The sequence below is a fragment of the Serratia sp. CY47280 genome (genome assembly GCF_052168655.1).
GTDB lineage: Bacteria > Pseudomonadota > Gammaproteobacteria > Enterobacterales > Enterobacteriaceae > Serratia > Serratia bockelmannii.
Map to the genome: position 1 here is coordinate 1 of NZ_JBJNMG010000005.1, position 55971 is coordinate 55971.

The following is a 55971-nucleotide window of genomic DNA, read 5'->3' on the forward strand; positions in this document are numbered from 1 at the left end:
CCGCTGGGCCAGGGTATCGCCAACGCCGTCGGCTTCGCCATCGCCGAACGCACCCTGGCGGCGCAGTTCAACCGCCCTGGCCACGACATCGTCGACCACCACACCTACGCCTTCATGGGCGACGGCTGCATGATGGAAGGTATCTCGCACGAAGTCTGCTCCCTGGCCGGCACCCTCAAGCTCGGCAAGCTGACCGCCTTCTACGATGACAACGGCATCTCCATCGACGGCCACGTCGACGGCTGGTTCACCGACGACACCGCCCTGCGTTTCGAAGCCTACGGCTGGCACGTGGTGCGCAACGTTGACGGCCACAACCCGGACGCCATCAAGGCCGCGATTGAAGCAGCCCGCAAGGTGACCGACAAGCCGTCGCTGCTGATGTGCAAGACCGTTATCGGCTTCGGTTCGCCGAACAAGGCCGGCACCCATGACGTGCACGGTGCCGCGCTGGGCGCCGCCGAAGTGGCCGCCACCCGCGAAGCGCTGGGCTGGAAATACGCCGCCTTTGAAATCCCGCAGGACATCTACGCCCAGTGGGACGCCAAAGAAGCCGGTCAGGCCAAAGAAGCGGCCTGGAACGACAAGTTCGCCGCCTACGCCAAGGCCTTCCCGGAACTGGCTGCCGAGTTCAAGCGCCGCATGAACGGCGAGCTGCCGGCCGACTGGAAAGCCGACGCCAAAGCGTTCGTGGAAAAACTGCAGGCCAACCCGGCCAACATCGCCAGCCGCAAGGCGTCGCAGAACGCGCTGGAAGCGTTCGGCAAGGTGCTGCCGGAGTTCCTGGGCGGCTCTGCCGACCTGGCGCCGAGCAACCTGACCATGTGGTCCGGCTCGAAAGCGCTGAACGTTGACCCGGCGGGCAACTACATTCATTACGGCGTGCGCGAGTTCGGCATGACCGCCATCACCAACGGCATCGCGCTGCACGGCGGCTTCCTGCCGTACTCGGCGACCTTCCTGATGTTCGTGGAATACGCCCGCAACGCGGTGCGCATGGCGGCACTGATGAAGCTGCGCAACGTGTTCGTCTACACCCACGACTCCATCGGTCTGGGCGAAGACGGCCCGACCCACCAGCCGGTGGAGCAGCTGGCGAGCCTGCGCGTGACCCCGAACATGAGCACCTGGCGCCCGTGTGACCAGGTGGAATCGGCGGTGGCGTGGCAGTACGGTATCGAGCGCAACGACGGCCCGACCACCCTGGTGTTCTCGCGCCAGAACCTGACCCAGCAGCCGCGCAGCGCAGAGCAGCTGGCGAACGTGTACCGCGGCGGCTACGTGCTGAAAGACTGCGCGGGCACGCCGGACGTCATCCTGATTGCCACCGGCTCCGAAGTGGGTATCACGGTGGAAGCGGCGGACAAGCTGACCGCAGCGGGCCGCAAGGTGCGCGTGGTGTCGATGCCGTCGACCGACGCGTTCGACAAGCAGGATGCGGCGTACCGCGAGTCGGTGCTGCCGGCGGCGGTAACGGCGCGCGTGGCGGTGGAAGCGGGTATCGCGGACTACTGGTACAAGTACGTGGGCCTGAACGGCGCCATCGTGGGCATGACCACCTTCGGTGAGTCGGCGCCGGCGGAGCAGCTGTTCGCCGAGTTCGGCTTCACCGTGGACAACGTGGTGGCCAAGGCGCAGGCGCTGCTGAAGTAAGCGGTCTGGCGCAAGCCGATAAAAAAGCCGGTCATCATGACCGGCTTTTTTTATTCCATCACCCGATGAATCTGCAAATACTGCAGCAGCATGATGGTCTTGCCGTCTTTAATCCGGCCGTCGGCGATCATCGCCACCGCTTCACTGAACGGCAGTTCGATCACTTCGATATCTTCATCTTCAATGCCGCCGCCGGCCGCGCGCCGCTCATCATCATGGTATTCGGCGATAAAGAAGTGCACGATTTCAGTCACGCCGCCCGGCGACATGTACGCTTCGAAGATTTTCTTCACCTCGCTGACCTGAAAACCGGTCTCCTCCACCGCTTCGCGGCGCGCGCATTGCTCCGGAGAGTCGGCGTCCAGCAGGCCGGCACAGGCCTCGAGCAGCATGCCGCTCTCGTTGCCGTTGACGTAGGTCGGCATGCGGAACTGATTGGTCAGCACCACCGTGCCCTTGGCGCGGTTGTACAGCAAAATGGTAGCGCCGTTGCCACGATCGTAGACCTCGCGCACCTGTTGCACCGAACCGCCGTTTTTGCGTTTCAGATCGAACGTGTACTTGTGCAGCACATACCAGTTGTCCGACAGCAGCTCTTTCTTCACATTCTCAATTTTCGACGACATAACCCTTTTCCCTTGCGTGACAACGTGCAGATCATACCGCGATTAGGCCGCGCCGCGGCAGACGATTTGCAACAAAAATCACATCGCCTCTCCGGGTAAACCAGGATTTAAAATACATCGTGGGCAGACGCAGACTCTGACAGACGAGTCAGGACGAATCGCATCCACAAAGGCAAATCATCAGTGGAAACCGGGCTGCGGCTGAAAATCGGTGGGCATTTCGCTATTCATTTGATTACACAACGACAATTGTTCCCGTTTTGTTGACAACTTGATACAAATCGCGGTGCAATTTAGTTGCAAAAGTTATAGTTTTGCTTTCGAATGAAACTGGCGAAGCGCCTCACCTGAGAGAAAAGGATTCCGTGATTGCTTGTTAAACGTTCCGTGACCGGCAGCCTGGCCAGAGCGCTGTTCGGCATCGTGATCCTGTCGGTGCTCGCCACCGGGTTGGCGTTGACGACCGTCGCCGGCAGCCAGAGCGATGCCGAGGCGATCAACATCGCCGGTTCGCTGCGCATGCAAAGCTACCGCTTGGCCTTTGACCTCGACCGGCAGAACCCGGAGCTGGAGCTGCACCTGCAGCAATACCGGCAATCTTTGCAGGCACCCGCGCTGCAAAAGCTGGCGCGTTTTTACGTCCCGGCCGAGGTACGCAACCACTATCTGGCGTTGCAACGAACATGGCAAACGATGGAGCAGCAGATCCGCGACGGGCAGGCGGCCGCCTACCGGGCAGAGGTTGCCGGCTACGTCAACCGCGTCGATCATTTCGTTTCCGCTCTACAGCGTTATTCAGAGTTGAAACTCACCCTGGTGGCCGCCATCAGTGTACTGGGCTACGCCGCCATCATCGGTCTGGTGCTGTTCTGCATCCGTTTTATGCGCCGCCAGGTGGTCACGCCGCTGCAGCATCTGGTCGACGCCAGCCAGCGCGTGCAACAGCGCGACTTTCGCCACCCGCAGCTGGACGTGGCGCTGCCGAACGAACTCGGCGTGCTGTCGCAAACCTTCAGCGCCATGTCGGACGAGCTGGCCCGGCTCTATCAGTCGCTGGAGCTGAAAGTGCAGGAAAAGACCCAGCGCCTGCAGCAGGCCAACGAAACGCTGGAGGTGCTGTATCGCTGCTCGCAGGCGCTGAGCGTGCGCCAGATCGATCAGCAGGCGTTTGAAAATGTGCTGCGCATCGTGCGCCAAAGTGAACGACTGCGCTGCATCCGGTTGAACGTGGCGGACGACCATGGCCAGTGGCAACTGAACGAAGGAGAGCCGGCGCCGGCGCAAGCCTGGAGCGCGCTGTCGATCACTCAAGGCGATAAACTGCTGGGCGAATTGCGTTGGCAGCCCGAGGCGCAGCCGCCGCATCCTCACCTGATGCAGAGCCTGGCCAATATGTTGGGCCGCGGCGTCTACTTCAACCGCGCGCAAAAGCAGCACCAATATCTGTTGCTGATGGAAGAGCGTGGGACCATCGCCCGCGAGCTGCACGATTCGCTGGCGCAGACGCTGTCGTTCCTGCGCATCCAGCTGACGCTGCTCCGGCGCGCCGCCGACGATCCGGCGGCGCAGACGATTATCGATGATTTCGATCGCACGCTGGCCGATGCCTATCGCCAGCTGAGAGAATTACTGGCCACCTTCCGCCTCAACATTCAGGAGGCGGATCTGAATGCCGCGCTGGAGCAACTGTTGCAGCCATTAAAGGCGCTAACCCCCGCGCGGATTCAGTTACACTGTCGGCTGCCCTCGCAGGCGCTCAACGCCCAACAGCAGGTGCACGCGCTGCAGATCGTGCGCGAAGCGGTACTCAATGCCGTCAAGCACGCCGGAGCGAACGAGATCGCGGTGTGTTGCGAGGTCAATGCCGCAGGCGACAACGTATTCAGCATTACCGACGACGGTTGCGGCATCGCCAGTCTGGAAGAACCGGAAGGGCATTACGGCTTGACCATCATGAGCGAACGCGCGGCGCGACTGGGAGGAACGCTGCGCATCCGGCGCAGAAGCGGCGGCGGCACGGCGGTCTGCCTGACATTCTCGCCCTGACCTTGCGGCTGTTCACTCGGCGTTACGGTTGCCGCCGGGCAGAAGGCCGCCCAGAGAGGTTTGCGGTGCAGAATGCCGCTATTTTTGAAGAGACAGTCCCACTGTGAAGCACGCCTCCGGGCGCGTTTGAGTGGCTTTACTTGCTACAGGGAGCATATTTCATGGTGATGAAGCAATACCGAGTCATGATCGTTGACGATCATCCGTTGATGCGGCGCGGCATCAAACAGCTGCTGGGACTGGATGCGCGATTTGGCGTGGTAGCGGAAGCCGGCAACGGCAGCGAGGCGGTTGCGCTGGCACTGCAGCACGCGCCGGACGTGATCTTGTTGGATCTGAACATGAAGGGCATGTCCGGGCTGGATACGCTGCGGGCCCTGCGCGACGAAGGCGTGGACGCGCGCATCATCGTGCTGACGGTCTCCGACGCGCGCAGCGATCTGTATGCGCTGATCGACGCCGGCGCCGACGGCTATCTGCTGAAAGACAGTGAACCGGAACAGCTGCTGGAACACATCAGCGCCGCCGCCGAAGGGCAGAACGTGATCAGCGACGCCATGGCCGACTATTTGCTGGCGCGCGGCGAGCAACGCGATCCCTTCGCCGCCTTGACCGAACGCGAACTGGACGTCTTGCAAGAGGTGGCGCGCGGCCTGTCCAACAAACAGGTGGCGGCGCAGCTGCATATCTCTGAAGAAACCGTGAAGGTGCACATCCGCAATATACTGCGCAAGCTGGACGTGCGTTCTCGCGTGGCGGCGACGGTGATGTACCTGGAGTACAAAAGCCACTGATCGCCCCGCCCCGGCCAATACGCCGGGGCCGCTTACTCGATGGCGCTGAGCAGCGCCTGATGGTGCTGATGCACCCAGCTCTTGTTGAACGGCCCCCAGCTTTCCAACTGATAGAAACCGTCGTTGTTGCGCACGCCCTGCTGCACGAACTGCAGCTCGACGCCCATGCCGGGCAGCGCCTTCAGCACATCCTGCAACGTGCGGCGCGGCCAACCGGTCAGCGCCATCAACCGCGGCACATTGGGCCGCTCACTGTGGCTGATCAGCCAGCATAAATAAAGCCGACGGGCAAATACCGGGTTAATTCCCATGCCAAGCTCCTGCTGTAAGGTGAGTCCAGTTTTTACTTTCGGTTGCCTGCGGCGAAGACATGCGCAAGGCCTTTGATAGTAATAAAAATGTCTTAATAGCGTACAATTATCGGCGTCGGTGCATCCACGCCGTTTTCCGCTACCGTTATTTACACTATCTCCTTTTTTTCTCCACGCTTTCCTCGACTATCCCGAGTAAAGTGCAATAGCGCCGGAATCCTTCCCTGCCGCTGAAATGCATATTTCCGATGCGTTTTAAAGATAGAACAAGTCATAACGAGGTTCGCGCTGCATGGCCAATTTTTTTATTGATCGCCCGATTTTCGCCTGGGTGCTGGCAATTATTCTTTGCCTCACCGGGGCATTGGCGATTTTTTCTTTACCGGTAGAACAATACCCGAATCTGGCGCCGCCGAACGTGCGCATTAGCGCAACTTACCCAGGTGCTTCGGCGCAAACGCTGGAAAACACCGTCACGCAGATCATTGAACAGAATATGACCGGCCTCGACAACATGATGTATATGTCGTCGCAGAGCACCAATACCGGCCAGGCAACCGTCACGCTGACGTTCGAAGCCGGCACCGATCCCAACGAAGCGATGCAGCAGGTGCAAAACCAGCTGCAGGCGGCGATCAAACGTTTGCCGCAGGCGGTGCAGAATCAGGGGGTCACGGTGTCGAAATCCGGCGACACCACGCTGATGATGGTGGCGTTCGTCTCCACCGACAACAGCATGGACAAGCAGGACATCGCCGATTACATCGTCTCCAACCTGCAGGATCCGCTCAGCCGCATCAACGGCGTCGGCAGCATGGACGTGTACGGCTCGCAATACGCCATGCGTATCTGGCTCGATCCCAACAAGCTCAACAGTTACCAGCTCACGACCCAGGACGTGGTCAAGGCCATTCAATCGCAGAACGCCCAGGTGGCGGTCGGCCAGTTGGGCGGCACGCCATCGGTCGATAAACAGGCGTTGAACGCCACCATCAACGCCCAGTCGCAGCTCCAGACGCCAGAACAATTCCGCCAGATCACCCTGCGGGTCAATCAGGACGGATCGCTGGTGACGCTGGGCAACGTCGCCACCGTCGAACTGGGCGGCGAGAACTACAACTACCTCAGCCGCTACAACGGGATGCAGGCCGCGGGCATGAACATCAAGCTGGCCTCCGGCGCCAACGAACTGCAGACCGACCAGTTGGTGAAGGACAAGATCGCCGAACTGTCGCAGTACTTCCCGCGCGGGCTGGAGGCCAAAGTGGCCTATGAAACCACCCCGTTCGTCAAAGCCTCGATCAAGGACGTGGTGAAAACGCTGCTGGAAGCCATCCTGCTGGTGTTCCTGGTGATGTACCTGTTCCTGCAGAATTTCCGCGCCACGCTGATCCCCACCATCGCCGTGCCGGTGGTGCTAATGGGCACCTTCGCCATCCTGTCCGCCTGCGGCTTCAGCATCAACACCCTCACCATGTTCGCCATGGTGTTGGCGATCGGCCTGCTGGTGGACGACGCCATCGTGGTGGTGGAAAACGTCGAACGCGTGATGAGCGAAGAAGGCCTGCCGCCGCGTGAAGCCACGCGCAAATCCATGGGGCAAATCCAGAGCGCGCTGGTCGGCATCGCCCTGGTGCTGTCGGCGGTGTTCGTGCCGATGGCGTTCTTCGGCGGCACCACTGGCGCCATCTATCGACAGTTCTCCATCACCATCGTCTCCGCCATGGTGCTGTCGGTGCTGGTGGCGATGATCCTGACCCCTGCCCTGTGCGCCACGCTGCTCAAACCGATCGCCAAGGGCCACCACCACGGTAAGCGCGGCTTCTTCGGCTGGTTCAACCGCATGTTCAACCGCAACACCGAACGCTATGAGCGCGGCGTGGGGCGCATCCTGCACGCCAGCGGCCGCTACATGGTGATTTATCTGCTGTTGCTCGGCGGCATGGCGTTGCTGTTCATCAAGCTGCCGACCTCCTTCCTGCCGCAGGAAGACCGTGGCATCTTCACCGTACAGGTGCAGCTGCCGGCAGGCTCGACCCTGCAGCAAACGTCCAAAGTGGTGGAAAAGGTTGAGCGGTACTTCCTCACCGAAGAGAAACAGGATGTGTTGTCGGTGTTCGCCATCATCGGCTCCGGGCCGGGGGGGAACGGCCAAAACGTGGCGCGTCTGTTCATTCGGCTAAAAGACTGGGATCTGCGCACCTCGGGCGCCAACAGCTCGTTCGACATCATCGATCGCGCCACCCTGGCGTTCAACAAGATTAACGAAGCGCGGGTGATCGCCAGCAGCCCGCCGGCTATCACCGGCCTCGGCAACTCTTCCGGCTTCGATATGGAGTTGGAAGACCACGCCGGCCTCGGCCACGCCAAGCTGATGGCAGCGCGCGATCAGCTGCTACAGCTGGCCGGGCAAAACCCGCTGCTGTCGCGCGTGCGCCACAACGGCCTGGACGACAGCCCGCAGTTGCAAATCGATATCGATCAACGCAAGGCTCAGGCACTGGGCGTGTCTATCGACGACATCAACAATACCCTCTCCACCGCCTGGGGCTCGACCTACGTCAACGACTTCGTCGACCGCGGCCGGGTGAAAAAAGTCTACGTGCAGGCCGCAGCGCCGTTCCGCATGCTGCCGGATGACATTAACAAATGGTATGTACGCAACAGCGCGGGCGGCATGGTGCCGTTCTCGGCCTTCGCCAGCTCGCACTGGGAGTACGGTTCGCCGCGGCTGGAGCGCTATAACGGCAGCTCGGCGCTGGAGATCGTCGGCGAAGCGGCCAACGGCGTCAGCACCGGCACCGCGATGGCGGAAATGGAAAAACTGGTCAGCCAACTGCCGACCGGCTTCGGGCTGGAATGGACGGCGATGTCCTATCAGGAACGGCTGTCCGGCTCGCAGGCGCCGGCGCTGTACGCCATCTCGCTGCTGGTAGTGTTCCTGTGCCTGGCGGCGCTGTACGAGAGCTGGTCGATACCGTTCTCTGTGATGCTGGTGGTGCCACTGGGGGTGATCGGCGCGGTCGCCGCCACCTGGCTGCGCGGTCTGGAGAACGACGTCTATTTCCAGGTTGGCCTGTTGACCATCATTGGGCTGTCGGCGAAAAACGCCATTCTTATCGTCGAGTTCGCTAATGAGCTGAACCATAAAGGCCAGGATCTGATGTCGGCGACGCTCGACGCGTCCCGCATGCGTCTGCGGCCGATCCTGATGACCTCGCTGGCGTTCATCTTCGGCGTGCTGCCGATGGCCACCAGCAGCGGCGCCGGTTCCGGTAGCCAGCATGCGGTCGGCACCGGGGTGATGGGCGGCATGATCTCCGCCACCCTGCTGGCGATTTTCTTCGTGCCGCTGTTCTTCATGCTGGTGCGGCGCCGTTTCCCGGGTAAAGCGCATCCGGCAACCACGCCGACCACTGAGGAGTAACAGGCAGCGCATAAAAAAAGCAGCGTCGGGTAACCGATGCTGCTTTTTTTCGAACGATAATCTCGTTCCCAAGGTGTTTCAGTGACGTTCCAATGACTCAACCTTGCCATCTGCTTCAACGCTGTGTCAGTTGCCCAACATCTCATCAATGAAGTCTTTCCAGTTTCCTAATTCACGATCAACCATAATACTTTACAACCTCAATTATTTGACGAAGCGGATTCTACGCTTGTTTTTTGACCATGTGAAGGGAAACGGGAACGATGCCGGGCCCGGAAATCGGGCTTAGCGCACATTTTCGTATTTATCTGATCAATGTGCAGTACAGCTATTCCCTTGTGATATCAATTTCTCCACGGTAGCGTGTAAAAGGTATAAAAATACGCCAAGGGAGCGCCGATCATGTCCACTTCTTTGTCTCTCTCGCAGTTGAAAACGCAGGGCCGCTATCAGGAAGCGACTGCGCTGGCGTTACGGCAACTGGCGGCCGAGCCGGAAGCGGCGATGTTACACTTTCAGCTGGCCTGCCTGTATGACGTTCAGGGCCTGGAGCAACAGGCCATTCCCTGCTACCTCGCGGCATTGGCTCGCGATTTGCCGCCCGCCCAGCGCCGTGAAGCCTGGCTGGGCCTCGGCAGCACTTACCGCGCCCTGGGGAAATACCCGGCTTCGCTGCGCGCTTTCGACGATGGCCTGACCGAATTCCCGCAGGCCAACGAACTAATGCTGTTTCGCGCCATGACGCTGTACAACCTGGGTGAAAATAAACGCGCCGTGGCCGATCTGTTATTGTTGCTGGCGGACACCTCGTCAGACCCCGGTATCCGCGGCTATCAGCGCGCCATTCGGCACTATGCCGCCGATCTCAATCATATTGATTAGAGGAAAACCATGGAAATCATCACCGATATGAGCCGCCGCGCCATAGACTGGCAGCAGCTGTGTGAATTGCTGCAGGCCGCCGGGCTGGGCGAACGCGATCCGCATACGCTGCAACGCGTTTACCAACACAGCCAGTTTTGCTATTGGGGGTTTATCGGCGATGAGCTGATCGCCACCGCACATGCCATCAGCGATTTGACCTCGGTTGCCTACCTGGCCGACGTGGCGATCGATCCGCGCTTTCAGGGACAGGGGTTGGGGCGCAGGTTGATGGACCGGGTGATGCAAGATCTGGCGCCGCTCGGCAAGATTTTCATCTATTCGGTGCCGGAAAAACTGGCCTTCTATAAAAAGTACGGCTTTCACGATTTGACCACCGGCATGGTGTTCGCTGAGGGCGCCGCCCTGCGGCGTTTGCAACAGGGAGGCTACGTACGTTAATCGCGCATTACAAGGTTTTGCTCATAAAGATACGGCAGGTCCCCGGCGGCAGGCACGGCACCTCCCCCATACGCTGCCAGCCATGTCGTTGATAAAAGTCCGGCGCCTGAAAGCTGATGGTGTACAACACGGCGGAAAGGCAACCGCGCCGGCGGCCTTCCTGCTCGAAACGGCGCAACAATTCGCTGCCCAGCCCCGCCCCGCGCAACGCTTCCGGCAGATAAAAGAGATCGAGAAACAGCAGCCCTAATGATGAGCGCCCGGTAATCCCCCCGAGAACCTCCCCACTATCGGGATCTTTTACCACCACGGCCAACGGCAGACGATCGCCGTAGCCGATATGTTGATCATTAAAACGGTCCAACCCCTCCGCGATACAGGACGTTATTTCCTGCGTTACCCGATCGGAAATTTCGATATGACATTCTTTCACGCCAGCTCTCCGTATCAATCATCCACGTTCGCACTCTGCTCACAGCTTAAAACATCGCATTTTCTTTGTTTAGAATTACCTTTGTCTCAATTTCCACGTTAATTTTCGCATGACTTCAGCGCCGACTTTACTGTCGATCCAAGTAAAGCTTCTCATCGTGATAAAACCAAGAAAAATCTTATTTTTTAACTCGTTAAACGCAATCTTACGTCATTTAATGATCGTCAAAAACGATCGTTTTGATAATTTTGATAGCCAATATCTATGTTAATTCCTTTCAATTACCGAGGTATTAATAGAAGATGTCTATTCTATTAGCCTTACCTTGCTTAAAAATTCAGTTGAAAAAAAGATTTACTCTTTATAAATCATGCTAGTATATAACCTTCCCTTCAAAGCTCGCGCCCAGATAACGCTCATTCGTTTGCGGTGCAAGATAAGTTCAACATGAAATTATTTAGATTATTTCTTTTTTTATGTTTTAAGATATCAATCCTCACCGGGAAATAGAAAGTAAAGGACTATAATAAAATGGAAATTGATATTTTCAGCGAGTGTGCCTATACCACCGTCGGCATTCGACAACTCATTAACCAAACATGGGCGGAAAAACGCGCGCCGGCCGGCTTTAGCCGTAAAAGGGTCTGCTTTATCGATGTCACTATCGCCAATTTTGAAGCACGTTACCGCGATGAATATGCCAACCCCAATACCTACAAAATAATCATTATCACCGACTGCCTGCATGAGGTGGTGATTGTCGACAATAAGACCATTATATTATCAAACCTTATATCATTGAGCCGCTTCAGCCACCTGATCGGTGACTTATATAAGCGTTACAGTCACTATACCGAACCGCCGCAACTCTCCCAGCGCGAGTCCCTTTTCCTTTCGGAGTGGTCGACGGGAAAATCGCTGGCCGATATCAGCAATGCCATGAATATCAGAAATAAAACCGCCAATCATTACAAGTCGCGAATAATGAAAAAGCTCGGCGCCAGCAGGATAAAACCGCTGTTGCATATTACCCGCGTACGGTGTTTGACCGATCGTTTAAACATAAGAATCAATAAAGAGTAGTGACCGCCCCCCAGCTCCGCATTGGCGGCTGAATGCGTTCGCCGGCGTCTTTTAAAAGCACCGCTGGCGAAGGTCGCCGTTTCATCGCTTTGCCAACCTCTCTCTCCCTGGCGCCCAATCGTCTCTCGCGCGCATCGTTGTCTGGATCTCGCCGCCGCTTTACTGGCATTATCTCTGCTATCGCCGGGCGGCGAGAAGGCCTAAGACCGCGCCCGCCGCTCAGTATCGACTCGACGAGACAGGTAGCTTTACGCCATGGCAAATAAACCGCAACAGACAACGCTGACGATGTACGGCATCAAAAACTGCGACACCATCAAAAAAGCCCGCCGCTGGCTGGAAGATCAGGGCATAGCCTATCATTTTCACGACTACCGCGCCGACGGCCTGACCGAACAGCAACTGCGCGGTTTCGTCGCGCAGCTGGGTTGGGAGCCGCTGCTCAATACCCGCGGTACCACCTGGCGCAAGCTGGATGAAGCGCAGCGCAACGCCTGTGATAATGCCGACGCCGCCATCGCGCTGATGTTGGCGCAGCCGGCAATCATTAAACGTCCGCTGCTGGACGACGGCAACGGCCACGCCCTGCTCGGTTTTAACGCCGACACTTACCAACAATTTATCACCGAGGTTGCCGTATGACTTGCCCGGTTATCGAACTGGCCCAGCAGTTGATCAAACGCCCTTCCCTCAGCCCGAATGACGAAGGCTGCCAGCAGCTGATGATCGATCGCCTGCAGGCGATCGGCTTCACCGTCGAAGCAATGGACTTCGAAGATACCCAAAACTTCTGGGCCTGGCGCGGTGAAGGGCAAACCCTGGCGTTTGCCGGGCACACCGACGTGGTGCCGACCGGTGATGAAAAACGCTGGGACAACCCGCCGTTTGAACCGGCAATCCGTGACGGCATGCTCTATGGCCGCGGCGCGGCGGACATGAAAGGCTCATTGGCCGCGATGGTGGTGGCCGCGGAACGCTTTGTCGCCGCCAACCCGAATCACCGGGGTCGTCTGGCATTCCTGATCACTTCGGATGAAGAAGCCAGCGCCACTCACGGCACGGTTAAAGTGGTCGAAGCGCTGATGGCGCGCAACGAGCGGCTGGATTACTGCCTGGTCGGCGAGCCGTCCAGCACCGAGCGCGTCGGCGACGTGGTGAAAAACGGCCGTCGTGGCTCCATCACCGCCAACCTGCATATCCACGGCGTACAGGGGCACGTTGCCTATCCGCATCTGGCGGACAATCCGGTGCACCGCGCCATGCCGGCACTGAATGAACTGGTGGCGATCGAATGGGATCGCGGCAACGAGTTCTTCCCGCCGACCAGTATGCAGATCGCCAACGTGCAGGCCGGCACCGGCAGCAACAACGTGATCCCGGGCGATCTCTACGTGCAGTTCAACTTCCGTTTCAGCACCGAACTGACCGACGCGATGATCAAGCAGCGCGTGGAAGAGCTGCTGGAACGCCATCAGTTGAATTACAGCATCGAATGGCGGCTGTCCGGTCAACCGTTCCTCACCTCGCGCGGCGCGCTGGTGGATGCAGTGGTCAACGCGGTCGAGCACTATTCTGAATTGACGCCGCAGTTGCTGACCACCGGCGGCACCTCCGACGGCCGCTTCATCGCGCAGATGGGCGCGCAGGTGGTGGAACTGGGGCCGGTCAACGCCACCATCCACAAGGTCAACGAATGTGTCAACGCCGCGGATCTGCAGCTGCTGAGCCGCATGTATCAACGCATCATGGAGCAATTGGTCGCATGATCAACGCAGAGATGCTCACCGGCCGCTCAACCGAACACCTCGCGCCGCTGAGCGGGAACCACCGCCTGCAGCCGCAGGCGGTCAACGCCTTCCTGGCGATGCAGCAGGCGGCGCATGAGGCGGGATTCGATCTCCAGCCCGCCAGCACCTTCCGCGATTTCGACCGCCAGTTGGCGATTTGGAATGGCAAATTCTGCGGCCAGCGGCCAGTATTAGATAAGGACAGCCGCCCGATCGACGTCGCGACGTTATCGGCCGCCGAGCGCTGTGAGGCGATCCTGCGCTGGTCGGCCCTGCCGGGCGCCAGCCGCCATCACTGGGGCAGCGATCTGGACGTGTACGATCCGTCGCTGTTGCCGGAAGGGCAAAAGCTGCAGCTGGAGCCGTGGGAATATGAGGAAGGCGGTTACTTTGCGCCGCTCAACCAGTGGCTGACGGCGCATATGGCCGAATTCGGTTTCTACCGCCCCTTTACCGAAGACTGCGGCGGCGTGGCGGTGGAGCCGTGGCATCTGAGCTACCGGCCGCTGGCACAAGAGGCCGAACATTTGCTGACCCCGGCGCTGTTGCTGGCGGCCTGGCATGATAAGGAGGTCGCCGGTGCCGAATGGCTCGAACGCCATCTGCCCTCGATTTTTTCGCGTTTTATACGCAGTGAAGGAAAGGAGTAGCTATGCAATGGTTAGCTGATTACTGGTGGATTATCCTGCTGGTTCTGGTGGGGATGGTCGTCAGCGGCATCAAGGAACTGCGCCGCGTCGACGTTAAAAGCTATTTGGCCAACAAGCCGGAGATACCGCCGCACCGCGACAACAATGCCCAGTGGGATGACGAAGACGACTGGCCGAAAAAGAAATGACATCAGGGCGCTCATCGGCGCCCTGAATTTTTAGCGAAAGGCGATCAGCTCGCCGCGCTTGCCGGACAAGGCTTCGTCCCAGTAGCGCTGCGGCACATAATAATGCAGCCTTTCCAACGCGGCGTTCATCATGCCCTGGTTGATTGCGTGCCCGACGTTTTCCTCCACGTCCAGCGTGAAATCGGCGCCGTTGGTCCGCAACGCCTCCGCCGCCGCGTGAGCGTGTTGCACCGCGATCACCGCATCCTCTTCACCGTGGATCAAATGCACCACGCTGTCGCCGAAAGCCCGCTCAGGCAGTTGCGCGAAACGCCCGCTGAACGCGACCACGCGCCCGGCCAGCCGGGTTTCTGCTTTCAACGCTTCCAGCGCCATGATCGCCCCCTGCGAGAACCCCACCAGCGCCGTGCCGGCATAGCCTACGCCGCTCAACTGCTGCCAATGACGCACCACGGCCACAAACTGCGGCATCACGGCTGCGATGCGGGCCGCGCGGTTCTCTTCGGTCACGTCCTGCACCGAAAACCACTGACGCCCTGCACCGTTGCCGAACGCTTCGGGGCCACCGATGCTCACCACCTGTGCCTGAGGAAAGTCTTTGGCGAAGTAGCTGCCGATCTCCCCCATCGCCACCGGGTTGTCGCCGACACCGTGAAACAGCAAGATCAGCTGCGCCGCCGGGGTCGCCGGGGTTTGGACAACGAAATGCTCATGTTTCATCGATGACTCCTTAATAGTAACCAAACCTGGTGCGGCGACAGTCGCCGCCGCACCGCTGACAGTGACTATACGCCGTTGAGAAATCGGGAAAATCGGGTTTTATTGAGCGAGTTATTCAATTTATTGCAACGACTGCGCCCAGTCGCGCCAGTAACGGCAGTGCTGCGCATTCAACTGTTCCAGCGCCTGCGCCGTTTCGTGCCGCCAGTGCCGCAGCAAGGCTTTCTGGCCACTTACGCCCGCCTGCTCCGCGCACGCCGCCGGGGATTGTCGCCGTTGCAGATGGCCGCGCAGCGCGGGCAGCGGCAAATTGCTGGCCAACAGCAAACGCTGCAATGCCCCCAGGCTGGCCTCCAGCGGCCGATGGGCGAAAGCGAATCCGGCCAGCTCGCGCCAGTCCTCTTCGCCAAGTGGCGTGTCGCCGTCGTCGCCCGGGATCGCCAGCGCGAGTTCAATACGCTGCCGCAGCCAGGGCCAGTCGCGCGCCAGATGCTTGTGCGCCGCGTGCCGCAGCGCCTCTCCTTGCTCGCTCAGGGGCAAGATAGCCATCGCGGTATAGCAGCCGCTGCTGGCCTCCGGCTTGCTGCCGATGCGCACCAGCTCGAAACCGCAGGATTGCCAAAAGCGCCACAGCGGCTCGGTATAGCCGAAGCTGACCGACAGGAAGTCCAGACCCTGCGCCTGGCGGCGTTGCCGCTCGACCAGCTGACGCGCGATACCCTGCCGCCGCAACGCCGGCAGCGTCGCGATGCGGGTAATGCGCCGTGAATGCAGCGTCGGCGCCCACCACTGGCCGCCATGCGCCGCCAACGACTGCGCCACCAAGTTGCCGCGCGGTCGGCGGCGGCCGGCCCACACGTCGTGCGCCAACTCGGCGCTCAACCCGCCTTCGTCCACCAGCCACACGGCGCCCACCACCTCCTGTTCGGCCTGCGCCAGCCCGAAATGCATACCGGGCGCATCCATCAACCTGCGCAAATCCAGCGGCGAGGTGCGGTAATGCGCGCTGCTTAGCAGAGCATAGAAACGCGCCAGCCGCTGCGGATCGGCGCACAGTTCACGCTGCTCCGCCTGGCTGTAATCGATCGCCTGGCCGTCCGCCGGCCAGGCGGGCAGCTCGTTGAACAACAGCGCATTGTCCGTTATCCGTTCCAGCGCATCCCCCTGCGCCCAGCGCATCGGCTGTTGCAGGCTCAACGCCTGATAGGACGGCAGCCCGGCGCAAAACTTCAGCAGAAAACCGCGGCCGGTGCCTTCATAGCCCTGCACCGTGGTGGTCAACAGCACGCGAGGGAAATAACCGATCAACTGCTGCAACAGCGGCGCGGGGATCGCCGCCGCCTCATCCACCAGCAGCCAGCCCACCTCACTGACGTCGCCTTCCCGGCACTGCGCCAACAAGGCATCGGGCGCCCAAAACTGCGCGCGCCCCTGCGCCCATTCCCCGGCCACCTCAGTGGCGGCGCGGCTCGGCCCGGTGATCCAGCAGGTCAGCGGCGACTGCGCCACCAGCATACCTGCCAGCGTCGATTTGCCACGGCCGCGGGCGGCGGTCAGCACCCACACGCCGGACTCGGCCTGCAGCAGCGCCGTCAAGATCGCCTGTTGTTCCTCGGTCGGGCGGCCATCCGGCGGCTGCCACCCTTCACGCGCCGGCAGCGCGGCCAGCATCAGGGGCTCTCCCTGCCGCCAGATCGTCACTTCGCTGTCATCGGCCAGATGCTGCTGCAGATGATGAATGAAATGCGGAGTGGTGATCGGCTGCGGACAATCGCTCCAGCGCAGGCTGTCGCCGTCCGGCTGCTGAGGCCATTGTCGCCAGGGGGGCGTCAACAGCAGCAGCCAGCTGCCGGCGCGCAAGGCGCCACTCAACGCCGCCAGCGCCTCTACGTCCAGCGAGTGACAGGCGTCGAACACCGCGTGCAGCCGCTCCTGCCCCAGCAATTGGCGCATCGCGCCGCTTGCTAAAGCCACCTCGCCGGGCGGCGGATTTTCCCCGACCCACGGCCAGTCGCCTGGCAACGTAGCCGCCAGCCGCTGCGCCTGTTCGCGGCACCAGTCAGGTTCACCGCTGAGCACCAGCAGGCGTCGGATGCCCTGCCGCCGCATAAGTTGTTGCGCTGCCTGTAACATAACGCTGTGTCTCAATCCGAAAAAAATGCCGGAGTCAGGCTCCGGCACTTGAGGCGTTAACGGGATGCAAAGGTGTTGCAGGTATTGGGATCGCCGCTGTCGAAGCCCTGTTTAAACCAGGTATAGCGCTGCTGCGAGGTGCCGTGAGTGAAGCTGTCCGGCACAACGCGGCCCTGGCTCTGCTGCTGCAACCGATCGTCGCCAATCGCCTGTGCGGCGTTCAGCGCCGCCTGCAGGTCGCCCTCTTCCAGCATCTGCTGCTTCTCAGCGTATTTGCCCCACACGCCGGCAAAGCAGTCCGCCTGCAGCTCCATTTTCACCGACAGGCGGTTTACTTCCGCTTGGCTGGCGCCCTGCTGCATCTGGCGGACCTTCGGCTCGATGCCCAACAGGTTCTGCACGTGGTGGCCGACTTCGTGCGCCACCACATAGGCCTGAGCGAAATCACCGCCGGCGCCCAGCTTGGTTTTCATATCCTGGTAGAAAGACAAATCGATATACACCGTTCTGTCACCCGGGCAGTAGAACGGCCCCATAGCCGCCTGACCGGTGCCGCAGCTGGTGCGCGTCACGCCGCGATACATCACCAGCTTCGGCGGTTGATAGGTTTTGCCCATGCGCTGGAAAATCTCTTTCCAGTTATCCTCGGTTGAGGCCAGCACCACCGAGGTAAATTTGGCCAATTCATCGTCTTTCGGGCTGATGTTAGCGCTCTGCTGTTGACCCTGCGGTGCGACGTTACCGCCGTTCAATAGCGGCGACAGATCGATACCGTAATAGCCGGCCACCAGCACCACCACCAGAATGACAATGCCGCCCTTGCCGCGCGGCACACGGAAGCCGCCGCCACCACCGCCCAAACCTGAAGATTGCCCGCGACGATCCTCAACATTGTCACTTTCCCGACGCCCTTGCCAACGCATAAATACACTCCAGATATTTCCCCTGCTCGTTGAAGTTGCACCGCGATCGTAAGCGCAAAGGCAGCTTCAAGCCTGAGTGGGATAGGTTTTAGTCATCTCGCATCCATCATTATAAATGGTCTGCCGCGGAGGAAATGTAGAAATTTTCTGGAAAAACGCAGAATAGCGGGACGATCCGGCCGGATCGCCCCGAATGGCGGTGCCAACGCTTAGTCGAGCTTCACGCCGATGCGGCGCGCCACTTCTTCGTAGGCTTCGATCAGGCCGCCCAGGCTTTGACGGAAACGGTCTTTGTCCATCTTGTCCAGGGTGTTTTTGTCCCACAGGCGGCTGCCGTCCGGCGAAAACTCATCGCCCAGCACCACTTCGCCGTTGAACAGGCCGAACTCCAGCTTGAAGTCGACCAGGATCAGGCCGGCGTCGTCGAACAGCTGGGTCAAGACCTCGTTGGCGCGGTAGCTCAGGTCGCGCATGCGCGCCAGATGTTCCTTGCTCACCCAGCCGAAGGTTTCGCAGTAGGATTCATTCACCATCGGATCGTGCATGGCGTCGTTTTTCAGGAACAGATCGAACAGCGGCGGGTTCAGCACCAGACCTTCTTCGATGCCCAGACGCTTCACCAGCGAACCGGCGGCGCGGTTGCGGATCACGCATTCCACCGGCACCATGTCCAGCTTCTTCACCAGCACTTCGTTGTCGGACAGCAGACGCTCCATCTGGGTCGGGATGCCGGCTTCTTCCAGTTTGCTCATGATGAAATGGTTGAACTTGTTGTTCACCATGCCTTTGCGATCGAACTGCTCAATGCGCTGACCATCCAGTGCTGACGTATCGTTGCGGAACTCCAACACCAACAGATCGGGATTCTCGGTGGTGTAAACGGTTTTTGCCTTTCCGCGATACAGCTCAGCTAGCTTTTGCATCTTACTTACTCCAGTGATGTATCCCCGTTGTCTCCCGAGCGCGGCCCGAAATTAGGGGGTATAGAATTGACCTAATGAATTCTTTGGCGTGCCGGACACTATTGTGCCAAACCTGCGACGCAAACGATACCGTATAGACAAAACAAAAAGGGGCCGAGGCCCCTTTTTGATTAGTTAACGCTGGTTTTACTGAAGGCAGACTGGAATGCCGCCACCAGTGCATCGTTTTTCGACTGGGTGAGCGGTTTGCCTTTCGGATCGATGAATTGCAGGCTGGTGCGGTTGTTGAGATCGCCGACCTGCAGCTTGTAATCCCCTTCCGCCAGTTCAGGATCCTTAACGCCCAACGCATCCCAATCGCTGCTGCTCAGGGACTTGTAGGTCACGGCGACGGTGCCCTGCGGACGGCTGCGGTCACCCACTTTCATCCCCAGTTTTTCGAGCGCCGGCGGCAGGCGATCCCACACAACGGTGTACGGGCCACGCACGACCAGCATCGGCAGGCCGGTGTCATCGGCGCCGCTCTGCACGTCCAGTGCGCCGAAGCGGCTGGCGGTCTGGCTGCTCGCCAGGTTGTCCTGCTTGTCCAGGCCTTCGATCAGGGTGTTGATCATCATGCCGTTGTAGCGCTGAATCTCAGATTGGTCGGTCACCTGCTCGCTCTTGCCCTGCTGCTGCAGGCCAACGCTTTTCACCACCAGCGCCTGCTGGTAGCCCTGCTGCTGCACGCTGATCTGATAACGGCCTTCGTACTGGTTGTCTTCGTCCAGACGGTTCCACTTCACCCAGTCGGTGGTCAGGGTCTGACCGGCGTCCTGGCGGGAAGCGATCGCGATGTTCTTCGCCTGCAGCAGGCTGACGACGCGCGACCACAGGTTCTGGTTCTGCGGGCTGTTTTCCAGCAGCAGCGTGCCGCTGTCGCCGGCGTATTGCGCGCGTGAACCGCTCAGCAGCGCCAACGGCTGCACCGGCGGACGAATGTCCAGCTGCTTGCCGACGTTGCCTTGCAGCTTCGTGGCGGGAACGTCATAGTTGCCGCTCTGCACCGGCAGGATCATGCCGGACGGCGCGTTCAGCGCCTTGAGCGGAGCCGCGTCGAGGTAGGCCTCGTCGCCGCTGACCTGGCGCTTGTAGCGCTGATCGCTGCTGCAGGCTGCCAGCATCATCACCAAAGAGATGCCCACTACTTTTGCTACCGTCGACTTTTGCAATGAATAAGCCATCAAATTTCCCTTAGAGTTACAGCAAACCGACGCTTTTCAGCGCGCGCTCCACCACCGGGCGGGCGGTTTCACTCAACGGCGTCATCGGCAGACGCAGCGTATCGGTTGCCATCAATCCCAACGCCTTACAGGCCCACTTCACCGGAATTGGGTTTGCTTCTACAAATAGATCCTGATGCAACGGCATCAAGCGCTGATTTAAGCGGCGCGCTTCGGCAAACTTGCCCTGCGCCGCCAGCGCGCAAAGTTCCGCCATCTCGCGCGCGGCCACGTTGGCCGTCACGGAAATCACCCCTTTGCCGCCCAGTTGCATGAAGTCCAGTCCGCTGGCGTCGTCGCCGCTCAGCAAAATGAAATCTTCATCGTCAACCAGCACTTGGATCTGACTAACGCGACTTAAGTTCCCCGTCGCTTCTTTTACAGCAACAATATTCTTGATTTTCGCCAGCCGAGCGATGGTCGGCGGCAGCATGTCGCAACCGGTGCGCGAAGGCACGTTGTACAGGATCTGCGGCAGCTCGGTGCTCTCGGCGATCGCCTTGAAGTGCTGATACAGCCCTTCCTGCGTCGGCTTATTGTAGTACGGCGTCACCGTCAGACACCCCACCACGCCGGTATTGGCGAAGCGGGTGGTGAGCGCGATGGCTTCGGCGGTAGCGTTGGCGCCAGTGCCGGCGATCACCGGGATGCGGCCGTCGGCCAGCTCCAGCGTCTGCAGCACCACGTCAACGTGCTCGTCATGGGCAAGCGTTGCGGACTCGCCGGTGGTCCCTACGGAAACGATCGCCGCGGTGCCACTGGCTACATGATAATCGATCAATTTTTTCAGGCTCGCGCGATCGACAGCACCTTTGTCGTCCATCGGCGTAACCAGTGCAACAATACTTCCCGTAAACATTGGCCGTCCCCTCCACAAACAAGTCACTCATGGTACTTTTGCTGCCTATCCAAAAGCAAGCGCACAACCGCGTTGTAAGCGCTTGGCAGGCGGTTTTTTTTATGTTTACCATGGTAACCCCATTAAGCACGACAGGAAGCGCTATTTTGCCTCAGTCAGACGAACACTATCTCGTGATTACCGCGCTCGGCGCCGACCGCCCCGGAATCGTCAATACCATCACCCGCCACGTCAGCAGTTGCGGATGCAATATCGAAGATAGCCGTCTGGCCATGCTGGGGGAGGAGTTCACGTTCATCATGCTGCTGTCCGGCAGCTGGAACGCCATCACCCTGATCGAATCCACCCTGCCGCAAAAAGGCGCGGAGCTGGATCTGCTGATCGTGATGAAGCGCACAAACTCGCACGAAAGGCCGCCGATGCCGGCCACGGTATGGGTGCAGGTGGAAGTCAAGGACTCGCCGCATATCATCGAACGCTTTACCGATTTGTTCGACTCCAGCCAGATGAATATCGCCGAGCTGGTCTCGCGCACGCAGCCGGCGGACGGCGACCTGCCACCGCAGCTGTATATCCAAATCACCGCCCACAGCTCCGGCGATCGGGATGCCTCAAATATTGAGCAAGCCTTCCATCGCCTATGTACAGAATTGAACGCGCAAGGCAGTATTAGCGTGGTGAACTATCCACAGCATGATGAGAAAGATGGAGAGTAGTGATGAGCCCATTGAAAGCCGGTGACACAGCGCCGAAATTTAGTTTGCCTGACCAGGACGGTGAGGAAATTAATTTGGCCGACTTCCAGGGACAGCGAGTATTGGTCTATTTCTATCCGAAGGCGATGACGCCGGGCTGCACCGTGCAAGCCTGCGGCCTGCGGGACAACATGGACGAATTGAAAAAGGTCGGCGTCGAAGTGCTGGGCATCAGCACCGACAAACCGGAAAAACTGTCGCGCTTCGCCGAAAAGGAGCTGCTCAACTTCACGCTGTTGTCTGATGAAGATCATCAGGTATCGCAACAGTTTGGCGTGTGGGGCGAGAAAACCTTCATGGGCAAGACCTACGACGGTATTCACCGCATCAGCTTCCTGATCGACGCCAACGGCAAGATTGAAAAAGTGTTTGATGATTTCAAAACCACCAATCACCACGACATCGTTCTGAGCTACCTGCAGCAGTAATTCTCACGAAGCGCAGCGGCCTGCTGCGCTTCGTTTCTTCCCTGTCAGCCGGCCTTGTCTTCCACCTCGACCCGCAGTTCATCGGGCCAGGCGTGAATCACCGCCTTCACCAGCGTCGCCAGCGGTATGGCGAAAAACACGCCCCAAAAGCCCCACATCCCGCCGAACACGATCACCGCCAGGATAATCACTAGCGGATGCAGGTTGACCGCTTCGGAGAACAAAATGGGCACCAACAGGTTGCCGTCCAACCCCTGTACCACCAGATAGGCGACGATCAGCGTCCAGAAATCGGCGCCGACGCCCCACTGGAACAGCGCCACCACCACCACCGGTATGGTGACCAGCACCGCGCCGATGTAGGGGATCAGCACCGAAAAGCCCACCAGCACCGCCAGCAGCAGCGAGTAGCGCATGTCCAGCACGGCGAACACCAGGTAGGTCGCCACACCGACAATCACCATCTCCAGCACCTTGCCGCGGATATAGTTGGTGATCTGCTGATTCATTTCGTTCCAGACCTGCCCCGCCAGGCCGCGATTGCGCGGCAGCACGCGGCGCACCGCGTTCAACAGTTGATCTTTGTCCTTCAGCAGGAAGAACATCATCATCGGCACCAGGATCAGGTAGATAGCCAACGTCAGCAGGCCGACCAGCGACGCCAGCGAGAATTTCACCACCGATTCGCCCATGCCGGACAGCCGACTGCGCAGGTTTTCCGCCATCATGTCGATGATGCCGGCATCCACCAGCGCTGGATAACGCTTCGGCAGCGTCGCGGCGAAGTTATAGAACTGGTTGAGCATGCCCGGCAGATCGCTCATCAGATTGATGCCCTGCTGCCAAGCGGTCGGCGCGACGACAAACACCAGCAGCATGGCAACGCCCGCGAACACCAACAGCATGATGCTCGCCGCCCAGGTGCGCGAACAGCCGATGCGCTGCAGGCGCGCGGTCGGCCACTCCAGCAGGTACGCCAGCACGATGGCGACCAGCAACGGGGTCAGAATGCCGTGCAGAAAATAGAGAATGAGGAACCCGGCGACCAGGATCACCAGCAGCGCGATAGCCTGCGGATCGGTGAAGCGGCGGCGGTACCACTGTAATAACATCTCCAGCATCAGAGCGGGCTCCTCGAGATTTGGCGGGCGGGCATGGCGATTCCTGTGATGGGCCTGATTAAAGCATAGATAGAACGGGCGCACGCGAGGTGTGCAAAGCACTCAGAGTACTCAAAGTTCACCATACATCAACAGCGATTTGGCTGATTTTATCGCGCGGGCAGGCGATCGGCGCAAAAATCCGCAGACGCGGCGACAGGTTCGGTGAGCGGCCCCGAACGGGGCCGCGGAAGATTACAGCGAGGTACCGATAGAAAGGGGCGAACCGACTGCCAATGCGAACAACAACACACAGCCAATCGCGATCGCCGCCGCCAGATCATTTTTCATAGTCCCGTCCCCTGATACTTAAACTGGTTATCGTCACGAACTCTGTCGGTTCTTGCGTTGCGGCCTTTTCTGATGCACGTCATTAAAAACCCCCGCCGCAGCGGGGGAGAAAACGTTCTGGTGCATCAAGTGTTACAAGGAGGTCATGAGGGATTGCTAACCCTAAATGACTATTTCAAGCTAGGATTATTCTCAGAGCATGGCAAGCGATCGCGTCGAGGTTATCCGCACTTTGAGATAAACCTCATAAAAAAATCCCGCACGGCAGCGGGATGAAGGGATGATAACGTCATGAATTTTTATGCGGACAATGAGGCGGTATTGTCGTCATTTGGCGACAATACCGCGCCGGCACGGTGGTCACAAGGGAAATTTGACCACGGTGAGGAAATCAGAATTTCGCCAATGCCCGCGGTCGTGCGCCAGTCAGCATCAACGAAAAAATGGGATTTTCGTCAGACAGCCGTCGGGAAAAAACCGGTAGCATGGCCGATATCATCCCAAACGCCGTAGGGGGAAAGATGAACAGCAAACCGTGTGAATTTGATGAAGCCATCTGTCTGGCGATCGGGCGTGGCGTTTGCGAAGTCGTGAAGATAGGGGATGAAATCAGCGTCTTCTCCCTGTTGGAAGCGATCGAGAGCTTCATCGAACGGCAAGCGCTCAGCGAAAGCGAAATCGCGGCGGCGGACGACGCGCTGGATTTGATCACCGGTTTGGTCCGCCGCCAGTGCTGACACCCGTTACGAGGCGCAGCCGATGAGCCGTTGCTCTACCGTGACGCCGGGCATCATTTGCCGTAAACCGGCAATCAATTCGTCGCCCGCCTCGTGCAGCGCCGCCAACGGCATCGCCGGCAGGCTCTCCAGGATGAACCACATCCGCTCGGCCTCGGCGCTCAACCGGGTTCTGACCCCCTGGCGCCAGTTCCAGCGGCGGCAGGTCACGCCGCGATCGTCGCACCAAACAACTTCGCCCACCTCCGGCGATTCATGGATCACCGCCCCCTCCTTGACGGTATCGAACAGTTCGCTGCCATCCGCGACGATCAGCCGCGGCTCGCCGACATAGGCCGCGATATTCTCGCCCCCCACCGGCACCGCATAACGGATGCTGACGGCGTTATAGAGATCGACGACCGGATCGATGCTGGGCATAGTGCCGTCGCGCAGCGCGCGCTTGCGCAGGGCATCGGCGGAACAGGGCGTACGCTTGGGTTTGGCGCCAAACTGCATGAAAACCTCGCGCCAGGCCGTGAGATGCGCCTCTGCCCAGGGTGCGTCTTCCTCGCCGAGGGCGCGACAGGCTTGCGCCAACGCTAACGCCCCCACGTCCGGATGGGCTATGGGAGCCGCAACCGCGGTAATGCTCAACGCCCGGAAACCGGGTGCCAACGCAGCGACGGCCGGATCGATTGACGGATCGACTAAAATCATTAAATAATCCTATATTGACCATTTTATTGCATAATATTGACCGATGAACAAAAAAGTCAACAGACCGACCGAGTTTGGCGCCGACGTGCAAACCGTCAGCGAAGCGGTGTCACATCGCATCAAGCAACAGAGAAAAAGCCAAAAGCTATCGCTGGACGAACTGTCGCGCCGGGCGGGCGTCAGCAAAGGCATGCTGGTAGAGATCGAGAAAGGCGCCGCCAATCCCAGCATCGCCATCCTGTGCAAGCTCGCGGCGGCGCTGGGTCTCTCGGTGGCGGACATCGTCAACGTCACCCGCGCGCCCGCCGCCTACCTGATTGAAAGCCAAGATATTCCCACGCTGTGGCATGGCGATAGCGGCGGCTCGGCCCGTTTGCTGGCGGGCACCCAAGGCCCGAACATGATAGAACTGTGGCGGTGGGAAATGGCGCCCGGGGAATCCTATGCATCGGGCGGCCACCCGACGGGCACGTTTGAGCTGCTGCACGTTGAGCAAGGCGTCTTAAGCCTTGCCGTCGAACAAACCAAGCTCAGAATTGCGCCGGGCTGTTCGGCGGTCGCCAGAACGGACGGCCCGCACCGGTACGCCAACGAGGGCGAAGACACGCTGATTTTCACCATGACGGTCGCCGAACTGCACGCCTGAACGGCGGCCCTGACCTGAACGCTTTCACAGGAGAAGAATCATCATGACAACCCCTGCCGCACTTGTCTGGCAGCGTGCGGACTATCTCGTCAGCACCGATCCCGCCCTGCTTGATCTCGATGCCATCCACGCTTTTCTGACCCGTTCGTCATGGGCGGAGGGAATCGATAAAGAAACCGTCCGCCAGTCCCTCACCCACAGCCTGTGCTTCGGTTTGTATCACGAGGCCAGGCAGATCGGTTTCGCCCGGCTGGTCACCGATTACGCCACTTTCGGCTATCTGTGCGACGTATACGTGTTGGAGACGCATCAAAAAAGCGGGCTGGGCCTGTGGCTGGCGGAATGCTGCCAGGCCCATCCGCTGATGGCGAAGCTGAGGCGAATCATGCTGGTCACCAGCACCGCCCCCTGGCTCTATGAGAAAGTGGGCTATTCGGCCATCAACCACCCCGACTTTGTCTGGCAGATCGCCCGGCCGGACATCTATCGACGGTAATGCTATTTCAGCGCCTGCTCGGCCAGCAGCCCGAGCGCGATGACGATCATCGCCGCGCCGGAGATGCGCCCCACTATCTTCGCAGCCTGCGGGCGCGTGCGCAGTACCGACTGCGAACCGAATCCCACCAGCAGATACACCAGGCCGCAGCTGATCAAATGCACGACGCCCAACGCCAGCATCTGCATCGGCACCGACCAATCGGCTCGGGCGTCGGTAAACTGCGGCAGCAGTGCCAGAAACAGCAGAAACACCTTGGGGTTCAAGCCGCTGACGCACACGCCCTTGCCGGCCCAGCGCAGCCAGGAATCGGAACGCTGATCTTCACCGGCGCCGGGCACTGGCGGGTGCAGCAGCATGTTGAAACCGATCCACAACAGATAAGCCGCCCCCAACAGGGTGAGCGCCGTCAGCGCCAACGGGTTGCCGACCAGCAGCGCGCCGACGCCCGCCACCACAATCGCAATCATCAGCAGATGGCCGAACAGCAAGCCGGCGACGGCGGGCACCACCACCCGGCCGCGAATGCCCGCCGAGATCACATAGGCCCAATCCATACCCGGCGTGATCACCAATAAAATCGACACCGCCCAAAAAGCGGCGAACAGAGCGAGCGTCATGCCGGCGCCCTCTCAGACGCGCCACGCCACACCAAACAGAGAACCATTGCCTTTCCTCGTGGAAGAAGAACGGCCTCCGCCTGCCGCGGTGGCCGTCAAAACCGTTCAACAGATGGCAAGAATATCCTCAAGGCGTTAAAATGTGCTTTCAATTACTTGCCTGAAATCGGCATAAGCGGGGAAATTTTTCCAAATGGATAAGATTGATCGCAAGATTCTTGCTGAACTGCAGGTCGATGGCCGTTTGTCGGTAACCGAGCTGGCCGAGCGGATCGGTTTGAGCGTGTCTCCCTGCCACCGCCGGGTACGGGCATTAGAGGAGTCCGGGGTGATCAGGGGTTACCGCGCCCAGCTCGACCCCGGCAGCCTGGGCTATAACTTTTCCGCCCTGGTGTTCGTCACCATGCGCGAAGGCGATCGCCGCGCCGTTGAAACCTTCGAAAACGCCATGGTGGACATTCCGCAGGTGGTGCAGGCACAGCGGCTGTTTGGCGATCCCGACTATCTGCTGCACGTGATCGCCCGCGATCTGCCCGCCTTCCAGCAGCTTTACGACGAGAAACTCTCCGCTCTGCCGGGCGTGCAACGCCTGAGCTCCACGCTGGTGATGAAAACCGTGGTGCCGGAGCGCTCGTTCCTGCCGCTGGGCAAATGACGACGGGAGCGTTACCGCTCCCGTTTTCTCTTTTCTTTAAGGCACAATCACGAAATCCGGATTGGCGACGGCAAACAGCGCCTCGCGATCCGCCGCCGGTGGGTAAATCCACTGCGTGTTGATCTCCTGCTTAATCTTTTTGCCTTCCTCACGGGTAAAGCGCACCTGGCGCTCCCAGCCTTCGGTATACAGCGCGCCCCAGGGGCCCAGATCCAGACAGGTTACATACTTCGGCTGGCTGTAAGGGTGCGTCGGCAAGCCCGTCAGTTCCGCCGCCGCATTGTGGCCGGCCACGCGCCCAAGGCTCAGCGCATGCTGGCAGGTCATCAGGTTGTGGTTACCGAGATCGTCGGTCGCCGCCTTCACCGTATCGCCGGTCACGAAAATGCCCGCCGCCGCCGGCGCGCGCAGGAAGGCGTCGCCGATCACCCGGCCGCTGCCGTCGCGCTCGCCGGGGATCTGCTCGGTCAGCGGATGCGCTCGCACGCCCGCCGCCAGGATCACCGTGTTGGCGGCGATGCGCTCACCGTTCGACAGCATCACCCCCTCGGCGTCGATGGCCGAGACGCGCAGGCCGGCCCGCGCTTCCACGCCGCACTCCGCCAATGCCTGGCGTATCACCGCCCCCGGCTCCGCCCCCATCCCGGCACCCACTTCCGGCGCGGTATCGACGATCACCACGCGCACGTTCTCGTCTTTGCCCAGCGCATCGCGCAGCCGTTGCGGCATCTCCGCCGCGCTCTCCAGGCCGGTCAGCCCCGCCCCCACCACCAAGGCGGTGTTGCGCGCCGGCGTCGACGGTTTGGCCACCAGCGCTTTAATATGGGCATCCAGACGCTGCGCGCTTTCCAACGTATCGACGTTGAAGCCGTATTCGGCAAAGCCCGGCACCGCAGGCACGGACAGCCGGCTGCCGGTGGCCCACACCAAACGATCGTAGGCCAACTCAAGGGGTTCCCCCGTCGCCTGCGCCACCGTGAGCGTTTTAGCAGCGGCATCGATACGCTCTACCATCCCGGCCAGGTGGCGCACACCGACGACAGCGAGCTGCGCGGAAATGTCCGGGTTCATGTTTTCCAGCACGGCCTCATACAGGCGTGGCCGGATGGTGACGGTTGGCGTCGGTGAAACCATGAGCACCTCGATATCGTCATGCTTACCGGCAAGGGTAATGGCGCGCATGGCGGACACGGCGGCCCAAAAACCGGCAAAACCGGAACCGGCAATCACTATTTTCTGCGTCATGGGATGACTCCTTCATACAGGGTTAACCGGGCGACAAGGCTGCCCGCAGTTTTTTCGGATGAACGATGCCGTCCCGCTCCCGTAACAGGGTACAGAAGGCCCGCCCGCCCCTTCCGAAGAGGCGGGAAAAAGTGTGTTTCGTTTTAAGGAAAGGCGGTGGTTAGGTCTTGGCGCGCGCCGTTTTGCCGCTGCGCGCGGTGCGTTCCGTCATGCGCTCGTCGAGCCAGAGGTTGACCTCGCCGAAGAAGCCTTGCGGCGCTTTGCGGCCAAAACGGGCGGCGACGGCGCCGAGAGTCTGCGCCGCCAGCGCATCGCGCATCGCCTTCTCCGCCTGCAGCATCACCGCATGGATAGCGCATTTGCCGGAGACCGCCCAATCCGGCGGGGAGTCATCGAACACCGCGCAGCGCCCGCGCACCTCCTGGCAATCGAACAGCGGCTTGTGCCCCTCGATAGCGTCGATGATCGCCAGAAAGCTGATCTCGTCCGCCGGGCGGGCCAGCCGGTAGCCGCCGCGCACCCCTTCGCTGGCGGCGACGATCCCCGCCTTTTCCAGCTTGGGGAAAATCTTGGCCAGAAAGCTGGGTGAGATCCCTTGCAGCTCGGCGAGTTCGCGGCTGCTGAGCGCCCGCTGGTTATCGCCGACCAGCCACAGCAGGCAGTGGATGCCATATTCAACGCTGGTTGTGATGTACGCCATATGTCCGTTTTCAACCGTCAATGAATCTTCAATAACGCAGACTATATGAGTCTGCGTTTATCTGGTCAATAAAACGCGGATCAACTTTGTCCGTGTTTTATTGACAATGCAGGCCACCGGCGACGCAGAAAACGCCCTTCGAAATGAAAAATAAAACTTTTTTGCCCGATTCGCGCCCGGCTAACGTTTCCTTGTTGCCAACGGCTGACTATGATGTGATGGGCACCGCCGCCGCGGTTTGTGAGCCGCCGCACTTTCACGCGGATTGCGCCGTGGGAATAAAGAACTCTTGTCTGCTGCTGACGTCTTAGAAATGATTATTTAAGGGAAACGCCTGACTATGACCAACCGGTTGACCAAAACCGCGTTAGCGGTGCTGCTGCTCGGCACGCTGAACGCCACCGCCCTGGCGCCAGCACAGGCGGAAAGCCAGGACCAGTTGCCGGATATGGGCACCTCCGCCGGCGGCACCCTGAGCATCGGACAAGAACTGGCGATGGGCGATTTTTACGTGCGCCAACTGCGCGCCAGCGCCCCGCTGATCAACGATCCGCTGCTAATCCAATACATCAATCAGCTGGGCAACCGGCTGGTGGCCAGCGCCTATTCGGTGCGCACGCCGTTCCATTTCTATCTGGTGCGCAACGACGAAATCAACGCCTTCGCCTTCTTCGGCGGCAACGTGGTGCTGCATTCCGCCCTGTTCCGCGTCAGCGACAACGAAAGCCAGCTGGCTTCGGTGCTAGCGCACGAAATCTCGCACGTCACCCAGCGCCACCTGGCGCGCGCCATGGAAGATCAGCAGCGCAACGCCCCGTTGACCTGGGTGGGCGCGCTTGGTTCCATCCTGCTGGCGATGGCCAACCCGACCATGGGCATGGCGGCGCTGAGCGGCACCATGGCCGGCACCCAGCAAGGCATGATCAGCTTTACCCAATCGAACGAACAGGAAGCCGATCGCATCGGCATTCAGGTGCTGCAGCGCGCCGGTTTCGATCCGGAAGCGATGCCCGACTTCCTGCAGAAACTCTCGGATCAGTCGCGCTACGCCTCCAAACCGCCGGAAATGCTGCTAACGCACCCGTTGCCGGACAGCCGCCTCTCCGACGCACGCAACCGCGCCAACCAGATGCCGAAACACATCGTGCAGTCCTCGCAGGATTACCTGATGGCCAAAGTGCGCGCACTGGGCATGTACAGTTCGGAAGGCTATGGCCTGAACGAAGAACTGCTCGGCTCGCTCAGCAAGGGCAACGTGCGCGAACAGGCGGCCGCCAAATACGGCCGCGCCATCCTGTTCTATGAAGCGAAAAAATACGACGACGCGCGCAATATCATTCAACCGATGCTGGCGCAGGATGCGAAAAACGTCTGGCTGCTCGACCTGATGACCGACATCGATCTCGGCCAGAAACGCGCGCCGCAGGCCATCGCCCGCCTGCAGGCGGCCAACGCCGCCCAAAGCAACAATCCGGTGCTGCAGCTCAACCTGGCCAACGCCTATGTCGAAGGCAACCAGCCGGCGCAGGCGTCGAAGATCCTGAACCGCTACACCTTTGCCCATCCGGACGATCCGAACGGCTGGGATCTGCTGGCGCAGGCCAGCGCCGCACAAGGGCTGCGCGATGAAGAGCTGTCGGCCCGTGCCGAAAGCCTGGCGCTGAACGGCCGGCTCGATCAGGCCATCGGCCTGCTCAGCAATGCCAGCTCGCTGCAAAAACTCGGCAGCCTAAAACAGGCGCGCTACGATGCGCGCATCGACCAGCTGCGCCAACTGCAACAGCGCTTCCGCCAATACCAACGCAGCTGATTCAACAAGGAATGAACGCCATGAAAAACATCACGATTTACCACAACCCGCGCTGCTCCAAGAGCCGTGAAACCCTGGCGCTGCTGGAACAGCACGGCGTCGATCCCAAGGTGGTGCTGTACCTCGAAACGCCCCCTACGGTCGATGAGCTGAAAAAGCTGTTGAAGGAACTGGGCTTCACATCCGCGCGCGAGCTGATGCGCAAAAAAGAAGATCTGTACAAGGAATTGAAGCTGGCGGACGACAGCCTGAGCGAAGAGCAGCTGCTGGCGGCAATGACGACGAACCCGAAACTGATCGAACGCCCGATCGTGGTAAAAGGCAGCAAGGCGCGCATCGGCCGACCGCCGGAGCAGGTGCTGGAGATTTTGTAATCGTCCGGAAAGTCTGTTATTGAACCGCAAAATACCAATAGCCCTGAACAGGGCTATTTTTAATTGTTTGTTATATAGATACTTTTAATCATCCCAGTCTTCTTCTACTGCTATGCTGCGCAAACGCCAAATCTCTCGGTGAAACAGCCGTTGACAATCGTCAACACCCCACCTACCCTGAGCGCATCACTGGACGAGCGATGAAAAAACACCCAGACAAGCACATTCAGGCGGCATTAGCTTACGCCCTTTCTCAGGGTTGGTATTTTCGGCCCAGTAAGGGGCACGCATTTGGTCGGCTACATTGCGCCTTTGTCGGGCACCAAGAACATATGATGAGCATCTGGAGCACGCCAAAAAACCCAGAGGTACATGCCAAACAGATTCGGCGCAAGGTCGATCACTGCCTGGCGCTGTCGCAGAAAAAATAACCGGAGAATCACCATGACGCTTTATCATTTCGCATTGACGCTGGGCGGGGTCACTGCCGATACCGCCGGGCTAGAGGATGCGCTGTATGCGGCGGGATGCGATGACGCGCTGATCTGTTTCTACGGTAAAGCCGTTTACCTGGAATTCGATCGAGAAAGCGATAACTTTGCGCACGCGATTTGCAGCGCCATCAGCGATATCGAGTCTGCAACTATTAGCGCCAAGGTGATATCGGTGGACTCCAGCCTGGTAGGGTTAAGCGATATTGCCGAGCTCACTGAACTGTCACGTCAGGCGATCGCCATGCTAAAAGACGGGACTCGCGGCCCCGGCGGCTTCCCTTCCCCCATTCAACGGCTCGGCGGAGCCTCACCGCTATGGCGTTGGGCTGACGTGGCGGCCTGGTTGGCACAGCAGGGGAAAATCGACCCACGGCTTGCAGACAATGCGCAGTGTCTGGAATACATCAATCTCGCTTTGCAACTGCGAAGCGATCGGCAACGCCAGCAGGTTGAGCATTATTGCACCCTGCTGGAATATGCAGAAAAACAGGCTTGATGGCTCGTTACAGCCCCAGGATCTCTTTAACGAACGGGATGGTCAGCTTGCGCTGGGCGGTGATCGAGGCGCGATCGAGCTGATCGAGAGTCATAAACAGCGTGCGCATCTCGCGATCCAGCCGTTTCAACAGGAAGCGGCCCACGTCTTCCGGCAGCTCGAAGCCGCGCAGTTTGCCGCGCAGCTGCAGCGCCAGCAGTTTCTCTTCGTCCGACAGCGGCTGCAGCTTGTAGATCTGCCCCCAGTCCAGGCGCGAAGCCAGATCCGGCAAACGCAGGTTCAGCTGACGCGGCGGGCGATCCCCGGTGATGAACAACCGGGTGCGGCCGGTTTCCAGGATGCGGTTGTAGAGGTTGAAGATCGCCATCTCCCACTCTTCGTCGCCGGCGATGCATTCGATATTGTCGATGCAGACCAGCGCCAGCTGCTCCATGCCGTCCAACACTTCAGGCACGAAGTAAGCGCGCTTGTCGAGCGGCACATAGCCCACCGCTTCGCCTTTCTGCGAAAGCTCGGCGCAGGCCGCATGCAGCAGATGGCTGCGCCCGCCGCCTTCACGCGACCAGAAATAGATATAGCTGCCATGTTCCTGACGGACGGCGGATTGGATCGCGGCTAATAGGGATGGGTTCTCGCCCGGATAAAAACTGGCGAAAGTTTCATCATCGGGAAGATAAAGTGGCAGTGAAAGCTGTGCCGGCGTATTCAGAGAAGCACCTCAACCAAAACTGGCAGAAAAACGTGGGCAGTTTAACACAGAAAACGGGCGCTGTTGAACCGGCAGGATCTTATGCCGCAATAGTGAACAATGCCTAAGCGCCGCTTGATCGGCTGCGGCACCCGTCGAGGCAAGAATTATCCGATATCATTCCCTAACTCCATGCCTGCGCAGGTTAAATTTGTAATTTAAGTAAAATCTGACCTAGTATAGGTAGGCTAAATGCAATCACCATCAACAAGGTTTCTGCAAGGATATAGACGATGAAAGTATGGAATAAAGTGCTGTTGGCCTCCTTTATCGGGTTGTTGGTTGCCGGCTGTGATGACTCGTCCAAGGTTGACGCCAACCTGGATAAAGCCAAAGACAGCGCCGAGCAGATGAAAGACGCCGCCCAGAAAAAAGCGGACGATCTGACGGACAAAGCGAAAGCGACGGCGGATGAAATCAAAAAAGAGGCCGCCACTCAGGCGGATCAGCTGAAAGACAAAGCTTCGGCGATTAAAGAAGACGCCGCCAAGCAGGCGGACGCCATCACCAACGACGCCAAGGCCAAAGCCGCCGCGATCAAAGACGACGCAGGTAAACAGAGCCAGCAGTTGGTGGATCAGGCCAAGGCCATCAAAAACGACGCCATCAACGGCGCCAACGATCTGACCGAGCAGGCCAAGGCGAAGACCGAAGCCATCAAGAACAGCGCCGAAAACAAAGCGCAAGAGTTGAAACAAGAGACCGATGCGGCGGTGAACGGCAATACTCAGCCGGCCACCCAGCAGTAAGCTATTCTCAGCCACCAAAGAAAGGAGCAGTAAATGGGGATTATTTCCTGGATTATCTTCGGCCTGATCGCCGGTATTTTGGCTAAGTGGATCATGCCCGGCAAAGACGGCGGCGGCTTTATTCTGACCGTCGTGCTGGGGATCATCGGCGCCGTGGTCGGCGGCTATATCAGCACCTTCTTCGGCTACGGCAAGGTTGACGGCTTCAACTTCGGCAGCTTCGTGGTGGCGGTTATCGGCGCCATCGTGGTGCTGTTCGTGTACCGCAAAATTCGCAGCTAAGGCGAATGCCATAAGTCAAAAGGGCAGCCCCAGGGCTGCCCTTTTCGTTACTTCTGCTCCGCCGATTCGTCCGGCGCGTCAAGCACCTCTTCTTCCTTGCGGAACAGGCTGATGACCTTGAACAGCAGGCTCAGGCCGATCCCCACGATGGTCGCCAGCGCCATGCCTTTCAGCTCCGCCGCGCCGATGTGCACCTTGGCGCCGCTCACGCCGATGATCAGGATCACCGAGGTTAAAATCAGGTTTTGCGCTTTGTTGTAATCCACTTTGGACTCGATCAGCACGCGAATGCCCGAAGCGCCGATCACACCGTACAGCAGCAGGGAAACGCCGCCCATCACCGGCACCGGCACCGCCTGGATCGCCGCCGCCAGCTTACCGATGCAGGACAACAGGATCGCCAGCACCGCCGCGCCGCCGATCACCCAGGTGCTGTAGACCTTGGTGATGGCCATCACGCCGATGTTCTCGCCATAGGTGGTGTTCGGCGTGGAGCCGAAGAAGCCGGAGAACACCGTCGAGATGCCGTTTGCGAACATCGAGCGGTGCAGGCCCGGATCGCGGATCAGGTCTTTTTTCACGATGTTGGCGGTCACCACCAGGTGGCCGACGTGCTCGGCGATCACCACCAGCGCCGCCGGCAGAATGGTGAAGATGGCGAACCACTCAAAGCGCGGGGTGTAGAAGGTCGGCAGCGCGAACCAGTGCGCCTCGCGGATCGGGGTCAAATCCACCACGCCCATGAAGAACGACAGCGCATAGCCCACCAGCACGCCGATCAGGATCGGGATAATCGCCAGGAAGCCGCGGAACAGCACCGAACCGAGCACCGTGACCGCCAGCGTCACCAGCGAAATGGTGATGGTGGTCGAATCGGCGCTGGTGCCTTCCGCCGGCAGCAGCCCCGCCATGTTGGCCGCTACGCCCGCCAGCTCCAGCCCGATGACGGCGACGATCGCCCCCATCGCCGCCGGCGGGAACATCACGTCCAGCCAGCCGGTGCCGGCCTTTTTCACGATCAGCGCCACCAGGCAGAACAGCACGCCGCACATGATGAAACCGCCCAACGCCACTTCGTAACCGAGCGGCAACAGCAGCAGCACCGGCGAGATAAACGCGAAGCTGGAGCCGAGGTAGGCCGGGATCTTGCCTTTACAGATGAACAGATACAGCAGCGTGCCGATGCCATTGAACAGCAGCACGGTCGCCGGGTTGATCTTGAACAGGATAGGCACCAGCACGGTGGCGCCGAACATGGCGAACAGGTGCTGGAAGCTGAGCGGAATGGTCTGGAGCAGCGGCGGGCGCTCGCTGACGCCGATGGCGCGACGGGTCATGTGTGCTTTTCCTCGGTTTATTGGTTTTATAGGTTTTAGTCAAAAAAAAGCCGACTCGTTAAGTCGGCTCAAATGTTTACTTAGTACCAAATATCTTGTCGCCCGCATCGCCCAGGCCAGGCACGATGTAGCCCTTGTCGTTCAGACACTGATCGATGGAGGCGGTGTACAGCTCAACGTCCGGATGCGCTTTCTCCAGCGCGGCGATACCTTCCGGCGCTGCGACCAGGACCAGCACCTTGATGCTGTGGCAGCCGGCTTTCTTCAGCAGATCGATAGTGGCGATCATCGAACCGCCGGTGGCCAGCATCGGGTCGACGACCAACGCCATGCGCTCTTCGATGTTGGAAACCAGCTTCTGGAAGTACGGCACCGGCTCCAGGGTTTCTTCGTCGCGGTATACGCCCACCACGCTGATGCGCGCGCTCGGCACGTGCTCCAGCACCCCTTCCATCATGCCCAGACCTGCGCGCAGGATTGGCACTACGGTAATCTTTTTCCCTTTGATCTGATCCACTTCAACTGGCCCGCACCAGCCTTCGATGGTGACTTTTTCCGTCTCCAGATCGGCGGTCGCTTCATAGGTCAGTAAACTACCCACTTCTGAGGCCAGCTCACGGAAGCGTTTGGTGCTGATGTCATTTTCACGCATCAGGCCAAGCTTGTGTTTTACCAGCGGGTGTTTCACCTCAACGATCTTCATCATTTTTCTCCTATTAAGGTGGTTGCGGCCAAAAAAATCGCGGGATTATACCTCCTTTTTTTCGCCGCGCCACCCACAATAGCCCGATCGGGATCAACAAAAGTTTGAATATCAGTATAGATGACGAAAAAGCGGAGCCGGTTCACAAGCCGCTCGCAAACGTTTGCCTGCGCTGTTAGAATTGCCGCGCCTTATTCCGGAATCAACATCGGAAGCACAGTTTTCAAACCGCAAATCGTCGTGGGGAATCGCGCAGTGACCGACAAAACCTCTCTCAGCTATAAAGACGCAGGTGTCGATATCGATGCAGGCAACGCATTGGTAGATCGCATCAAAGGTGTAGTTAAACAGACCCGTCGCCCGGAAGTGATGGGCGGTCTGGGCGGGTTTGGCGCCCTGTGTGCGTTGCCGCAGAAATACCGCGAGCCGGTGCTGGTTTCCGGTACCGACGGCGTGGGCACCAAGCTGCGTCTGGCGATGGATCTGAAACGCCACGACACCATCGGCATCGATCTGGTGGCGATGTGCGTCAACGATCTGGTGGTTCAGGGCGCCGAGCCACTGTTCTTCCTCGACTACTACGCGACCGGCAAGCTGGACGTGGACACCGCGGCCAGCGTGATCACCGGCATCGCCGAGGGCTGCAAACAGTCTGGCTGTGCGCTGGTGGGCGGCGAAACCGCTGAAATGCCGGGCATGTACCACGGCGAAGACTACGACGTGGCCGGTTTCTGCGTCGGCGTGGTCGAAAAATCCGAGATCATCGACGGCAGCAAAGTGCAGTCCGGCGACGCGCTGATCGCCCTGGGCGCTTCCGGCCCACACTCCAACGGCTACTCGCTGGTGCGCAAAATCCTGGAAGTGAGCAACACCGATCCGACCGCCACTCAGTTGGAAGGCAAGCCGCTGGCCGACCACCTGCTGGCGCCGACCAAAATTTACGTGAAGTCCGTGCTGGAGCTGATCGAGAAGGCGGACGTACACGCCATCGCTCACCTCACCGGCGGCGGCTTCTGGGAAAATATTCCACGCGTGCTGCCGGAAGGCATGCAGGCGGTGATCGACGAAGCCAGCTGGCAGTGGCCGGCGGTGTTCACCTGGCTACAGCAGGCCGGTAACGTCAGCCGTCATGAAATGTACCGCACCTTCAACTGCGGCGTAGGCATGGTCATCGCCCTACCGGAAGCCGAAGTGGAAGCGGCCATCGCGCTGCTGACCGCAGCAGGTGAAAAAGCGTGGAAAATCGGTAAACTGACCGCCTCTTCCGACGAACAACAAGTGGTCATCAACTGATGAAAAAGATCGTGGTGTTGGTCTCCGGCCAGGGGAGCAATCTCCAGGCGCTGATTGACGCCTGCCAGCAGGGCCGCATCGCCGCTGAAATCGTGGCGGTGTTCAGCAACAAGGCGCAGGCTTATGGCCTGCAACGCGCCGAAGCGGCGGGCATCGCCGCCCAAGCGCTGGATGCCAAGGCCTACGCCGATCGCACGGCGTTCGACGCCGCGTTGGCGGACGCCATCGACCAGCACCAGCCCGATCTGGTGGTGCTGGCCGGCTACATGCGCATCCTCAGCCCGCAGTTCGTGCAGCGTTATGCCGGCCGCATGCTGAACATCCACCCTTCCCTGCTGCCGAAATACCCGGGTCTGCATACCCACCGTCAGGCCATCGACAACGGCGACAGCGAACACGGCACCTCGGTGCACTTCGTGACCGAACAGCTCGACGGCGGCCCGGTGATTTTACAGGCCAAGGTGCCGATTTTCGCTGACGACGGAGAGGATGACGTGGTTGAACGGGTGCAAACCCAGGAACACACGATCTATCCGCTGGTGGTGAGCTGGTTCGTCGACGGTCGCCTGGCGATGCGCGATGGCGCCGCCTGGCTGGACGGCGAACGCCTGCCTGAGCAGGGTCACGCCGCCGACTGATGCGCGCAGCCTGAACCTTGCCTAAACGGCGCCCACGCGGCGCCGTTTTTTTTCGCCTTCATCCATTCTGTGAAGTTATACTTTGCACAATTTCACGGCACAGAGGAGCCCACATGTCCAGCACTGCCAGCGTCAGGTTACGCCCATTGGAACGGGACGATCTGTCGTTCGTCCACCAGATGGACAACAACGCCAGCGTCATGCGCTATTGGTTTGAAGAACCCTACGAAGCCTTTGTCGAGCTTTCCGATCTCTACGACAAACACATCCACGATCAGAGCGAGCGCCGCTTTATCATCGAGCACGAAGGCGCCAAGGTCGGCCTGGTAGAGCTGGTGGAGATCGATCACATCCACCGCCGCGCTGAGTTCCAGATCATCATCGATCCTGCCCACCAGGGCAAAGGCTACGCCAGCACCGCCGCCCGTCTGGCGATGGACTACGGTTTCTCGGTGCTGAACCTGTACAAGCTGTACCTGATCGTCGATAAGGAGAACCCGAAGGCGATCCACATCTACAGCAAGCTGGGCTTCAACGTGGAAGGCGAACTGATCGACGAGTTCTTCGTCAACGGCGAATACCGCACCGTGCTGCGCATGTGCATTTTCCAGCCGCAATACCTGGCGAAGTTCAAAACGCCCAATGATAAGCCGCTGGTGAAGTGACAATTCGCGAGAAAAAAGAGAAAACCCGCCCAGGCGGGTTTTTTATTGGGAAATAAGCGGCTAGTATTAAGGCATATTATTTTATCGTCAGGAAATAGCCTGATGAATACGAAAATAAATAATATTTCCCGAGATAATTAATCGAACAATAATTAATAGTAAGAATTACCCTCTGCCTCTACAAAGGAAAAATGCCATGACGACCGTCTCAAACCTGCTGCTTTTTATCGGCCTGGCGATGCTCGCCATCGCCGCCGGCCTGAATACCTATAGCGGCTACGCCTCCGCAGATCCCAATAGCACCCCGCTGTTTTCCTCACTCTGGTGGACGCGTTGGTTCCCGCTCTATGCCTCGGGGGCTGCGTTGCTGCTGGTGGGGGTAGTGTTGCGGGTTTCGGGGCGGGGACGTTAAAAACAGAAAACGGCTCCGAAGAGCCGTTCATATGGGTGTTAGATTTCCGTCAACCGTGGCCTATAGTGGTACTTTTTACCTTGGCTCATTTGCATGAGCAAAGCGTGCCTAACCTCAAACTGTTGGGAGCGGTGAGGTTACTCAGGCTTCTCAAGCAATCCAAGCAACTCCATATCATAAAGCAAATCGCTTTTTTCATCTTCGCCAATACCTTGAATTAGAGATTCAAGGTTTGTTTTTTCCAAAATGGAAGAAATTGAGTTTCGGTAATTATTCTCAACATCTTTTGGCCCTCTACCGGCTATAAGGATGAGTGTAAACACTTTCAGCATTAACATTTCCACAGGCGATAACTGTGCATTTTCGTATTGATAAGATGCATACCCTATTTCTTCAATACCGTACTCCCAGGTCGTACCATTTTTATTAAAAGCATTAATGTGACTTCTACAACAGCTATAAAAGCAATCTAAATACTCAGCTCGCAATTCTTCATAAGTCATGCGTTCTTCATCCATCATTTCAATCTCCCAGGGATCAGCATTACGTCGTTATTGTCGAGAACCTCTACTTTTATTCCAGGGTATTTTTTCTGAAATTGTTCTACGACACCCAAGCAGCTATCACATGCAGCACGTTCAGTGAAAATGGTGACTCTCCCCTCAGCTGATACATTGTTACCTAACTTATCAGCCAGGTTGTCCAGAATTTTGTACTCTGAATCTGTATTCCTAGATATGAGGATACCATCAGAACTTTTAATGGTTTCATATTTAAAGTTTTGGTTTCCATCACCTATGAAACTTTTTTCTGCTTTAGCTATCCTGCTGTGTGCCGCAAGTGTTTTCGGCATACCAGGAACATCGATTTGTGCAACAGCTGCATTTCCTTTTTTTCGGATTTTTTCCGCAAATGGCGCCCTAGCATCCAGCACTTGCTGCCTGAACGCAGCCGCCTGTTGAACGGTCTTCTCATTGACCAGATACCCTTTCCAGGCGCTGGTTGGGCCTACCAATTTGGATGACAGGTATTGGTTGCCGACGTTTGCTTTACCCATACCGGCAAATGTGCTGGCAATAGAGACCGCCATCACCGAGGCATTCACCCAGTCCGGCGACCACCCAGTCAACTTGCTGATTTGTTCTATCTGCTGGTTGCGAGCAAACAGCTGGCCGTCGGTTATCTGGTCGCCCAAATCATACGTGAATAACTTTTCGCTGTCATAGCCGGCAAACGCCGGATAGTTGCCGAAGCGCTGACGCTCTTTTTGTACCCAGTAGTTGGCGATGAGACCGTCTTCATCCCGCGTTGACGGGTACTTATTCATCAGGGCTTCAAACTGCTTGCGTTCGTCTGAGCTCAACGCCTCTTGCGTGGTGCAAGCTACTTTTCGGCATGAAGCCGCCATCAGACGCGCTTCTTTTTCCTTGTCGCCCTTAGCCAACTCTTTAATCGCGTTGAGTTCTTCCTGATGCAGCTGTCGATTGAAGCGTTCGACAAACTCCCCCGCATTTGCACCGCTGGTGGCACCTGCGGCTTTGGCAGTTACGATGGCCCCTGCAAAGGCGCCCGCTACGCGGCTGATCTGAGCCTGACGCTCTTGCCAACCTTCACTTCTGACCAGATTATCATTGATGATCACCCCGGCCAGCTCCGCCGCCAGCGCCCCGGCCGCCGCGCCTTTGGCATTGCCCTTGCCGATTTCTGCGGCCACGCCCGCCAGAACGGCATGGCTTACGGCCCGGCCCGGTATATCGAGAACCTGACCGTTATCCCCAATCAGGTTGGCGCCCTCGGCCTGAACCTGACTGCCGATGTTCGCCAGCAGCGCATTGGTCAGGTTGTCTTTGAAACTGCCGCCATTAATGGCGGTATTCAGGCTGGAGCTGATGACCGACTGCCCGGCCACCCGCTGCGCCACCTTGCTCCAGTCACCGTTGCTCAGCTGCGGCAGTTTGACGTTGTTCGGGTTAAGCGGTTTGCCCGCCGCGTCCTTGCTCCAGCCCATCGCGCTGTCGAAGCCATTGAGCGCGCCGCCGATCGCCATCGCCGTGGCGGTCGCTTTGACGTTTTCATTTCGGCCCAACGCCTGCAGGGTTTTCGACAGGTTGCCCTGATTCTCCACCAGCGCCACCGCCGCCTGAGAGGCCAAAGAAGACATACCAGCGGTGACTGCGCCGCTGGTTATCGCCCCGCCGCCTACGGCGCCGGAAACACTGGAAGCCGCCGTAGCCGCCAATGAACTGCCCGCGGTCACCGCCGCGGCCGCAATGGCGATCACCGCCGCCACCGCCGGGTTCAGGTGCTGGCTTTTGTAATCCCAGCTGTCGTAAGCGTCTTTGACCTTGCTCCACTGCACGTCGTTGCGCTTGTTCAGATCTTTGACCCAGGTGGTGCCCGGCGTATTGCCCAAGGCGTCGATGGCGCTTTGCAGCGCCTGCCCGTTTTTCACCTTCACATCGGCGCTGACGCCCTTGGCGGCTTCCACGGTCAGGGCTCCACCGGTATGAATGCTCGGCAGCACCCACTTATTGTCTTCGTAGCCTTTATTGGCCTGCTTGATAAAGAAGCCTTTCGAATTGCTGACGGTCTGTTCGAAAGAGGTGTTTTTCACCGCGCGGAAGTTAACCTGGCCACGGGAGCTGGTCAGGCGCGCGTTTTGCCCGGCGGCGATTTTGCTGGCTTCATAGGTGCTGTCGTCGCGGCTCATCAGCGTGATATTGCCTGCGGCGGTAAACTCGGTAACCTTGTTGGTCACGTCATGGCGGGTCTGCTTAACCTCGGTTTTCTTACCCCACCATTTGCGCTTGGTTTCCTTTTTCTCGTAGTGGCTGGACTCCTCCATCGCCTGGGCGTAGAGATAGCCACCCTTGGCGGCTATATCCATATTGCCGACACGCATGGCTTCGGCCTGGTTGTGGGCGTCGGCATAGGCTTTCAGCCTTGTTTCTTCCGCATGTTTAGCTTGGGCTTCCTGTCGAACGCTAACTAATTTCCTATTTGCGTTTACCTTTTCACTATCAACAGAATTCAATGCTTGTTGGGCTGCGTATATCTCATTCTTTTTTTTGATTATGCGTTGACGCAAATTTTCATATTCATCTATCGTCTTTTTTCGAATTGCCAGCGCAATCTCATAACCATCACCGGATGTTTCCGCAGGATCGACACCATAAGGGAATGGGTCAAATGCCTTTCCTCCCTCATTAAGCAATCTATCCAGATCTGAACGGGTTTTTATTTCAATATTCCCCATATCGAGGTGATAAGTCCCCGTGCCCGGTATCGTTACAGAACTACTGTGCTTGTATGAAATAGGATGCTGAGCTGGATTATCGAGTAACAAGCCTTCAGGCGTATTTCTAACGTTGTTCAGCACATTCTGTTTTTGATTGACATTTTGCTCTGCATTTCTAACCGCCTGCTCCGCCGACGCAATACGACTCCCCCAATCCGTCACCGCCACCGGCGATTTCCAGTTCGCTCCTAATCCTTTAACCACCAGCTTGGTCGCCTGGAATAGAATGCTGCCGCCGGCAATCACCGTCATCAGGCCACCGGCATTCAGCTCGGTACCTTGCTGGGTAAGGGTTTCGGTGAACTCGTTGCCGCTCTCGCGGTAAGTGTGGTTTTGCACCGCCTCGAAGCGCATATCGCCGCCGGAGGTCAGCGTCATGTTGGCGCCGGAAGTCAGCTTGGCGCCGTAAGTCAGCAGTTGGTTGTTCGCCGACGCGGTCAGGTTTTTCCCGGCGCTGAGGGTAGTGACCACATGGCGATCGTCTTTGTTGTTGTCGTTGGCGGCATCAATGGCGGAATAGGCCAGATTCGACAACCATAGATTCTGCCCGGCCAGCAGCGTGATATTACCGTTGGCGGAGAGCGCGCCGCCCTGTGTGCCGATGTCGCGGGCCGAGTTAATCAATAAATTGCCGCCGGCGTGTACCCGGCTACCCAGTTCAGGCGTGCGGGAAGAGGGGAACAAGCGACTAAATTGCTCCCCCAATTCGCGATAGTTCAGATCGGCATTATGGCCGGCCAACAGCGTGACATCTTTACCTGCTTTAATGTGCGTCCCGCGCAACGCCAGATAACCGCCGCTGTTGAGCAGCACTGAACCACTGGCGTTCAACTGTCCGGCATTTAGCAGTTGGTTGAACTGCGTTTGTCGTTGTTCAGGAGATAAATTCTGCGCTAAACGATCGTTATTCAACGCCTCGTCATTTCTGACAATCGAAACAGTGCCGTTCGCCGTCATTGCAATATTTTGGCTTTGCGGCGCGAAGTGCGTGTTACGTAGATAAATACCTTGCCCGGCATTTAAGGTTAAGTCCCCGGCAGCATTCAATTGGCTCAGCCAGCGGGCACCATCGACGCCGAAATAGCGCGGGCTAGGTACAGTGTGCACTTTGACGTTGCCGTTGCGGCTGGTCAAAGTGACATGATGTCCCTTCAGATAGCTTTGACGGGCATCCAGCTCATTCACTGCTGCAACGTTCAGACTCTTGCCCGCAGTTAGCTCAGCACCGTCGGTGTAAAACACATCATCGGCAACCACAGTCAGGTCGTTACGCGCGTTTATTTTATCGGTACTGATAACACGTCCCGCATGCAGCACAATGTTGTGAGCTACCAGTGAGTCAGGCCGTCCCGAAGCCACCACCTCACTAAGCTGATTTCCCGCCGGCGTCGAAGTTTTAATTTCTATCTGATTTTTAAAATCCGCAACCAAATTGCCGCCCGCCAACATGGCTGAGGCCGGATAGCCAGAAGCCGACCAGCTCTTTTGCCCGCCTTTTCTGACATAAATGACATATTCCGGGATCGACGATTTCTGATCCTGCCATTTATGTCCCAGAACAACGTTAGGATTCGGCACTTTCGGTTCGAACAGTGCATAGTCGTTCATGTCCCCCGTCATTTCACTGCGCACGCCCAGATTATTACCAGTTAAAATCAGATCGTTAGTCGCTTTTATTGTGCTGACGTGGTTCCAAAGCTCCGACGCATTAATGTAGGCATTCTTCCCTGAAATGATTTCTGCGGGATGGCTGTCGGTCACTACGGTAAAACGCGCGCGTTCACTGTTAACCCAGGGCGTTTTTTTGAAATCGACGTGTCCCAACCAGGTGAAATTTTTATCTTCAAAGTCCGCCAAATAATCAAAAAATTGGTAATCAAATTGCCCCTCGTACACACCATCAGCCAACCAACGATCGATATCCTTGTTGTCCTTCGGCGCGTTGTTGGAGGAAATGGCGAACTGCTGGCGAACGTTGTTCAAACTCTCCGTGCGTATCACTAAATCGCCGCTGTTGGTCAGGATTTTCGCCGAACGGTTCTCGACGGATTTAGCCTTGTTGCCCTGCGCATCCTTTTGGATCCACATATTTTTATTGGCGTGCAACTTGGCGTTTTCCCCGGCGTTGCGGATATGGTCGCCGAAGATGCGCATATCGCCGCTGGTGCTGGTTTGCCCGTCATTCACCAGCGTCGTTGCTGCCAGCGTGGCGTTGCCGTCCGCCTGCACGACAGCACCCCGCGTAATGTGCAATCCCTTGGCGCTGACATTGAGGTCACCCTTGCTGTGCGTGGTGCCGTTAAGCACCAGGTTACCGTTAACGCTCAGCGTAATATCCCGCTGTTTGCTGGTGAGGTCTTTCAGGTTCACCCCCACCCCATCCTCGTTGGCCACCAGGCGGATTTTGTTGGCGTACATGCCGCCCAGCGCTTTGGTATCCACGGCCAGTTGGGGCTTAGCGCCTTCACCGGCGATCGGTTTGATGCTGCCGTCCTTGAAGCTGATGCGGTTGGCGCCCTGAGTCAGAGACAGATTTTGTGCATTGATTTTGCCGTTCAACTCGGTGGCGCGGCTGATGATATCGACATAGTCGGCGCCGCTGCCGTCCAGCCCTTTACCGCCGATGGTGACGCCGCCTTTTTTCACCTCCAGCGCTTCCAGCGCGCCCTGCTTGTCGAACTGCGGTTTGCCGGTGGTCAGCGTCACGCCCGGCGCGTTGATAAAGCCGCAGCCGTCGCAGGTGATGCCATTCGGGTTGGCGATCATCACGTTGGCCTTGTTGCCGAATACCTCGAGTTTACCCTGCAACTCGGAACGACTGCCGCCGATCACCTCATTGATGATCAACTCCGCCGGTTTTCCCTTCAGGTAGGTGTTGCCCTGCGCGCTGTAGATCTCCACGCCCAGCTGCGTTTTGCCGCCGTGTGTGGCGTTATTCAATACGGCACCCTGTGGCCCAACGTTGAAATCTTTATAGGTGTTGTGGGAGATGCCCGCACCGTTCGGCGTGGCGATATTCACCACCGGTACGTTGCCCGGCTTGATAACCACCTGCGTATTGCCGTTAGCGGCGGTAATGCCGGCGGCGAACGCCGGGTGCAACGGCTGGAAAGCCGTCAGGTAGATCAGCAAATAGCTGGCGCCCCGCGCCAGCGGATGATTGAGCTTATCCATATTCATTCCTTCGAAAGGATGTTGTTTTGAACGCCGAGGCGCTCCTGCTATGTGCTGGCGTTATAACGTGACGGTGGCTTGCCAGTAGGCCACCCAACGATCCGGTTGCAGGCTGTCTGGGTGCGTCAGCGGTTTACCGACGGTGACCGCCTGATTGAACCAGCGGCCGCTTAGCGTGGCGCCCAGCGCCGCCCCGACGACGCTGCCGCCGTCTATCTGCCCGGCGCGCCCCTGCAGCCAGCCGGCGTCTAACGCGCCGGTCAAAGAAAGCTCCCCCAGCCTCGGCAAGGTCTGCCATTGCCAGTTGAGTTCATTGCGCCAGTAGGCGCCGCGATTACCGGTCAGGTACTGCTCTTTAAAGCCACGCACCGAGTATTGCCCGCCGATGGAAATGCGCTCCCCGGCATACAGGTTGTCTGCGCTGGTTTGCCCATAGGCCGAGGTCAGGTAGTAGAGGGAGGGTGCGAGCGGATAGAAATAACTGGCGCCGAGGCCAAGCTTGCGGAACTCGCTGCGCGGCGCTCCGTCGCGCTCCGGATCGTCGGCGGTGGCGCCCAGCATGCGCAGCCCGCGGCTTACCGTCGGGTTCAGCGTCATATAGCCGCCGCCCGCGACCGCGCTGTAATTGAGGCCCAGGCTGGCAATGCTGAGCGTCGGGCTGCTGACGCCCAACCGTTCACCCGCCAGCTTATTTTCCGTGGTGCGCCGCGCCAGCCCGATATCGACGGCCAGCTTGCGTTTGCCATCCCGCAGCAACGTGCGGTTGGCGCCCAAACGCTGGGTCTGGTTATTGCCTTGATAGCGGTAAGCCGCGCCGTTGAATGGCACCTGCTGGAAAAAATCGTTCCAGGCGTACTGGTAGCTGAACAGCCAATAGCCATAGGGTAAGGTGACGCTGCCGTTCAGGCTGCGGCTGCGATGATGCGGGCTGAAATCGTTATTGCGCGCTGCGGAGAGCGACCACTGGTCGGCCAGGCGCAGCGGGTTGTCCAGCACCACGCCGGCATTCATCTGCCCGGTGCCGGTGCTTTTCTGGCCGCTGTTATCGGCGCCGAAAGAGAAAGAGACCGGCGCGCGCGTGGCGCCACGCAGCAAAACCACGTTGGAAAAGCCGGGTTGCTCGCCAGGTTGAATATCGATGGTCACCTGCTGCGAAGCCAGCCGGTTGAGCTGCTCCATGCCCTGCTCGATATCGCGCAGATTCAATACGTCGCCGACCAGGCCGGGAAATGCCATCTTCAGCGCCGGCGTCTGCTCGCCATTCTGCGTGATGGACTCGATTCGCCCTTCGCTGACGCTGACGACCAACACGCCACGGGAGATATCCTGCTCCTGCAGCCAGGCCTGCGAAGTGACATAGCCGCGTTGCAGATAAGCATTGGTGGTTTCACGCACCAGGCGGTTGATGTGCTCCAGCGTCAGACAGCTTCCCTGATACGGGCGCGCCAGGCTTTCTTTCACCGACCAGGAAAGATGCTCGGCGCTCTCAAAAACAATCTGCCGCACCGTTTGGCAAACCGCCCCTGCGGCGGCCGGCTCAGGCAGCGGTAACGCCGGCAGTTCAACGCTATTTTGCAGCGCCTCGCGTTGCTGCTGCGCCTGCTCCAGCAACGTTTTCTGCTGTTGGGTAATGCTGTCGCGGTCAGCAGGGCTGGTGATTTCCGCGCACCACGCAGAGCTGCAAAACGCCAAGAGCACAGGCCAAATCCTCAGCTTCCATGCACACATTTAAACACATCCATTTACGTTAACTTACATACCTTAGCGAAGTATATACAATTTACGCCGCAAATCAACGATAATGAGAATCACTTCCATTTAATCAAAGTCACAATGTGACAAAAAATGCAGATATGCCACAACCACCGTGTCTTATTACCCAGAGTGCATTTAATTAATATTAAAATTAAAAAAACAAATAATAAGAGCAAATGAATTCAATATTAAAATAACACATTCAATATCGACAAAAACAAACAAGCAGAGTTTACAAAGTTAACTCGTCATTTTATCTTGGTAGTTCTATTCGCATAATTAATTCATAAAAAACATAGTTATTAATTAACCAATAAAGAAAAACAATATCGGGAATAGCCTCATGTTTAACCGTGATATAGAACTGTTTATTCGAGATTACGTTAATGATATCAAAGCCGGCAGCGCTGCGCTGTTTGCCGGCGCCGGGCTGTCCATCCCCGCCGGTTTCGTTAGCTGGAAAGAGCTTATCGGCGATATCGCTTATGAACTGGAGCTGGATATCGAAAAAGAGAGCGATCTTATTTCTCTGGCGCAATATCACCTCAATGAAAAAGGCAACAGACATAAGATAAATCAAAAAATAATTACAGAATTCGCTGAACAGGCGGAAGAAACAGAAAACCACCGGATTATCGCCAGATTACCGATAGCGTCACTTTGGACCACTAACTACGACGACCTGATTGAAAAAACCTATGCCCGTTATAATCGCGTCTGCGACGTCAAAACCACGCCGGAAAGCCTGACTAATAACATTCATAAACGTGATGTTGTTTTATATAAAATGCATGGTGACTATAGAAATCCCAACCAGGCGATTATCACCCGCGAACAATACGAAACTTACTCCCGTACACACCTTCCTTTTATCAACATGCTGATGGCGGAGCTGACTGCCAAAACCTTCCTGTTTATCGGTTTCAGCTTTGAAGACCCCAACCTGCAATATGTATTGAGCCGCCTTTACGCGCAGTACGGCGAAGGGCAGAGAAACCACTACTGCATCATGCGGCGCGTCCAGCTCGGCGACAGCGGCAGCGAGGATCAGGCGTCTTGCGATTACAACAGCCGCAAACAAGGCTTGATGATTAACGATCTGCGCCGTTACGGCATTCAAACGCTGTTGGTGGATGACTATCGGCAAATCACTGACCTGCTGTATGCCATCGAAACGCAGTTCAAGAAAAGCACGGTGTTTATCTCCGGCAGCGCCGACAACTACCAGCCCTATGCCCGTGAAGAGTCCATCCAGTTCATACATCGTCTGGCGCGCCTGCTTATCCACAAACAGTATCGCATCGTCAACGGTTTCGGCTGGGGCGTAGGCACAGCGGTGATCAACGGCGCATTGGAAGCCATTTACGACAGCCAAGGAAAAATCAGCGAAAGCCAGCTGGTGCTGCGTCCTTTCCCCCAATTCGCCAGCGGCGGCATTACCCTACCGGCACTTTGGCACGAATACCGTCAGAACATGATTTCGCTCAGCGGCATCGCAATCTTTTTGTTCGGCAACAAACGCAACGCCGAAGGCGAATACGTGCTGGCCGACGGTTTATTGAAAGAGTTCCAGATCGCCACGGAACAAGGCTGCGTCTGCATTCCTATCGGTTGTACCGGCAGCGCATCTGCCGAGATCTACCGAAAAATCAAGGAGGAGATGAAAGAAACCCTCTACTACCGCAACCCCGCCGCCATGAATCTGCTGGATCAGCTTAACGAACCGGGCAGCCTGGCGGAGAAGAAAAAAAGCCTGTTGGCGCTTATCGATATCATTACTAAGGATAACCCCCGATGACCAGAAAATGTTTTTACAGTTTCCATTATGAGCCGGACAACTGGCGCGCTTCTCAGGTACGCGAAATGGGCTCTCTGGAAGGTAACCGGCCAGCCACGGATAACGATTGGGAGGAAGTGAAAAAAGGCGGTGACGCCGCCATCGCCGCTTGGATCAAGGGCCAGTTGGACAATCGCAGCTGCGCCGTGATTCTCGCCGGTAAAGATACCGCTGATCGCAAATGGATTAATTTCGAAATATGCGAGGCTTGGAAAAAAGGCATGGGCGTGCTGGTGGTGTATATACACAATTTGAAAGACAGCGCCGGCGACCAAACCACGAAAGGTAAAAACCCGTTGGATCACATCAAGCTGGGTGACGCAAAGCTTTCCACAATCGCCAAAGCCTATGATCCGCCTTATTCGACCAGCACCAATGTCTATAACCATATAAAAGACAATTTGGCTGAGTGGGTAGAAGAAGCGATCCGCATTCGTAAAAATTACTGACGCCCCTGATAGACAAAAGGCTGCACGGTTGTGCAGCCTTTCGTTTGTTCATAGCCCAAACGGCCTCACCCATACCGCCCGGTAATATAATCCTCGGTGCGGCGCTGGCGCGGCGACGTGAAAATGGCGTCGGTGTCGTTGTATTCCACCAGCCGCCCCTGATGAATAAAGGCGGTGTAGTCGGAGACGCGCGCCGCTTGCTGCATGTTGTGCGTCACCAGCACCACGCTATAGCGCTGCTTGAGTGCGGAAATCAGCTCTTCGATGGTCAGCGTGGAGATCGGATCGAGCGCCGAGGTCGGCTCGTCGAGCAGCAATACTTCCGGCTCGATGGCGATGGCGCGCGCGATCACCAGGCGCTGCTGCTGGCCGCTGGACAAGCGGAACGCATTTTCGCGCAGCCGGTCTTTTACCTCATGCCACAACGCGGCGGCGCGCAGTGAACGCTCCACCGCTTCATCCAGCAAGCGCCGGTCGCGCACGCCCTGCAGCCGCAGGCCGTACACCACGTTTTCATAGATCGATTTCGGGAACGGGTTCGGCCGTTGGAACACCATGCCCACCCGCCGCCGCAGCGCCGCCACGTCGATCTGCGCGCCGGAGATCGCCGCGCCGTTCAGCTGCAGATCGCCCTCAATGCGGCAGTTGTCCACCAGATCGTTCATGCGATTGAAACAGCGCAGCAGCGTCGATTTGCCGCAGCCCGAAGGGCCGATCAGGGCCGTCACCCGATGTTTCGGGATACGCAGCGAAATATCGTGCAGCACCTGTTTGTCACCATAAAACAGGTTCAGGCCGTTGACCGCCAGCGCGGTCTGTTCATCGTCGAGATGCTGGACATCCAGCCGGGGCAAACTGCCTGGCGTCATCAAACCCATTACGCACTCCCCAAAAATAGCGTCATTGTTACTGCGACCATGCTCGGTACCGCTCCCTCAACGAATGGCGGATGCCCATCGCCGCCAGATTCAAACTCACCACGATCGTCACCAGCAAGAAGGCGGTGGCGAACACCAGCGGCCGCGCCGCCTCCACGCTCGGGCTCTGGAATGCCATATCGTAGATCTGGAAGCTCAAATGCATGAACTTCCGCTCCAGGTGCAGATACGGGAAAATCTCGTCCACCGGTAGCACCGGCACCGATTTCACGACCCCCACCAGCATCAGCGGCGCGGTCTCCCCGGCGGCGCGCGCCACCGCCAGGATCAGGCCGGTCATCATCGCCGGCGCCGCCATCGGCAGCACGATGCGCCACAGCGTCTCGGCCCGGCTGGCGCCCAGCGCCATCGAGCCCTGCCGCAGCGAGGCGGGAATGCGCGACAGCCCTTCCTCGGTGGCGACGATCACCACCGGCAGCGTCAGCAGCGCCAGCGTCAGCGCCGCCCACAGCACGCCGGGCGTGCCGAAGGTCGGGTTGGGCAAAGATTCAGGATAGAACAGCTGATCGAGCGTGCCGCCGATCATATAAACGAAGAAGCCGAGGCCGAAGACGCCGTAGACGATCGAGGGCACGCCGGCCAGATTGACCACCGCGATGCGGATCACCCGCGTCAGCAGATTGTTGCCGGCATATTCGTGCAGATACAGCGCCGCGATCACGCCAAACGGCATCACCACGATCGACATCAGGATCACCATCAACACCGTACCGAAAATGGCCGGGAACACCCCGCCTTCGGTATTCGCCTCACGCGGGCTGTCGGTGAGAAACTTCTTCACCTGCTCGCCCCAGTGCGTCAGCTTCTCGGTGGTGCTCATGGCGTTCGGGTACCAGGCATCGCGCACCTGGCTGAGCGGAATGGTCAACGTCTGCCCGTGCATGTCGCGCAGCAGCAACGCGTCGCGCTGGCGATCGCGGTTCAGCCCCGCCAGACGTTCGGACAACAGCTGATACTGCCGCTGCAGCTCCAGCCGTTCGGCCTTGATGGCGTCCTGTGCGCGGGCGTCCAGCTTATCGTCGCGCTGCAGGCGCTTTTCCCGCAGCCGCAGCGCGTCAAACTGCTGATTGATGCGCGCCATGTCGCGGAATTGAATGTCGTGCGCCTGGCGCGAGAGCGCGGCGATTTGCGGCAGGCGCTGCTGCAACGCCTGCCCCAGATTGCGGCCGGTCAGTGGTTGCCCGTCTTCCAGCAGCCCCGCCAGATAGCCGTAAGCGGTGCCGTGGCTGTCGCGTTCCAGCACCAGCAGGCTGCGTGGCGTGCTTTGGCTGCGGATATCGCTGGCCAGCAAGGTGCGGAAATCCTGCCCCTCGCGTTCGCGGTTGCCGACCTTAATCAGATAACGTTCGACGTTCTGCGCCTCGCCCGGCGGCGTGACGCCCGCCTCAGCCAGTTGGCGCCGGGAAATGCTTTGTTGCTGGTACAACTCACCGATCACCGTCACCGGCCCAGCGCCGTTCTGATTCAGTTCGAACTGATAAAGCGGGCTCGGCCAGAAATAGCGCATCCCCTGCCCGGCCAGCAGTAGCAGAATGCCGATCAGCGCCAACAGGCTGACGGCCACCGAACCGGCGGTCAGCCACACCCACGGCGACCCGCTCTTCACCCAGCTCTTCATGGCGCCTCCTGATTCGGCGTGTAACGCTTACGCAACCGCAGGCGCACCGCCTCCGCCAGCGTGTTGAACACGAAGGTGAAGACAAACAGCACCAGCGCAGTCAGGAACAGCACGCGGTAATGGCTGCTGCCGGAAACCGCCTCCGGCATTTCAATGGCGATGTTGGCCGCCAGCGCGCGCAGCCCCTGGAACAGGCTGCCGTCGATAATCGGCGTGTTGCCGGTAGCCATCAGCACGATCATGGTTTCCCCCACCGCGCGGCCAAAGCCGATCATCAGCGCGGAGAAAATGCCAGCGCTGGCGGAAGGCAGCACCACTTTGATCACCGTCTGCCATTGGGTGGCGCCCAGCGCCAAAGAGCCCTGGCTCAGGGTGGCCGGCACGCTGAACAGCGCGTCCTCCGCCAGCGAGAAGATGATCGGCACCAGCGCGAAGCCCATCGCCACGCCCACCACCAGCGCATTACGCTGGTCATAATTATCCCCCAGCCAGAAATGCAACGGCTCACCAAACAGCGCCACCTCCAGCCACGGCCCCAGGCTGAACGCCAGCCACACCGTCAACGCCAGCAGCGGCAACAGCAACAGCAGATCGACGCCCGGCCGGCAGCGCGGCATAAAACGATGGGTCAACGCGCCGCACAGCAACACCGCCGCCGCCAGCAACAGCGGCAACGCCAGCACCGCCAACAGATACTGCTCGATGATCGGCGCCAGCCAGATGCCTGCCACCAGCCCGATCACCACCGTCGGCAGCGCGCCCATCACTTCGATAGCCGGTTTGATCACCCGCCGTAGCCCCGCCGTCATAAAGTAAGCGGTATAGATGGCGCCGGCCAAGGCCAAGGGTATGGCGAACAGCATCGCGTAAGCCGCCGCCTTGAAGGTGCCGAAGATCACCGGCATCAGGCTGAATTTGGGTTGGTAGCTGTCTTCGCCGGAGGTGGACTGCCAGACGTAGGCCGGCTGCGGGTAGTTCTCATACCACACCTTGCCCCACAGCGAACGCCAGGTGACGTCCGGATACGGGTTGTCGAGCGCATAGCGCTGCCAGCCCTGCGCGCTCTCCAGCAGCAGACCATCGCCGCGCGGCGCGAACGCCATCTGCCGCACCTCGGCACCCAAACGGGTATTCAGCAGCGGCTGCGGTTGAATGGCGGAAAATAACGAGAAGCCGCCATCGGGCCGCAGAGTGGCGAACACACGGCGGTAAGGCTCGGCCACCGTCAGCTCCTGCCCGTCAGCACCGTGATCGAAATGCTGCACCGGCGTCAGGCGCCAGCGCCGATCTTTTTCCACCTCGAACCACTCGCGCAGATTGCCGTCGGCGCCCTTGATCAGCAGCGCGCTACCGCCGGGCAGCGCCGTCATCTGATACGGGGCGTGTTCGCCAAGGGTACGCGTTTCACGCAGCTGCAGCTGCGCGCCGTCGATCTGATAACGCGCCAGCCGGTTGCCGGTCAGCAGGTAAAGCTGGCGGCCATCCGGCGTCAGCACCAGTTGCTCCCCGTCGTGCTCCAGCGGACGCTCGCTGAACTGCGGCGGCCGGTCGGGGCTGAAGCGACCGAACACCAGGCGCCGATCGTCGGTCACCCCGGCCAACAGATACTGCCCGCGATGCGCATCCGCCAACGACAGCAGTTTCAGCGGTTTGTTCTGCGGATCCAGCGCCAACGGCTGTTGCCCAAGCGGGAACTGCCACTGCGGCCGGCCGTTTTCCGCCGTCGCGAAGTCCGCGCGTGCCACCACCAACCGGCCGTTGGCCTGCGCCAGCGCAAACAGATCGCGCTCTCCGGCAGCCTGCGCGAGCAGCGCCGGTTTGGCCAGCAGCGTCTGCTGCACCAGCGGCGTCTGGGCCTGGCCGCTCGGCGCCGGCGTCAGACGATAAAATTGCCCCGCGCCCTGCGCGTCGATGCGATAACCCACGCGCTGCTGCACGTCCATGCCCAGCGCCAGCGCCGGGGCCGACACCGCGATCGGCAGCGGCTGAGCCTGCCCAAGCGAGGCCGGTTTGAACAGCGGCAGCACCGCAAACAGCAGATAAACGAAGATCAGCATCAACGTCATCAGCACCATCAGCCCGCTGGCGGTCACTGCCGCCTGCACGCCGCGGTCGATGCGCCCGCGCATGCGATCTCGGGGATGTTGATTGGCCGTCGTCTGTGTCATGTGTCTCGCTGTCGCTGATGTAATCGGGCTTACGCCGTAAGATAACCGGGCATCTTATGTCAGTTTTATGACGTTTGCATGACAAAGTTACCCGACTCAACCCAGGTTTTTTACACTGCCAACAGACAATATGAATTTGATATATTGCTGAAAAATGACCATAAGCACGCTTTATAACGCCAAGAATAAGCCTGCTAGCCGTCATTTCATGCTGATCGTTTTACTGCCGAGCATCCCGCCGCGGGGAAAATTTATTGCCGCCGAAAAACGCCGCGCGCCAACGCAATGGATATGTTGGACTTTCCTGTCAATCTCTCGCAATAATGATGAAGGACACTAGAGCGGCATCCGGGCGCTGCGTCCCGGATCCTATTCTAAATTTGAACTGGAGTGGCAATGGGTCAGGAAAAGCTCTACATCGAAAAAGAACTAAGCTGGTTATCCTTTAATGAACGCGTGTTGCAGGAAGCCGCAGATAAGAGCAATCCCCTGATTGAACGTATGCGTTTTCTGGGCATTTACTCCAACAACCTCGACGAGTTCTATAAAGTCCGCTTCGCCGATCTCAAACGGCGCATCCTGATCAGCGAAGAGCAAGGCTCCGCCGGTTCCTCGCGCCACCTGCTGAAAAAGATCCAGGCCAAGGTGCTGAAAACCGATCAGGAATTCGACGGCCTGTACAACGATCTGCTGCTGGAAATGGCGCGCAACCAGATCTTCCTGATCAACGAACGCCAGGTGTCCGAAAACCAGCAAATCTGGCTGCGTCAGTATTTCAAACAGCATCTGCGCCAGCACATCACGCCGATCCTGATCAACCACGACACCAATCTGGTGCAGTTCCTGAAAGACGATTACACCTATCTGGCGGTAGAGATTATCCGCGGCGCGCGCACCGACTATGCGCTGCTGGAAATCCCCTCGGACAAAGTGCCGCGCTTCGTCAATCTGCCGCCGGAAGCGCCGCGCCGCCGCAAGCCGATGATCCTGCTGGACAACATCCTGCGTTACTGCCTGGATGAAATCTTCAAAGGCTTCTTCGACTACGATGCGCTCAACGCCTATTCGATGAAAATGACCCGCGACGCGGAGTACGATCTGGTCACCGAAATGGAATCCAGCCTGCTGGAACTGATGTCCTCCAGCCTGAAACAGCGCCT

General features: G+C 58.6%; 54 protein-coding genes (1 of these 54 only partly in view). 30 read left to right on the plus strand and 24 right to left on the minus strand.

Annotated features, from left to right (window positions below; translation table 11 throughout):
* The coding region (gene tkt / locus ACJ8J4_RS18465; RefSeq protein WP_442516097.1) for a transketolase at nt 1–1653 on the plus strand (1653 nt) is incomplete at its 5' end.
* Nucleotides 1654–1703: 50 nt separating this feature from the next.
* Here tkt and nudK read toward each other — a convergent pair.
* Nucleotides 1704–2279 (minus strand): GDP-mannose pyrophosphatase NudK, encoded by a 576-nt coding sequence (gene nudK, locus ACJ8J4_RS18470; protein ID WP_033651517.1) that lies wholly within the window; start codon nt 2277–2279, stop codon nt 1704–1706.
* A gap of 369 nt (nt 2280–2648) precedes the next feature.
* Between nudK and narQ the strand changes: the two genes are divergently transcribed.
* Complete coding sequence (gene narQ / locus ACJ8J4_RS18475) at nt 2649–4325, plus strand: nitrate/nitrite two-component system sensor histidine kinase NarQ (RefSeq protein WP_173888264.1); 1677 nt, start codon at nt 2649–2651, stop codon at nt 4323–4325.
* Between the two features lie 161 nt (nt 4326–4486).
* A complete protein-coding gene (locus tag ACJ8J4_RS18480; protein WP_025303816.1) occupies nt 4487–5119 on the plus strand; it encodes a response regulator in 633 nt (210 codons plus the stop codon).
* A 32-nt stretch (nt 5120–5151) separates the two neighbouring features.
* On the opposite strand, the gene ACJ8J4_RS18485 is transcribed toward ACJ8J4_RS18480, so the two are convergent.
* A complete protein-coding gene (locus ACJ8J4_RS18485; protein WP_004941750.1) occupies nt 5152–5430 on the minus strand; it encodes a winged helix-turn-helix domain-containing protein in 279 nt (92 codons plus the stop codon).
* Nucleotides 5431–5722: 292 nt separating this feature from the next.
* Here ACJ8J4_RS18485 and acrD point away from each other — a divergent pair, with 292 nt between their 5' ends.
* Nucleotides 5723–8857 carry a multidrug efflux RND transporter permease AcrD gene (gene acrD / locus ACJ8J4_RS18490; protein WP_264383678.1) on the plus strand — a complete coding sequence of 1045 codons (3135 nt, stop codon included), beginning with the start codon at nt 5723–5725 and terminating at the stop codon, nt 8855–8857.
* Nucleotides 8858–8983: 126 nt separating this feature from the next.
* Here acrD and ypfM read toward each other — a convergent pair whose 3' ends face one another.
* The gene (gene ypfM, locus ACJ8J4_RS18495; protein WP_100396732.1) at nt 8984–9043 is read right to left on the minus strand and encodes a protein YpfM; all 60 of its coding nucleotides are present in this window, start codon (nt 9041–9043) and stop codon (nt 8984–8986) included.
* A 216-nt stretch (nt 9044–9259) separates the two neighbouring features.
* On the opposite strand from ypfM, the gene ACJ8J4_RS18500 reads away from it, so the two are divergent.
* Together ACJ8J4_RS18500 and ACJ8J4_RS18505 are read left to right on the plus strand one after the other, a co-directional pair.
* Nucleotides 9260–9739, plus strand: coding sequence for a tetratricopeptide repeat protein (locus ACJ8J4_RS18500; RefSeq protein WP_049204814.1), 480 nt, complete (start codon nt 9260–9262; stop codon nt 9737–9739).
* 9 nt (nt 9740–9748) lie between these two features.
* Nucleotides 9749–10180, plus strand: a complete 432-nt coding sequence (locus tag ACJ8J4_RS18505; RefSeq protein WP_167324504.1) for a GNAT family N-acetyltransferase — start codon at nt 9749–9751, stop codon at nt 10178–10180.
* 7 nt (nt 10181–10187) lie between these two features.
* Here ACJ8J4_RS18505 and ACJ8J4_RS18510 read toward each other — a convergent pair whose 3' ends face one another.
* Complete coding sequence (locus ACJ8J4_RS18510) at nt 10188–10613, minus strand: GNAT family N-acetyltransferase (RefSeq protein ID WP_060434453.1); 426 nt, start codon at nt 10611–10613, stop codon at nt 10188–10190.
* 531 nt (nt 10614–11144) lie between these two features.
* Between ACJ8J4_RS18510 and ACJ8J4_RS18515 the strand changes: the two genes are divergently transcribed.
* The 5 genes from ACJ8J4_RS18515 (at nt 11145) to ACJ8J4_RS18535 (ending at nt 14321) form a co-directional block, all read left to right on the plus strand.
* Nucleotides 11145–11696 carry a LuxR C-terminal-related transcriptional regulator gene (locus ACJ8J4_RS18515; protein WP_089181196.1) on the plus strand — a complete coding sequence of 184 codons (552 nt, stop codon included), beginning with the start codon at nt 11145–11147 and terminating at the stop codon, nt 11694–11696.
* Nucleotides 11697–11951: 255 nt separating this feature from the next.
* Nucleotides 11952–12338 (plus strand): ArsC family reductase, encoded by a 387-nt coding sequence (locus ACJ8J4_RS18520; RefSeq protein WP_025303822.1) that lies wholly within the window; start codon nt 11952–11954, stop codon nt 12336–12338.
* Entirely contained in the window at nt 12335–13462 is a 1128-nt protein-coding gene (dapE, locus tag ACJ8J4_RS18525; protein WP_025303823.1) for a succinyl-diaminopimelate desuccinylase, read from the plus strand. Before ACJ8J4_RS18520 ends, dapE begins: the two co-directional genes overlap by 4 nt.
* Nucleotides 13459–14133 carry a M15 family metallopeptidase gene (locus ACJ8J4_RS18530; RefSeq protein WP_025303824.1) on the plus strand — a complete coding sequence of 225 codons (675 nt, stop codon included), beginning with the start codon at nt 13459–13461 and terminating at the stop codon, nt 14131–14133. The genes dapE and ACJ8J4_RS18530 overlap by 4 nt, the downstream gene beginning before the upstream one ends.
* 2 nt (nt 14134–14135) lie before the next feature.
* Nucleotides 14136–14321 (plus strand): YpfN family protein, encoded by a 186-nt coding sequence (locus ACJ8J4_RS18535; protein ID WP_004941720.1) that lies wholly within the window; start codon nt 14136–14138, stop codon nt 14319–14321.
* Nucleotides 14322–14351: 30 nt separating this feature from the next.
* Here ACJ8J4_RS18535 and ypfH read toward each other — a convergent pair whose 3' ends face one another.
* From ypfH to dapA, 6 genes are all read right to left on the minus strand, one after another.
* The gene (ypfH, locus tag ACJ8J4_RS18540; protein ID WP_197824413.1) at nt 14352–15041 is read right to left on the minus strand and encodes an esterase; all 690 of its coding nucleotides are present in this window, start codon (nt 15039–15041) and stop codon (nt 14352–14354) included.
* Between the two features lie 120 nt (nt 15042–15161).
* Nucleotides 15162–17174 carry a tRNA(Met) cytidine acetyltransferase TmcA gene (locus ACJ8J4_RS18545; protein WP_197824412.1) on the minus strand — a complete coding sequence of 671 codons (2013 nt, stop codon included), beginning with the start codon at nt 17172–17174 and terminating at the stop codon, nt 15162–15164.
* A 56-nt stretch (nt 17175–17230) separates the two neighbouring features.
* Nucleotides 17231–18097 (minus strand): KPN_02809 family neutral zinc metallopeptidase, encoded by an 867-nt coding sequence (ypfJ, locus tag ACJ8J4_RS18550; protein WP_043140420.1) that lies wholly within the window; start codon nt 18095–18097, stop codon nt 17231–17233.
* Between the two features lie 209 nt (nt 18098–18306).
* Nucleotides 18307–19020, minus strand: coding sequence for a phosphoribosylaminoimidazolesuccinocarboxamide synthase (purC, locus tag ACJ8J4_RS18555; protein WP_043140423.1), 714 nt, complete (start codon nt 19018–19020; stop codon nt 18307–18309).
* Nucleotides 19021–19190: 170 nt separating this feature from the next.
* The gene (gene bamC, locus ACJ8J4_RS18560) at nt 19191–20243 is read right to left on the minus strand and encodes an outer membrane protein assembly factor BamC (RefSeq protein WP_025303828.1); all 1053 of its coding nucleotides are present in this window, start codon (nt 20241–20243) and stop codon (nt 19191–19193) included.
* A gap of 16 nt (nt 20244–20259) precedes the next feature.
* A complete protein-coding gene (dapA, locus tag ACJ8J4_RS18565; protein ID WP_033644005.1) occupies nt 20260–21141 on the minus strand; it encodes a 4-hydroxy-tetrahydrodipicolinate synthase in 882 nt (293 codons plus the stop codon).
* A 110-nt stretch (nt 21142–21251) separates the two neighbouring features.
* Here dapA and ACJ8J4_RS18570 point away from each other — a divergent pair, with 110 nt between their 5' ends.
* Entirely contained in the window at nt 21252–21857 is a 606-nt protein-coding gene (locus tag ACJ8J4_RS18570; protein ID WP_369783268.1) for a glycine cleavage system transcriptional repressor, read from the plus strand.
* Nucleotides 21858–21859: 2 nt separating this feature from the next.
* Nucleotides 21860–22324 (plus strand): thioredoxin-dependent thiol peroxidase, encoded by a 465-nt coding sequence (gene bcp, locus ACJ8J4_RS18575; protein WP_025303830.1) that lies wholly within the window; start codon nt 21860–21862, stop codon nt 22322–22324.
* A gap of 44 nt (nt 22325–22368) precedes the next feature.
* On the opposite strand, the gene ACJ8J4_RS18580 is transcribed toward bcp, so the two are convergent.
* Nucleotides 22369–23445, minus strand: coding sequence for an AI-2E family transporter (locus ACJ8J4_RS18580; RefSeq protein ID WP_025303831.1), 1077 nt, complete (start codon nt 23443–23445; stop codon nt 22369–22371).
* Between the two features lie 851 nt (nt 23446–24296).
* Between ACJ8J4_RS18580 and ACJ8J4_RS18585 the strand changes: the two genes are divergently transcribed.
* Nucleotides 24297–24512 (plus strand): hypothetical protein, encoded by a 216-nt coding sequence (locus tag ACJ8J4_RS18585; protein WP_025303832.1) that lies wholly within the window; start codon nt 24297–24299, stop codon nt 24510–24512.
* 6 nt (nt 24513–24518) lie between these two features.
* On the opposite strand, the gene ACJ8J4_RS18590 is transcribed toward ACJ8J4_RS18585, so the two are convergent.
* A complete protein-coding gene (locus ACJ8J4_RS18590; RefSeq protein ID WP_025303833.1) occupies nt 24519–25211 on the minus strand; it encodes a B3/B4 domain-containing protein in 693 nt (230 codons plus the stop codon).
* 43 nt (nt 25212–25254) lie between these two features.
* Between ACJ8J4_RS18590 and ACJ8J4_RS18595 the strand changes: the two genes are divergently transcribed.
* Together ACJ8J4_RS18595 and ACJ8J4_RS18600 are read left to right on the plus strand one after the other, a co-directional pair.
* A complete protein-coding gene (locus ACJ8J4_RS18595; RefSeq protein ID WP_043140438.1) occupies nt 25255–25857 on the plus strand; it encodes a helix-turn-helix domain-containing protein in 603 nt (200 codons plus the stop codon).
* A 43-nt stretch (nt 25858–25900) separates the two neighbouring features.
* The gene (locus ACJ8J4_RS18600) at nt 25901–26353 is read left to right on the plus strand and encodes a GNAT family N-acetyltransferase (RefSeq protein WP_060448084.1); all 453 of its coding nucleotides are present in this window, start codon (nt 25901–25903) and stop codon (nt 26351–26353) included.
* Between the two features lie 2 nt (nt 26354–26355).
* Here the strand turns inward: ACJ8J4_RS18600 and ACJ8J4_RS18605 are convergent, their stop codons facing one another.
* Nucleotides 26356–26973, minus strand: coding sequence for a LysE family translocator (locus tag ACJ8J4_RS18605; protein WP_197836421.1), 618 nt, complete (start codon nt 26971–26973; stop codon nt 26356–26358).
* A 193-nt stretch (nt 26974–27166) separates the two neighbouring features.
* On the opposite strand from ACJ8J4_RS18605, the gene ACJ8J4_RS18610 reads away from it, so the two are divergent.
* The gene (locus ACJ8J4_RS18610; RefSeq protein WP_019452433.1) at nt 27167–27628 is read left to right on the plus strand and encodes an Lrp/AsnC family transcriptional regulator; all 462 of its coding nucleotides are present in this window, start codon (nt 27167–27169) and stop codon (nt 27626–27628) included.
* A 36-nt stretch (nt 27629–27664) separates the two neighbouring features.
* Here ACJ8J4_RS18610 and ACJ8J4_RS18615 read toward each other — a convergent pair whose 3' ends face one another.
* Together ACJ8J4_RS18615 and ACJ8J4_RS18620 are read right to left on the minus strand one after the other, a co-directional pair.
* Nucleotides 27665–28873, minus strand: a complete 1209-nt coding sequence (locus ACJ8J4_RS18615) for an NAD(P)/FAD-dependent oxidoreductase (RefSeq protein WP_089181200.1) — start codon at nt 28871–28873, stop codon at nt 27665–27667.
* Between the two features lie 160 nt (nt 28874–29033).
* Complete coding sequence (locus tag ACJ8J4_RS18620; protein WP_025303838.1) at nt 29034–29573, minus strand: RrF2 family transcriptional regulator; 540 nt, start codon at nt 29571–29573, stop codon at nt 29034–29036.
* Nucleotides 29574–29913: 340 nt separating this feature from the next.
* Between ACJ8J4_RS18620 and ACJ8J4_RS18625 the strand changes: the two genes are divergently transcribed.
* The 4 genes from ACJ8J4_RS18625 to ACJ8J4_RS18640 all read left to right on the plus strand — a co-directional run bounded on the left by ACJ8J4_RS18625 (nt 29914) and on the right by ACJ8J4_RS18640 (nt 32747).
* Nucleotides 29914–31383 (plus strand): beta-barrel assembly-enhancing protease, encoded by a 1470-nt coding sequence (locus ACJ8J4_RS18625; RefSeq protein WP_141998655.1) that lies wholly within the window; start codon nt 29914–29916, stop codon nt 31381–31383.
* Between the two features lie 20 nt (nt 31384–31403).
* Nucleotides 31404–31757, plus strand: a complete 354-nt coding sequence (gene arsC / locus ACJ8J4_RS18630; protein ID WP_142591425.1) for an arsenate reductase (glutaredoxin) — start codon at nt 31404–31406, stop codon at nt 31755–31757.
* Between the two features lie 200 nt (nt 31758–31957).
* Nucleotides 31958–32188, plus strand: coding sequence for a hypothetical protein (locus ACJ8J4_RS18635; RefSeq protein ID WP_060434427.1), 231 nt, complete (start codon nt 31958–31960; stop codon nt 32186–32188).
* Between the two features lie 13 nt (nt 32189–32201).
* Complete coding sequence (locus tag ACJ8J4_RS18640) at nt 32202–32747, plus strand: helix-turn-helix transcriptional regulator (RefSeq protein WP_142591423.1); 546 nt, start codon at nt 32202–32204, stop codon at nt 32745–32747.
* Between the two features lie 7 nt (nt 32748–32754).
* On the opposite strand, the gene hda is transcribed toward ACJ8J4_RS18640, so the two are convergent.
* Complete coding sequence (gene hda, locus ACJ8J4_RS18645; RefSeq protein ID WP_025159568.1) at nt 32755–33456, minus strand: DnaA inactivator Hda; 702 nt, start codon at nt 33454–33456, stop codon at nt 32755–32757.
* A gap of 272 nt (nt 33457–33728) precedes the next feature.
* Here hda and ACJ8J4_RS18650 point away from each other — a divergent pair, with 272 nt between their 5' ends.
* Together ACJ8J4_RS18650 and ACJ8J4_RS18655 are read left to right on the plus strand one after the other, a co-directional pair.
* Nucleotides 33729–34244, plus strand: coding sequence for a hypothetical protein (locus tag ACJ8J4_RS18650; RefSeq protein WP_016926729.1), 516 nt, complete (start codon nt 33729–33731; stop codon nt 34242–34244).
* 33 nt (nt 34245–34277) lie between these two features.
* Nucleotides 34278–34526, plus strand: coding sequence for a GlsB/YeaQ/YmgE family stress response membrane protein (locus ACJ8J4_RS18655; RefSeq protein ID WP_016926728.1), 249 nt, complete (start codon nt 34278–34280; stop codon nt 34524–34526).
* Nucleotides 34527–34573: 47 nt separating this feature from the next.
* Here ACJ8J4_RS18655 and uraA read toward each other — a convergent pair whose 3' ends face one another.
* On the minus strand, nt 34574–35863 hold the full coding sequence (gene uraA / locus ACJ8J4_RS18660) for a uracil permease (protein ID WP_016926727.1): 1290 nt from the start codon (nt 35861–35863) through the stop codon (nt 34574–34576).
* A gap of 76 nt (nt 35864–35939) precedes the next feature.
* A complete protein-coding gene (gene upp, locus ACJ8J4_RS18665) occupies nt 35940–36566 on the minus strand; it encodes a uracil phosphoribosyltransferase (RefSeq protein WP_004941642.1) in 627 nt (208 codons plus the stop codon).
* A gap of 255 nt (nt 36567–36821) precedes the next feature.
* On the opposite strand from upp, the gene purM reads away from it, so the two are divergent.
* The 4 genes from purM (at nt 36822) to ACJ8J4_RS18685 (ending at nt 39574) form a co-directional block, all read left to right on the plus strand.
* Complete coding sequence (purM, locus tag ACJ8J4_RS18670; RefSeq protein ID WP_025303843.1) at nt 36822–37859, plus strand: phosphoribosylformylglycinamidine cyclo-ligase; 1038 nt, start codon at nt 36822–36824, stop codon at nt 37857–37859.
* Entirely contained in the window at nt 37859–38497 is a 639-nt protein-coding gene (gene purN, locus ACJ8J4_RS18675; RefSeq protein WP_025303844.1) for a phosphoribosylglycinamide formyltransferase, read from the plus strand. Before purM ends, purN begins: the two co-directional genes overlap by 1 nt.
* Nucleotides 38498–38610: 113 nt before the next feature.
* Complete coding sequence (gene speG, locus ACJ8J4_RS18680) at nt 38611–39162, plus strand: spermidine N1-acetyltransferase (protein WP_004941631.1); 552 nt, start codon at nt 38611–38613, stop codon at nt 39160–39162.
* Nucleotides 39163–39358: 196 nt separating this feature from the next.
* A complete protein-coding gene (locus tag ACJ8J4_RS18685; RefSeq protein WP_043140451.1) occupies nt 39359–39574 on the plus strand; it encodes a hypothetical protein in 216 nt (71 codons plus the stop codon).
* Between the two features lie 137 nt (nt 39575–39711).
* Here ACJ8J4_RS18685 and ACJ8J4_RS18690 read toward each other — a convergent pair whose 3' ends face one another.
* Genes ACJ8J4_RS18690 through ACJ8J4_RS18700 form a run of 3 tightly spaced genes read right to left on the minus strand, consistent with a single transcriptional unit; the run spans nt 39712 to nt 47774 of the window.
* Nucleotides 39712–40095 carry a hypothetical protein gene (locus ACJ8J4_RS18690; protein WP_043140454.1) on the minus strand — a complete coding sequence of 128 codons (384 nt, stop codon included), beginning with the start codon at nt 40093–40095 and terminating at the stop codon, nt 39712–39714.
* Nucleotides 40092–46046 (minus strand): DUF637 domain-containing protein, encoded by a 5955-nt coding sequence (locus ACJ8J4_RS18695; protein WP_442516098.1) that lies wholly within the window; start codon nt 46044–46046, stop codon nt 40092–40094. Before ACJ8J4_RS18695 ends, ACJ8J4_RS18690 begins: the two co-directional genes overlap by 4 nt.
* Nucleotides 46047–46106: 60 nt before the next feature.
* Nucleotides 46107–47774 carry a ShlB/FhaC/HecB family hemolysin secretion/activation protein gene (locus ACJ8J4_RS18700; protein ID WP_043140462.1) on the minus strand — a complete coding sequence of 556 codons (1668 nt, stop codon included), beginning with the start codon at nt 47772–47774 and terminating at the stop codon, nt 46107–46109.
* A gap of 370 nt (nt 47775–48144) precedes the next feature.
* Between ACJ8J4_RS18700 and ACJ8J4_RS18705 the strand changes: the two genes are divergently transcribed.
* Nucleotides 48145–49599 carry an SIR2 family protein gene (locus ACJ8J4_RS18705; RefSeq protein ID WP_049296091.1) on the plus strand — a complete coding sequence of 485 codons (1455 nt, stop codon included), beginning with the start codon at nt 48145–48147 and terminating at the stop codon, nt 49597–49599.
* Nucleotides 49596–50087, plus strand: coding sequence for a TIR domain-containing protein (locus ACJ8J4_RS18710; RefSeq protein ID WP_049296092.1), 492 nt, complete (start codon nt 49596–49598; stop codon nt 50085–50087). Before ACJ8J4_RS18705 ends, ACJ8J4_RS18710 begins: the two co-directional genes overlap by 4 nt.
* A 65-nt stretch (nt 50088–50152) precedes the next feature.
* On the opposite strand, the gene pstB is transcribed toward ACJ8J4_RS18710, so the two are convergent.
* From pstB to ACJ8J4_RS18725, 3 genes are read right to left on the minus strand one after another with little or no spacing between them, the layout of a single operon-like run.
* Nucleotides 50153–50965 carry a phosphate ABC transporter ATP-binding protein PstB gene (gene pstB, locus ACJ8J4_RS18715; protein WP_019452422.1) on the minus strand — a complete coding sequence of 271 codons (813 nt, stop codon included), beginning with the start codon at nt 50963–50965 and terminating at the stop codon, nt 50153–50155.
* 28 nt (nt 50966–50993) lie between these two features.
* Complete coding sequence (pstA, locus tag ACJ8J4_RS18720) at nt 50994–52643, minus strand: phosphate ABC transporter permease PstA (RefSeq protein WP_089181204.1); 1650 nt, start codon at nt 52641–52643, stop codon at nt 50994–50996.
* Nucleotides 52640–54811 carry an ABC transporter permease subunit gene (locus ACJ8J4_RS18725; RefSeq protein ID WP_049204840.1) on the minus strand — a complete coding sequence of 724 codons (2172 nt, stop codon included), beginning with the start codon at nt 54809–54811 and terminating at the stop codon, nt 52640–52642. Before ACJ8J4_RS18725 ends, pstA begins: the two co-directional genes overlap by 4 nt.
* A gap of 396 nt (nt 54812–55207) precedes the next feature.
* On the opposite strand from ACJ8J4_RS18725, the gene ppk1 reads away from it, so the two are divergent.
* Nucleotides 55208–55971, plus strand: partial view of a polyphosphate kinase 1 gene (gene ppk1, locus ACJ8J4_RS18730; RefSeq protein WP_264383679.1) — the 5' end (the start) only. 1300 nt of this gene lie beyond the right edge of the window; 764 of the gene's 2064 nt are visible here — the first part of the coding sequence; the start codon lies at nt 55208–55210; the stop codon falls past the right edge of the window.

Coding starts and splice junctions, on each gene's coding strand:
- ypfH (WP_197824413.1), bottom strand. CDS start 15,041: ATGAAACATGAGCATTTCGTTGTCCAAACCCCGGCGACCCCGGCGGCG.
- ACJ8J4_RS18600 (WP_060448084.1), top strand. CDS start 25,901: ATGACAACCCCTGCCGCACTTGTCTGGCAGCGTGCGGACTATCTCGTC.
- dapE (WP_025303823.1), top strand. CDS start 12,335: ATGACTTGCCCGGTTATCGAACTGGCCCAGCAGTTGATCAAACGCCCT.
- arsC (WP_142591425.1), top strand. CDS start 31,404: ATGAAAAACATCACGATTTACCACAACCCGCGCTGCTCCAAGAGCCGT.
- ACJ8J4_RS18520 (WP_025303822.1), top strand. CDS start 11,952: ATGGCAAATAAACCGCAACAGACAACGCTGACGATGTACGGCATCAAA.
- ACJ8J4_RS18530 (WP_025303824.1), top strand. CDS start 13,459: ATGATCAACGCAGAGATGCTCACCGGCCGCTCAACCGAACACCTCGCG.
- ypfJ (WP_043140420.1), bottom strand. CDS start 18,097: ATGCGTTGGCAAGGGCGTCGGGAAAGTGACAATGTTGAGGATCGTCGC.
- purC (WP_043140423.1), bottom strand. CDS start 19,020: ATGCAAAAGCTAGCTGAGCTGTATCGCGGAAAGGCAAAAACCGTTTAC.
- ACJ8J4_RS18570 (WP_369783268.1), top strand. CDS start 21,252: ATGGTAACCCCATTAAGCACGACAGGAAGCGCTATTTTGCCTCAGTCA.
- ACJ8J4_RS18590 (WP_025303833.1), bottom strand. CDS start 25,211: ATGATTTTAGTCGATCCGTCAATCGATCCGGCCGTCGCTGCGTTGGCA.
- ACJ8J4_RS18580 (WP_025303831.1), bottom strand. CDS start 23,445: ATGCTGGAGATGTTATTACAGTGGTACCGCCGCCGCTTCACCGATCCG.
- ACJ8J4_RS18615 (WP_089181200.1), bottom strand. CDS start 28,873: ATGACGCAGAAAATAGTGATTGCCGGTTCCGGTTTTGCCGGTTTTTGG.
- ACJ8J4_RS18710 (WP_049296092.1), top strand. CDS start 49,596: ATGACCAGAAAATGTTTTTACAGTTTCCATTATGAGCCGGACAACTGG.
- ACJ8J4_RS18585 (WP_025303832.1), top strand. CDS start 24,297: ATGAACAGCAAACCGTGTGAATTTGATGAAGCCATCTGTCTGGCGATC.
- ACJ8J4_RS18500 (WP_049204814.1), top strand. CDS start 9,260: ATGTCCACTTCTTTGTCTCTCTCGCAGTTGAAAACGCAGGGCCGCTAT.
- dapA (WP_033644005.1), bottom strand. CDS start 21,141: ATGTTTACGGGAAGTATTGTTGCACTGGTTACGCCGATGGACGACAAA.
- bamC (WP_025303828.1), bottom strand. CDS start 20,243: ATGGCTTATTCATTGCAAAAGTCGACGGTAGCAAAAGTAGTGGGCATC.
- purN (WP_025303844.1), top strand. CDS start 37,859: ATGAAAAAGATCGTGGTGTTGGTCTCCGGCCAGGGGAGCAATCTCCAG.
- ACJ8J4_RS18695 (WP_442516098.1), bottom strand. CDS start 46,046: ATGGATAAGCTCAATCATCCGCTGGCGCGGGGCGCCAGCTATTTGCTG.
- ACJ8J4_RS18515 (WP_089181196.1), top strand. CDS start 11,145: ATGGAAATTGATATTTTCAGCGAGTGTGCCTATACCACCGTCGGCATT.
- nudK (WP_033651517.1), bottom strand. CDS start 2,279: ATGTCGTCGAAAATTGAGAATGTGAAGAAAGAGCTGCTGTCGGACAAC.
- pstB (WP_019452422.1), bottom strand. CDS start 50,965: ATGGGTTTGATGACGCCAGGCAGTTTGCCCCGGCTGGATGTCCAGCAT.
- ACJ8J4_RS18700 (WP_043140462.1), bottom strand. CDS start 47,774: ATGTGTGCATGGAAGCTGAGGATTTGGCCTGTGCTCTTGGCGTTTTGC.
- ACJ8J4_RS18620 (WP_025303838.1), bottom strand. CDS start 29,573: ATGGCGTACATCACAACCAGCGTTGAATATGGCATCCACTGCCTGCTG.
- speG (WP_004941631.1), top strand. CDS start 38,611: ATGTCCAGCACTGCCAGCGTCAGGTTACGCCCATTGGAACGGGACGAT.
- ACJ8J4_RS18650 (WP_016926729.1), top strand. CDS start 33,729: ATGAAAGTATGGAATAAAGTGCTGTTGGCCTCCTTTATCGGGTTGTTG.
- ACJ8J4_RS18685 (WP_043140451.1), top strand. CDS start 39,359: ATGACGACCGTCTCAAACCTGCTGCTTTTTATCGGCCTGGCGATGCTC.
- ACJ8J4_RS18505 (WP_167324504.1), top strand. CDS start 9,749: ATGGAAATCATCACCGATATGAGCCGCCGCGCCATAGACTGGCAGCAG.
- ACJ8J4_RS18535 (WP_004941720.1), top strand. CDS start 14,136: ATGCAATGGTTAGCTGATTACTGGTGGATTATCCTGCTGGTTCTGGTG.
- ACJ8J4_RS18625 (WP_141998655.1), top strand. CDS start 29,914: ATGACCAACCGGTTGACCAAAACCGCGTTAGCGGTGCTGCTGCTCGGC.
- ACJ8J4_RS18655 (WP_016926728.1), top strand. CDS start 34,278: ATGGGGATTATTTCCTGGATTATCTTCGGCCTGATCGCCGGTATTTTG.
- ACJ8J4_RS18635 (WP_060434427.1), top strand. CDS start 31,958: ATGAAAAAACACCCAGACAAGCACATTCAGGCGGCATTAGCTTACGCC.
- ACJ8J4_RS18480 (WP_025303816.1), top strand. CDS start 4,487: ATGGTGATGAAGCAATACCGAGTCATGATCGTTGACGATCATCCGTTG.
- ACJ8J4_RS18610 (WP_019452433.1), top strand. CDS start 27,167: ATGGATAAGATTGATCGCAAGATTCTTGCTGAACTGCAGGTCGATGGC.
- acrD (WP_264383678.1), top strand. CDS start 5,723: ATGGCCAATTTTTTTATTGATCGCCCGATTTTCGCCTGGGTGCTGGCA.
- ACJ8J4_RS18705 (WP_049296091.1), top strand. CDS start 48,145: ATGTTTAACCGTGATATAGAACTGTTTATTCGAGATTACGTTAATGAT.
- uraA (WP_016926727.1), bottom strand. CDS start 35,863: ATGACCCGTCGCGCCATCGGCGTCAGCGAGCGCCCGCCGCTGCTCCAG.
- upp (WP_004941642.1), bottom strand. CDS start 36,566: ATGAAGATCGTTGAGGTGAAACACCCGCTGGTAAAACACAAGCTTGGC.
- ACJ8J4_RS18595 (WP_043140438.1), top strand. CDS start 25,255: ATGAACAAAAAAGTCAACAGACCGACCGAGTTTGGCGCCGACGTGCAA.
- ACJ8J4_RS18690 (WP_043140454.1), bottom strand. CDS start 40,095: ATGATGGATGAAGAACGCATGACTTATGAAGAATTGCGAGCTGAGTAT.
- ACJ8J4_RS18605 (WP_197836421.1), bottom strand. CDS start 26,973: ATGACGCTCGCTCTGTTCGCCGCTTTTTGGGCGGTGTCGATTTTATTG.
- ACJ8J4_RS18545 (WP_197824412.1), bottom strand. CDS start 17,174: ATGTTACAGGCAGCGCAACAACTTATGCGGCGGCAGGGCATCCGACGC.
- pstA (WP_089181204.1), bottom strand. CDS start 52,643: ATGAAGAGCTGGGTGAAGAGCGGGTCGCCGTGGGTGTGGCTGACCGCC.
- ACJ8J4_RS18485 (WP_004941750.1), bottom strand. CDS start 5,430: ATGGGAATTAACCCGGTATTTGCCCGTCGGCTTTATTTATGCTGGCTG.
- bcp (WP_025303830.1), top strand. CDS start 21,860: ATGAGCCCATTGAAAGCCGGTGACACAGCGCCGAAATTTAGTTTGCCT.
- ACJ8J4_RS18725 (WP_049204840.1), bottom strand. CDS start 54,811: ATGACACAGACGACGGCCAATCAACATCCCCGAGATCGCATGCGCGGG.
- ACJ8J4_RS18640 (WP_142591423.1), top strand. CDS start 32,202: ATGACGCTTTATCATTTCGCATTGACGCTGGGCGGGGTCACTGCCGAT.